This window comes from Leisingera sp. JC1 (assembly GCF_001679925.1).
Taxonomy (GTDB): domain Bacteria; phylum Pseudomonadota; class Alphaproteobacteria; order Rhodobacterales; family Rhodobacteraceae; genus Leisingera.
The window spans coordinates 77,834-131,091 of sequence record NZ_LYUZ01000158.1 but is presented as its reverse complement, the minus strand read 5'-3'; the positions used below and the strand labels follow the sequence as shown (position 1 = coordinate 131,091).

The following is a 53,258-nucleotide window of genomic DNA, read 5'->3' as shown; positions in this document are numbered from 1 at the left end:
TTAAACCCCCAAGGGGCTGCATGCGGCGGGATACAAATTTGCCGCGGATCTGCGCATTGCGTCTTGCGCCTTTGCCCCGCAAAGAATATTGCGCGGCGATGAAACAATATTGCGCGCTGCGGTGGCGGTGCTATAAGAAACGCAAATCTCACAGGAGTTTCCGGCATGGTCACAACCCGTCTTGATCCGATTGATCGCAAGATTTTGTCGGAGCTTCAGGCCGATGGGCGGATGACCAATGTGGAGCTGGCCAAGAGGGTCGGGATTTCCGCGCCGCCGTGTTTGCGCCGGGTGCGGGCGCTGGAGGAGGCCGGGCTGATTCACGGCTACCACGCGGATGTGAATTCCCGCGAGCTGGGGTTCGAGGTGCAGGTCTTTGCCATGGTGGGGCTGGAGAGCCAGGCCGAGGCGGAGCTGAGCGCGTTTGAGGAGAAATGCCGCAGCTGGCCGCTGGTGCGCGAGTGCCACATGCTGAACGGCGAGGTGGATTTTATCCTGAAGTGCGTGTCGCCGGACCTCAGCACCTTTCAGAGCTTCCTGACCGGCGATCTGCTGACCACCCCGAATGTGGCCAGCGTCAAGACATCGCTGGTGATCCGCGGTGCCAAGGATGAGCCGGGCGTGCCGTTTGAGGTGCTGGAAGAACGGCTGGCGCGCGAGGCCTGAGGCACGGCAACGGCGGGCCGGATAGAGGGCGGGCCTGACAGCCCGCCGGTTTTCCGGTTTACAAGATCGAAGCACCAGGGCGGCTGACGCTGTCGGCCCTTGGATGGGCCAGCGGGCCGAAGCCCTGAATGCTGTCCGTATGGGCAAACAGGTTCAGGAACAGCGTCTTGATCGCATAACTTGCCAGTTTCAGCGCGTCCGGGCCCGGGTGGTAGGTCTCAAAGGCCAGGCCGCCCACGGTGATCACCGCGTGGCGCGGCAGGCAGAGGTGGTAGAGATCCACAGGCGCCGGCGGCGCGGTTTCAAAGATGCTCATGCCGTCCTGGAATTCGGAGGCCAGCGTCAGCAGCCGGCCGTCGCCTGCGCCTTGCATGTGCGGCGGCGTGCGCAGCAGGCGTGCGGCGGGGCCGGCCACCAGGCTGGCAGAGGGTTTCTGCAGGCCCAGGCTGTCGGCCATGAAGCTGGTCAGGGTGCGGCTGCGGGCGCCGGAGCGGCCGGGCAGCACGCTTGTGCGGCCGATCCAGACCAGCGGCTGGCTGCAGCCGTCCCGGGTTGCGATCTCATCGCCGGGCAGCAGATCCTCGACTGCAATCGGCCCTTGGGCCGTTTCCACCAGCGAGCCGCGGGTGAAGGCGCAGAAGGCGTCCTCGAACAGCGGCAGGGCCGGGGCGATATGGCGGGTTTCCGAGATGCCGCCGCCGGGCAGCAGGCAGCTGACCTCGTAGCGGCGCAGCTGCGGCTTGCTGGTGCTGCGCAGTGCAGCGGGGTCCTGCAGGATTGCAGTGGCCTCAACGGCATTGGCTGCAGCCCTGTGCAGCGACTGGGGGATGGTCATGACAGCAGACCTTTCCTTTCAAACTGCCCGCTTGCATCGGCCCCCACCGGCAACACAGACGTGCTTGAACTATATGATAGGCTCAGCTTTCCCGGATTTAGCTCAAATTGTCAAAAAATCTGAAGCAAACTGGTTAATGCACTGGTCTATTCAGTATGGGGGAGGACGGCGCAGCGCCGGCAGGCGGCTGTTACAGGCCGGTTGGATGCCCCCTTGGCGGCTGGCCGGGCTGGCGCAGATGCGCCAGGGGTGGCCGCCTCGGGGGCATCCGTCCCCGGCGTTAACCCAGTTTCCGCACTGATCCCTGAAGGTGCGCCTGGCCGGAGCGGCGGCGGGCACGTCCCCAGGGCAGGGGTGCGGCTTCGCTCCTGGCGGAGCGGATGATTGAGGCAATGAAGCGCTTGTTCATTTTCATGGTCAGTCTGTCCTTCGCCCGGCAGGTCCGCCCGTCGTTGCGGGCGGCTGCAGTTTTTTCTTGTCTGACCTGTTTATGGGTAATCTTTGCGCCCTGAATATGACCCGCACAGGGCATTTTCGGTCCCGCTGCGGAAGCATCTGCCGCCGTGCGCCGTGGAGCAGTGTTTAGTTATGCGGCTGAATTCATTCGCAAAACCGAGGCGTTCTGGGAAGGCTTCCGCCGCGGAAACAGCGAATGCGGCGAATTTTAATAAAATCCGCCACAATTGGGGTGGTTAACGGAAGCTTAAAGCCGGATACAGGAGATCAGGCGGCCGTAGTCGGCCTCTTTCGCGTGGGTTGCACGACGGAAGGAATAGAACTTCTCTGCGTCGGAATAGGTGCAGTGGCGGCTCCACTCGGCCGCGCCGATGCCTGCCTGGCGCAATTTGTGCAGGCCAAGTCCGGGCAGGTCGAACAGGTAGCGGTCGCCTTCGCCATTGGCGAAGAAGCGGGCGTAGGCATCGTCCTGCATCATGAAGTCATCAAAGAACTCAGGGCCGACCTCATAGGCGCGCTGGGAAATCGTCGGGCCGATCACCGCAGCGGTGCTGCCGCGGCTGGCGCCGAGATCTTCCATCGCCTCCAACGTGGCCTCCAGCACCCCGTCCAGAGTGCCGCGCCAGCCAGCGTGGGCGGCGCCGATGACACCGGCCTCCGGGTCGCAGAACAGCACCGGCTGGCAGTCGGCGGTCAGGATCGAGAGCGCGATACCCGGCACATTGGTGACCATCGCGTCTGCTTTTGGCCGCTCCTGCGAGGGTTCGGTGACCACCTGCACATCGGCGCTGTGGATCTGGTGCACGGCGCTGAGGTGTTCCGGCGGCACTTCCATCGCGGCGGCCACGCGGTCGCGGTTGATCTGCACCGCCTCGCGCTGGTCGGTGGAGCCGAGGCCGCAGTTCAGGCCGCGGTAGATGCCGGAGGAGGCGCCGCCCTTGCGGGTGAAAAACCCGTGCCGCACCGGGCCAAGCAGATCGGACGTGAGAATTTCAAGCGTCATGGGTTCAATCCTGGCGGAGGGGCGGCCTGCGAAGGATAGAGGCCGAGCACTTTGAACAGGTTTCCCATTTCATCGGGGTGCGTCAACCGCCGATGTGCGGCGATCAGGGTTTCCAGACCGTCGCCCTGAAGGGGGGCGGCCAGGGCGCGGGCGCGGTCGGTGATGCCGAGCCGTTCCAGAAAGACCCCCTGCGGGGTCAGGCGGGTAAAGGCGCAACCGGCGGATTTTGCGGCCAGTGCCAGCACCTCGAAGTCCACATGCGCAGTCAGATCGGCCTCTCCCGGTGTTTTCAGCGGATCGGCGGGTTCATGCGCGCGCAGGGCCTGCAGGGTATCCCCCAGCGCCCGCCAGTCGCCGTAGTCGGCGATCAGCGCGGCGCCGCCATGGGCAGCGATTCGGGCGGCAATGCACTGGATGACAGGGGCTGCGGCCTCGCAAATCTCGACCAGATCGCCCTCGCGGGTGTCTGCCAGCCGGTGATCCAGCGCGGGCTGCGGGGCGGCGGGGCTGAGGCCGAAGGTCAGGGCACTCTCCTGCAGGCCGATGCGCTTCTCGCTCCAGCCGTCGCCTGCGCGGATGAACTGGCGGATTGGCAGGGCATCGAAGAATTCATTGGCCGCCAGGAACAGCGGCTGATCGGGCAGGGCGTCCACGGCATCCAGCCATTCGGGCGCGTAGCCCTCCAGCGTGCTGGCCTGAACACCGCGCAGGGCGGGGGAGGCCTCCACCAAGTGGATCTGCATCGCTGCGTGGAAGCCCGGCACGCCGCGGGTGGCGCGCAACAGGTCCGCCATCAGGGTGCCGCGGCCCGGTCCCAGTTCTGCCAGCGTGAAAGGCGCAGGCGACCCTTGGTCGAGCCAGGCCTGCGCGAGGGCGAGGCCGAGGAGTTCGCCGAACATCTGGCTGATTTCCGGCGCAGTGGTAAAATCGCCCTGGACCCCCAGCGGGTCGCGGGTGGTGTAATAGCCGAACTGGGGGTGCAGCAGGCAGTCGGCCATGTACTCGGCCACCGACATCGGGCCATCGGCGCGGATGCGGGCGGTGAGATGATCCAGAAGGCTCATGCCGTGCTCCGGGCCGTTTGGCGGGCGCGGAGCAGGAACCAGAGTCCGATGGCGATCATCGGCAGCGACAGCGCCTGCCCCTGGGTGAGACCGATGCCGTCGATGTGCCAGGCCAGCCCCAGCGGGTTGCCGGGGGTGACGAACTGGGCATCCGGCTGGCGGAAGAACTCGACAATGAAGCGGGCCAGGCCGTAACCCGCCAGGAACACACCCAGAAGGCGGCCGGGGGTGTGGAACGCATTGCGGCGCCAGGCAAGGTACAGGAGCAGGGCGCCGAGGATCAGCCCCTCCATCAGCGCCTCATAAAGCTGCGAGGGGTGGCGGGCGCAAAGCTCTCCCAGCGCCTGGCCGCAGTCCTGCGCCGCCGTGCCGGGGAAGGCGACGCCCCAGGGCAGGCCGGTAGGGCGGCCCCAAAGTTCGGCATTGATGAAATTGCTGAGACGGCCCAGCAGCAGCCCCGGCGCCACGGTATGCGCCACCAGATCGGCCATTTGCAGGCGCGGGATGCCGTGGCGCGCGGCGTAGATCCAGGAGGCGGCGATCACCCCGATGAGCCCGCCGTGAAAAGCCATGCCGCCCTGCCAGATCTTCAGGATCTCCGCAGGGTTCGAAAGGTAATAGGCGGGCTGGTAAAACAGCACAAATCCCAAGCGCCCGCCAAGGATGACGCCGAGAATGATCCAGGTCAGCAGATCCTCCACCTGCTGCGGTTTCATCGGCGGTTGGTTCGCGGGCCAAAGGGCGGGGCGGCGCAGCGCGGCCACGGCGAGGCGCCAGGCGATGACGATGCCCGCGATATAGGCCAGCGCATACCAGCGCAGGGCGAAGTCGAAGGAACCGATGGAGATCGAGAAGATCTCGGGCGAGAGGTCGGGGAAGGGGATCATGGCCTGCATGGGCGTCTGAATGCCTTTGGTCCTTGGGGGAAGTCAACGGCTTGCAGCCGCGCGCGTGCTTCCCCATATAGGAGTCAACCCCGAGACGGAGAAGAACATGCAGACCCGCAATAAGATCCTGGACGATATTTCGCAGCTGATGACCAATGCGATGGGCGTGGCCCAGGGCGCCAAGGATGAGGCGGACACCGCGCTGAAGGGCATGATCGACCGCTGGCTGGCGGACCGCGATTTCGTCACCCGCGAGGAGTTCGACGCGGTGCGTGCGATGGCCCAGAAGGCGCGCGAGGAGAACGAGGCGCTGAAGGCCCGTCTGGACGCGCTGGAGGCGGCGCAGAAGTAAGCTAAGAGCTGGCGGGCAGGCTGACTGCCCCGTGGTGAATGAGAGCCTGCGGCAGAGCGATCTGCGGCGGGCTTTTTTGTGCCTTGGAGGTTCCGGGCGGGGGCAGGCTGCCCGCCCGGCTGGAATGCTCTGCATTCCGCGCATAGCTGCCCTGCGTGTCTGTGGATAAAAACAGGTCGCTTTCCGCCTGCGGGGTCGAAAACTGCGCAGCGGTTTGCAGGCCAGGCGGTACATGCTGCCTCAGTTTCATCAGAGGATCACAGCATGGTGTCTGTCTATACGGTGCCGGGGGCGTTCAGCGCGCAGGAATGCGCGGAGATCATCCGCAAGTCGGAGGAGGCGCCGGACAGCGAGGCGCTGCTGGTGGGCCAGACCCGGGATCACAACCTGCGCCGGGGCAGCGTGGTGTGGCTGGACGATGTGCCGGGCACCGGCTGGGTTATGGACCGGCTGATCTCAGTGGTGCGGCGCGCCAACAAGGAACGCTTCGGCTTTGATCTGCGCGAGTTTGCCGAAAGCCCGCAGGCGGCCAGCTACAAGGCCAGGGACGGCGGCTATTTCGCCTGGCATTCCGACATCGGCGACGGGCCGGTTGCGGGCAAGCGCAAGCTGAGCCTGGTGGTGCAGCTGAGCAAGCCCGGCTCCTATGACGGCGGCGACCTGGAGATCATGCCGGGCGCCCATGTGGTGGCGGCCAGCCGGGTGCAGGGCAGCGCAACGGTATTCCCCAGCTTCCTGCTGCATCAGGTGACGCCTGTGTCCCGCGGCGAGCGCAAGTCGCTGACAGTCTGGGCGCACGGTCCGGCCTTCCGCTGAAGGCACTGCCCGCCTGCTGCGGCGGCAAGCGGGCAGATCCGGACGCCGGACATGGCACAGAAGCCAGGGAACGGCCGCGGGAAGCCGGGGTTGCGGTCAAACGGCGAAGATCCAGACGCAGGTCAGGCTGAGGATCAGGTAGACCAGGGTATTGACCATCCAGCGGATCAGCCCGGCTTCGCCCTCGGGGTCGACCCCCAGGCGTTCACAGACTTTGGTTCCGGGCCAGAGGAAGGCTTCGGAGAGGGTCATGGGGTGCTCCTTTGCGGGTTTAATGGGTATTCTCAGTGCTTGTTCAGAAGTTCTAGGTAAAATAATGCGCACTGTAAATGCGTATTATGAGGCCCTCCTTGACCTGGGGCCTTTGGCGGACGGGACGGCCATCCATGCGCAATTTCCGATATGTTCTGCTATACTGGTCCCGGGCTGCTTTGGCGGCGCCCGGGTGTGTTAGGCGGGGACAGAGACGATGACGGCACAGAACGGCTATATGCTGATTGCGGATATTTCCGGGTACACCCAGTTTCTGACCTCCTCAGAGCTGGACCATGCCAACCCGATCTTGCAGTCGCTGCTGCAGGCGGTGGCAGAGCAGGTTGGCGAGCCGCTGCACTTCTGGAAACTGGAAGGCGACGCGGTGCTGGCCTATTCATCCCGGGTTGAGCTGGTGTCCGGCGATCTGCTGCTGACGTTCTGTGAGAACCTGTACAACGCCTTTGCCGCACGGCGGCAGGATATCGTGGCCAATACCACATGCCCCTGCCGCGCCTGCGCCAATGCGGGCGGGCTGGATCTGAAGGTGGTCGTCCACTACGGCGCCTTTGAGGAGATGCAGGTGGGGCCGGTCAAGGATCTGTCCGGGGCCGACGTGATCCTGGTGCACCGGATGACCAAGACAGAGGCTGCGGCGGAAACCGGGGTGCGCAGCTACGCGCTGTTCAGCGATGCGGCGGTAGAGGCGATGCAGCTGCAGGCGGCGATGCAGCCCTATGCGCAGGCCATCGAGCATTTCGGCGATGTCGCCATGCAGGTCTATGACCTGGCCCGCGCCTGGGAGCACTTCCGCGCCGGGCAGGAGCGGGATTTCCTGGAGGAGGCGGACGGGGTCTGGACCTACAGGCGCCGGTTCGACGCGGCGCCGCAGCTGGTCTGGGAAGCCCTGACCGCGCCAGAGTTCAAACTGCGGTGGATGGATCAGGTCAGCGCCATGCGGATGGAGAACCCGCAGGGCCGCCTGGGGCCGGGATCGGTTTATCACTGCGCCCATTCGCTGGCGGAGTTTGTCTACCGCGTCACCGATTGGCAGCCGTTTGAATATTTCTCGACCCGGATCAAGGACCCGGCGCGGGAGGGCGTTGAGCTGCCCGAGACCTACCAGCTGACGCCGGACGGGGATGGGACGGCGCTGCGCTATACCATCGGCCGGGCCTATGACACTGCGGGTAACCGGTCGGAGGTGTCAGAGCAGGAGGCAGTGGGCTTCCTGTCGGAATTCTGGCCGGTGTCCTTTGATGCGATGGATCCGCAGGTGTCTCGGCTGTCCTGAACGCAGGCCTTCACAGCATATACAGATGACAGGGTTCACACGGCTGTCCGGGGTTTACCTCAGCGGCTGGTGACGCCATAGTTGCGCGGCCGGCATTTAGGGGGCTGTGGATTGTTCATCCACAAGTTATTGCAGTTATCCCCTAAATAAAGGGTTGCCAGATCACCTTTTCAGCTCCACCATATCTAGTATGGGAGCGGGGATGCCTCCCCGGCCCGTAGCAGAAAAACCTAGCTATAGGGTGCCACTGTACCCTGGTGTGCTAGGCAAAAAGAGAGGTGGCATCATGGCACTATCCGAGCTTCACCTGGAAGAAGACGTCCATCCGATCGACATTGTTGAGCATCTGGCGTCGCACCACGACTGGGACTTCGACAGGGTCGGGGACGATCAGATCGCGATGTCGGTGGAAGGGCAGTGGCGCACCTATTCGCTGACGCTGGCCTGGTCGGGTTATGAGGAATGCCTGCGGCTGGTCTGCAGCTTTGAGATGGAGCCGCCGGAGGCGGAACTGCCGCGGCTGTATGAGCTGATCAACAGCATGAACGACCAGTGCTGGGAGGGCTCCTTCACCTATTGGGCCGATCACAAGCTGATGCTGTTCCGGTACGGGCTGGTGCTGGCCGGCGGCCAGATGGCGAGCCCGCAGCAGATCGACGCGATGCTGAATGCAGCCGTTGCCAATGCGGAGCGCTACTACCCGGCGATCCAGCTGGCGGTCTGGGGCCAGCGCAGCCCGCAGGAGGCGATGCAGGTCGCCATTGCAGAGGCCTACGGCCGGGCGTAAACCTGTGCCCTGAACCTGACACCAAGGGGAGGGGCGAAAACATGGATATGCAGGATATTGCTGCACGCGGCCTGGTGCTGCTGGGCTGCGGCAAGATGGGATCGGCGATGCTGGCCGGATGGCTGGAGGGCGGGTTGCCCGCATCCTCGGTCTGGGTGATCGACCCCAACCCGTCGGACTGGCTGAAGGGCGCAGGCGTTCACATCAACGCAGAGCTGCCCGCGGCGCCGGGGATCGTGCTGATCGCGGTGAAGCCGCAGATGATGGGCGCTGCGCTGCCAACGCTGCAGAGTTACGGCAACGGCTCCACCCTGTTCATCTCGGTGGCGGCAGGCACCTCGATCGCAACCTTTGAAGACGTTCTGGGCGCGCAGTCGCCGATCGTGCGGGCGATGCCGAACACCCCGGCCGCAGTCGGGCGCGGCATTACCGCGATTATCGGAAATGCTCACACCAGCGGCGCCGATCTCGACCGCGCCGAGGGGCTGCTGAAGGCGGTGGGTCAGGTTGTGCGGTTGGACAATGAGGGCCAGATGGATGCCGTCACCGGCGTCAGCGGCTCCGGCCCGGCCTATGTGTTCCACCTGATCGAGACGCTGGCCGTTGCAGGCGAGGCGCAGGGGCTGCCGGCGGAGCTGGCGATGCAGCTGGCCAAGGCAACCGTTGCAGGCGCAGGCGCGCTGGCAGAGGCTGCGGAGGAAAACCCCAGCCAGCTGCGTGTCAACGTGACCAGCCCCAATGGCACCACTCAGGCTGCCTTGGAAGTGCTGATGGATGACGACGACGGCTTCCCGGCGCTGCTGAACCGTGCGGTGGCGGCGGCCACCAACCGCTCCAAGGAGCTGTCGCGTGGCTGAGATCAACTTCGATGACTTCATGAAGGTCGACATCCGCGTGGGCGAAGTGGTCCGTGCGGAGCCGTTTCCCGAGGCGCGCAAGCCGGCAATCAAGCTCTGGGTCGATTTCGGGCCTGAAATCGGCGTAAAAAAGAGTTCAGCGCAGATTACGGCGCATTACATGCCGGAAACGCTGGTGGGCAAGCAGGTTCTGGCCGTCGTAAACTTCCCGCCGCGGCAGATCGGCAAGTTCATGTCAGAGATCCTGGTTCTGGGCCTGCCGGATGAAAACGGAGAAATATTCCTGGCCGGGCCTGATGGAAAGGTCCCGCTGGGCGGGAGGATGCACTGAGATGAAAATCTGGATTGCGCGGCCGATGACGGCAGCGGTCACGGCACGGGCGCGGGAGGCGTTTGCTGATCTGGAAATCCGCGAGACCAACGCGGTGATGAGCGAGGCGGAGATGCTGCGTGCGCTCAATGAGTTCGATATTGTGGTGCCGACGCTGGGCGACAAGTTCTCGGCGGAGATCTTTGCCAAGGCGGGCACCCCGCGCTGCAAGCTCTTGGCCAATTTCGGTGTCGGCTACAACCACATTGATGTCGAGGCCGCGCGCGCCGCAGGTGTCGAGGTGACCAACACGCCGGGTGCGGTGACCGATGCCACCGCAGATATCGCGATGACGCTGATCCTGATGTCGGCACGCCGCGCCTCGGAAGGCGAGCGGATGCTGCGCAAGGGCGACTGGCAGGGCTGGCACCCGACCCAGATGCTGGGCCTGCATGCCACCGGCAAGCGCGTTGGCATCGCCGGCATGGGCCGAATCGGCCAGGCGATTGCGCGGCGCTGCCATTTCGGCTTTGGCATGGATGTGTCCTATGTGGCGCGTTCGCCCAAAGAGCTGGACTTCCCGGCCGACCGTGCAGACAGCCTGATCGATCTGGCAGGGCAGGTGGACTTTCTGGTGGCGGCGGTGCCGGGCGGCGCCGAGACCACGCATCTGATCAACGCCGAGGTGCTGGGCGCGATGCAAAGCCATGCGCATCTGATCAACATCGCCCGCGGTGAAGTGGTGGAAGAGGCGGCGCTGATCGAGGCGCTGCAGAACCGCCGGATCGGCGGCGCGGGACTGGATGTCTATGAGTTTGAACCCAAGGTGCCGCAGGCGCTGATCGACCTCGACAACGCCACCCTGCTGCCGCATCTGGGCACCGCCACCGAAGAGGTGCGCAGCAACATGGGCCATATGGCGCTGGACAATGTGGCGGCCTATCTGGCCGGCGAGGCGCTGCCCAACCAGGTCTGAAGCATCGGTCTGAGCCCTGCGGGGCTCAGGCGTCCTTGGGCTTGTCCTTGCGGTGGTCCCAGGCGGGGTCTTCACGCTTGATCTTGCGGGTGGCCCAGGTGCCTGCGGGCCAGGCCAGGATGGCGCCGATGGCGGCGCAGACCAGAATTGCCTCGGCCGAGTAGAACCCCAGCACAAATGCGGTGATGACGGCTGCACCGGCGATGCAGGCGCCGATCATGATCGACAGGTGAAAACGCAGCTTTCCGGCCAGCGGGTCGCGTAGCGTCATGTCAGCCTCCTTTGGAAGTGGTCCGCAGGAGTATAGCACAAACCGCGCGGGACCGGGCGGGGCGGCTTACTCCGCCGCCTTGCGGGCACGCAGGTCTCCTGCCGCTTCGCGCCAGTGGCGGCGGCACAGCGAGACATAGGTCTCATTGCCGCCGATCTGCACCTGGTCGCCCTCGGTCAGCACCCGGCCCTGATCGTCCTGGCGCACCACCATGGTGGCCTTCTTGCCGCAATGGCAGATGGTGCGCACCTCGCGCATCTCGTCGGCCAGCGCCAAGAGGGTGGCAGAGCCGGGAAACAGGTTGCCCTGGAAATCCACCCGCAGCCCGTAAGCCAGCACCGGCACCCGCAGGTCATCGACCACCCGGGCCAGCTGCCAGACCTGTCCGGGCTCCAGAAACTGCGCCTCATCCACAAAAACCGCCGCCACCGGGCTGCGGGCCAGGCGCGCCTCGATACGGGCAAATAGGTCGTCGCCCGCAGAGAACATATCCGCCTCCTCGCCGATGCCGATGCGCGAGGCGATCCTGCCGGTGCCGGCCCGGTCGTCCAGACGGGCGGTCAGCAGGTAGGTCTCCATATGGTTTTCGCGGTAGTTGTGCGACGCCTGCAGCAGCACCGTCGACTTGCCCGCGTTCATGGTGGAATAGTTGAAATAGAGCTTGGCCATGGCGGCGGGTTTACCTGCATGGCGGCGCCGGGGAAACCGGATTCTTGGGGAAACGGAGGGTCAGCCGGGGCGCAGGAAGGCTCACCGGGGCAGACGCGGCCAGGGTGGAACAAAACCCCTTTTGGCGGCCAACGCCATTTGCCCCGGAGAGCACAAGTTCCGGGCAGACCAATTACCCTGAAGGCAGGACGTCACTCACCCATCCTGCTTTGCACTGGACAACAGATGCCAATTGCACCATGTCACTTGCTAAATCCCTGAAAACCTGAGGGATGGATAAGGTATCGCAATTCCTCTACAACTCGGATATGGGAAATTAACTGGTTCGTTCCCCATGGGGTGCGGCGGGTCAAGCCAGGCAGGAAATAAATGGCGGAAATCGGGACGTATCTGAAAAAGCACACCGAGGCGCTGGTCAAGGATGTGGGCATTGAAGCGGCCTGCCAGATCACCGGCAAATCCAAGGCGACACTGGGGCGGTATTATTCGGACAATGCCGAACATGCCGACCGGTTCATGCCGGTGGATGCTGTGGCCAAGCTGGAAAGCGCGGCCTCCTATCCGCATGTGACCTCGGCGCTGGCAGATCTGAAGAACATCACCCTGTCCTACAATGGCAACGGCAGTGCTGAGGAAACCGGCCGCAGCGGCGGTGTCAATTCCGATGTGATTGCCCTCAGCCAGCGGTTTGCCCAGCTGATGTGCGAATACCAGGCCGCGATGGAAGACGGCATCATCACCGTCAATGAGGCCAAGCGTCTGCTGCGCGAAACGGTACTGCTGCAGCAGGTGCTCCTGGACATGAAGCTGCACCTGGAAGAAGAAAGTGCCTGACACCCCTGATCTGAGCGATCTGCCCGGAATTGCGGCGGATCAGCTGTATCCGGTTGAGGTGGACTTGCTGGCGGCGGCGGATGACCCGCGCCACCCGCCGCGTATTTTGCTTCTGTATGGCTCTCTGCGAGAGGTGAGCTATTCCCGCAAGGCGGCGGAGGAAGCGGCGCGGGTGCTGCAGGCCTTGGGCTGCGAGACGCGGATCTTTGACCCGTCCGGGCTGCCTTTGCCCGACGACAAGGATGCAGCGGAGCATCCCAAGGTGGCGGAGCTGCGCGAGCTGGCGGTCTGGTCCGAGGGCATGGTCTGGTCCAGCCCGGAGCGCCATGGCGCGATGACCGGCATCATGAAGCTGCAGATCGACTGGCTGCCGCTGTCCCTGCAGGGCGGCATCCGCACCACCCAAGGCAAGACGCTGGCGGTGATGCAGGTCTCCGGCGGCTCGCAGAGCTTCAACGCGGTCAATCAGATGCGAATCCTGGGACGCTGGATGCGGATGGTGACGATCCCGAACCAAAGCTCGATCCCCAAGGCCTGGCTGGAGTTCGAAGAGGGCGAGCGCCTGCCTGATGGCCCGTTCTACCGCCGTCTGGTGGATGTCATGGAAGAGCTGGTGAAATTCACCTGGCTGGTGCGCGGCCGCAAGGAGTACCTGGTGGACCGCTATTCGGAGCGGGTGGAAAGCGCGGAAGAGGTGCACAAGCGGGTCTCGCAGAAATAGGCGGGGCGCGTTTGCCTGCAACCGAACTCACAGAGCCCCGGCAGTGCCGGGGCTTTTTCGTTTCGGATCATTTAATACGGAAGCGGGAGAGCTGTCCGCCCCCTTGCTCATCCCATAGGTGCGGGCGGGCAGTTAAGCAATTGGGCGGCACGGATGCTGCCCGTTATCGGGTTGTTAAGGCTCATTTGCGCCGCAAATGGACCGCTGTGTTACCGGCAGCGCTGGAAAATCCGTAAAACCAGCGAAAACCGCGGATTTTCCTCCTAACGAAACAGATCGGATTTTCGCGTGTTTTTCAGGGATTTTTCCGAAATTTGTTGGCGCCCGTTAAGTAAATAAGGCGTTTACGCGCAGCTGCGGCGGCAAAACAGTTGCCAGTTAAGGTCCTGTTAACCCTGTCTTATTCTGCACATCTTTCTGCCCGCGCGCCACCTCAGCAGGCCCCATTCCAGCCTCACAGCTCACCGACATTGAAGATGTGGGAACATGGAGTGAGTGACATGAAACGACTGCTTCGAACTGCCGCCGCCATCGCCGTTACCATTGCCTGCAGTGCAGGCAGCGCCGCTGCAGGGGGGCAGGGGGCCGCAGTACAGACGGTTCCGGGCTGGCAGGCAGTGGGCCGGCTGAATATCGGCGGCAGGGCCATGTGCACGGCGACGCTGATCGCGCCGGATCTGGTGCTGACCGCCGCTCATTGCATGTTTGATATCCGCCATGGCCGCCGCGTGAACCCGCGCAGCATCAAGTTCGAGGCAGGCCTCAACGGCCGCCAGTCCACGGCAGCGCGCAAGGTGGCCAAGGCGGTGATCCACCCTGGCTACCGCCACGGCCAGACCAGCCAGTTCCAGACCGGCACCGATATTGCCGTGCTGCGGCTGGACCGGGCCATCAGCGGCGATGTAGTCCGGCCGCTGTCGCTGGCCGCCGCGCCGCAAAAAGGCGCGCAGGTGGACGTGATGTCCTATTCCCACAGCAACGCGACCTCGCCCCGGCTGCAAAGCGCCTGCCAGGTGATCGCGGCGCGCCAGAGCTCTGTCGTCACCACCTGCCGGGTCGATTTCGGCGCGTCCGGCTCTCCGGTGCTGCAGACACGGCCCGGACGGCTGCCGCAGCTGGTGTCGGTGATTTCCTCCAAGGCGCGGATGAGCGGCCGCGGTGTGTCGCTGGCCGCACCGCTGGGCCATGAGCTGCAGGCACTGATGCGCGAGGCGGGGTGAGGCAAGCCATAATCCGGTCAGGATCGCGCAGACCCCCGCGTGAATAGCTAAAAGCCCCGGGATATCCCGAGGCTTTTGGTGTTCTGATCCGTGGTGCGCAGGGCGCCGCTGCGGGGGTTAGCCCTGCAGAGATTTCACCTCGACGTCCCCTTCGGCCTGGGCCTTGATCGCACGCGCAGCGGCGTTGGAGCCGGCGGCAGTGGTGAAGTAAGGGATCTTGTCATAAAGCGCGACGGAGCGCATTTCCTTGCTGTCCTCAACCGCTTGCGCGCCCTCGGTGGTGTTCATCAGCAGCTGGACGTCGCCGTCCTTCAGCATGTCGACCACGTGCGGGCGGCCCTCATAGACCTTGTTGACCAGATCGCAGGCGACGCCCTGGCTGTCGAGCCAGGACTGGGTGCCGCGGGTGGCAACCAGGGTAAAGCCCTGCTCGACCAGGATCTGCGCCGCTTCCAGCATCAGTTTGCCCTTGTCGGCGTCCTTGATCGAGATGAAGGCGCGGCCCTTGGACGGCAGCACCATGCCGGCGCCCATCTGTGCCTTCAGGAAGGCGCGGGCAAAGGAGCGGTCCCAGCCCATGACTTCGCCGGTGGAGCGCATTTCCGGGCCAAGGATGGTGTCGACGCCCGGGAAACGGGCAAACGGCAGCACCGCTTCCTTGACCGAGAACCAGGGCATGTCCGGGTCGGCGAGCGTCATCGGGTCGGCGATCGGGGTGTTGACGTCGTAGCCTGCGTCCGGGCCGTAGGGCGGGCGCATCGGGAAGTTCGACAGGGGCTCGCCGGCCATCACGCGGGCGGCGATGGAGGCGATGGCGCTGTCGGTGGCCTTGGCGACAAACGGCACGGTGCGCGAGGCGCGCGGGTTCACCTCGATGAGGTAGATCTCATCATCCTTGATGGCGAACTGCACGTTCATCAGGCCGACCACGTTCAGCGCCAGTGCCAGGGCGTTGGTCTGGACCTTGATCTGCTCGATCATGTCCTTCTCAAGCGAGTAGGGCGGCAGCGAGCAGGCACTGTCGCCGGAGTGCACGCCGGCCTCCTCGATGTGCTGCATGATACCGGTGACGTGCACGTCCTTACCGTCACACAGCGCGTCCACGTCCAGTTCGACCGCGCCTGCCAGGTAGCTGTCGAGCAGGACAGGGCTTTCGCCGGAGACCACGACGGCCTCGGCGATGTAGCGTTTCAGCTGGTCCATGTCGCGGACGATTTCCATCGCCCGGCCACCCAGCACGTAGGACGGGCGGATCACCAGCGGGAAGCCGATTTCGCCTGCGATTTCAAGCGCCTGTTCGTCGGTGGAGGCAATGCCGTTCTTCGGCTGCTTGAGGCCCAGCTGGTTGACCAGCGCCTGGAAGCGCTCGCGGTCTTCGGCCAGGTCGATGGCGTCGGGCGAGGTGCCCAGGATCGGGATGCCCTCGGCCTCCAGCGCGTTCGCCAGTTTCAGCGGGGTCTGGCCGCCGAACTGCACGATGACGCCGTGCAGGGTGCCGTTGTCCTGCTCGACCCGCAGGATTTCCATCACGTGCTCGAAGGTCAGCGGTTCGAAATACAGCCGGTCCGAGGTGTCATAGTCGGTCGACACCGTTTCCGGGTTGCAGTTGATCATGATGGTTTCATAGCCCGCATCGGTCAGCGCAAAGCAGGCGTGGCAGCAGCAGTAGTCGAACTCGATGCCCTGGCCGATCCGGTTGGGGCCGCCGCCGAGGATGACGACTTTTTTCTTGTCCGACGGGCGCGCCTCGCATTCGACGTCGCCGAATGCCGGGGCCTCGTAGGTCGAATACATGTAGGGGGTTTGCGCCTCGAACTCGGCAGCGCAGGTGTCGATCCGTTTGAACACGGCGTTGACGCCGGCGGCGCGGCGGGCCTTGCGGACCTCTGCCTCTTTCTGGCCGGTCAGCTTGGCAAGGCGGGCGTCGGTGAAGCCCAGCATCTTGAGCGCGCGCAGGCCGGCGGCGTCCGACGGCAGGCCGCCCTCGCGGATTTCCGCCTCGGCTTCGACGATCTCGCGGATGCGGGCCAGGAACCAGGGGTCGAATTTGGTGACCGCGTGGATCTCGTCATCAGACAACCCGTGGCGCATCGCCTGGGCGATGGTGCGCATGCGGTCGGGGGTTTGCTGGCCGATCGCTTTGATCACCGCGGCGGTGTCGCCTGCGGGTTCCCACGCGCCTGCGCCGACGCCGTCGATAGCGACTTCATCAAAGCCGGTGAGGCCCGATTCCATCGAGGCCAGCGCCTTTTGCAGCGATTCATGGATGGTGCGGCCGATGGCCATCGCCTCACCCACCGATTTCATCGCGGTGGTCAGGTAGGGCTCGGAGCCGGGGAATTTCTCAAAGGCGAATTTCGGGATCTTGGTGACGACATAGTCGATGGTCGGCTCGAACGACGCGGGCGTCACCTTGGTGATGTCGTTGTCCAGCTCATCCAGGGTATAGCCCACCGCCAGCTTGGCCGCGATCTTGGCAATCGGGAAGCCGGTTGCCTTGGAGGCCAGCGCGGACGAACGCGAGACCCGCGGGTTCATCTCGATCACCACCATGCGGCCGTCGGCGGGGTTTACCGCCCACTGCACGTTGGAGCCGCCGGTTTCCACGCCGATTTCGCGCAGCACGTTGATCGAGTGGGTGCGCATGATCTGGTATTCTTTGTCGGTCAGCGTCAGCGCCGGCGCCACGGTGATCGAGTCGCCGGTGTGCACGCCCATCGGGTCGACGTTTTCGATGGAGCAGACGATGATCGCGTTGTCCGCCTTGTCGCGGACCACTTCCATCTCGTATTCTTTCCAGCCCAGAAGACTCTCATCCACCAGGATCTGGTTCACCGGCGAGGCATCCATGCCGGAGCGGCAGAAGTGGATGTAATCGTCGCGGTTATAGGCCACGCCGCCGCCGGTGCCGCCGAGGGTGAAGGCCGGGCGGATGATCGCGGGCAGGCCGATTTCATCGAGGGCTTCCAGCGCGATGCGGACGCCTTCGTCCAGGTCGGCGGTGCCGTTTTCCCGCTTGGGCGCGGTGACGATGGTGGCCTTGGGGTTTTCGATGCCCAGGCGGTCCATCGCTTCGCGGAACAGCTTGCGGTCTTCGGCCATCTCAATGGCGTCGCGCTTGGCGCCGATCATCTCAACGCCGAATTTCTCCAGCACTCCCATCTCTTCCAGCGCCAGCGAGGTGTTGAGGCCGGTCTGCCCGCCCATGGTCGGCAGCAGCGCGTCGGGGCGCTCTTTCTCGATGATCTTGGCAACCACTTCGGGGGTGATCGGCTCAATATAGGTGGCGTCGGCCAGGCCCGGGTCGGTCATGATGGTGGCCGGGTTGGAGTTCACCAGAATGACCCGGTAGCCTTCTTCGCGCAGCGCCTTGCAGGCCTGGGCGCCGGAGTAGTCAAACTCGCAGGCCTGCCCGATGACAATGGGGCCTGCCCCGATGATCATGATCGACTGGATGTCGGTTCTTTTGGGCATGGCAGGCTTCCTCTGGTTTTTCGCGCGGGCAGGCTTTGAATCACGGGCGCTGGCGTGCGCCCAAATTGTCCTGCGTTATAGGGACCGCGCCGAAAGGTTCAAGGGGTATCGGAAACGGAATTGGAAATGCCGCATCCACCCCTTTTGTTCGCATAGCGAACAGATATATGTGGGGCAAGAAACTCGCGGAGATATTTTCAGTGCGGATTCGCTTTGACCGGGGCCCCAAGGGGGCCGGCACATGCTTTGACCAGCCGCTGCGAATGATCCGCGCGGACGGGCCGGGAGAGGTGCCTGCCGCGCTGGCGGCGCTGGACGCGGCACGGGATGCCGGGCACTGGCTTGCGGGCTATGCGTCATATGAGCTGGGCTATGCGCTGGAGGAGAAGCTGGCGTGCCGGATGCCTGAGGGGCGGCGGCTGCCGTTGATGTGTTTTGGGGTTTACGGGGAGCCAAAGCAATCTGACACAGCGGGCTGTGCCCGTCCGCGGGCGGAAAGCGAAGCGCCCGCCGTTTTGCCGGAGGCAAACCTTCGGTTTGACGGGGGCGGACGGGCGCTGCCCGGCGTGCCGCCGTGCGATGCAGGATTGGAGAATGTTACCCCACGCTGGTCTTATGACCGCTACGCCGAGGCTTTCACGCAAGTGAACCGCAATATCGGCAAGGGCGACATCTATCAGGCCAACCTGACTTTTCCGATTGATGCGGACGCCTATGGCACTGCCGAAGAACTCTATGCCGCTTTGCAGGCCAAGCAGGCGGTGGGCCACGGCGTTCTGGTCCAGCAGGACGGGTTGCCGGACCTGTTGTCGCGCTCACCGGAGCTGTTCTTCCGCACCGATGCGGACGGCGTCATTGAGACCCGCCCGATGAAAGGCACCCAGCCGCGCAGCGATGATCCGGTCGAGGACGCCCGCCGCCGTGACTTCCTGCGCCAGGACGAAAAAAACCGTGCCGAGAACCTGATGATCGTCGACCTCTTGCGCAATGACATCAGCCGCGTGGCGCGGACCGGCTCGGTGCATGTGCCGGAGCTGTTTGCGGTGGAGAGCTACGCCACCGTGCACCAGATGGTGTCGCTGGTGCGGGCAAAGCTGCGGCGTGATGCCGGGCTGGCAGAGATATTTGCGGCGCTGTTCCCCTGCGGCTCGATCACCGGCGCACCCAAGATCCGGTCGATGGAGATTCTGGCGGAGCTGGAGCCCTGGGCGCGCGACATCTATTGCGGCACCATCGGCTGGGCGGCGCCGGACGGCTCATCCGAGTTCAACGTGGCGATCCGCACCCTGATGCTGGAGGACGGCCGCGCGACGCTCAACGTGGGTGGCGGCGTGGTCTGGGACAGCACCGCGGAATCGGAATATGAGGAAGCGCTATGGAAAGCCCGGTTCGCCCGCGTGACACCATCCAGAACGATCCCGCTTTCCGCCTGATCGAGACACTGGGCTGGCATCCGGGGCAGGGGTTCCGCCATTTGCAGCCGCATCTGGACCGGATGGGGCGCAGCGCTGCGGCGTTTGGTATTCCTTTCGATCCTGAACAGGCGCAGGCGGTTCTGGCTGAGGCCGCCGGGGATGACCCGTTGCGCTGCCGCCTGACTGTGGATGGACAGGGGCAATTGGCGCTGATCACGGCTTCATTGGGAAACACCCCCACTGAATGGCGCCTCGGCATTGCGGAGACCCGGCTGGAGGCCGGGGATATCTGGCTGCAGCACAAGACCACCCGCCGCGCGCTCTATGATACCGCACGCGCTGCACTGCCCGAAGGTGTGGACGAGCTGCTGTTCCTGAACCAGCGCGGCGAGGTCTGCGAAGGTACCATCACCAACATCTTCGTCACCAGCGCGGACGGCCGGCTGGTGACGCCGCCGCTTTCCTGCGGCCTGCTGCCAGGCATCCTGCGGCAGGTGCTGCTGGACAGCGGCCAATGCGCGGAGGCTGTGCTGGGCCTTGAGGACCTGAAGGACGCAAAAGCCGTCCATATGGGCAACTCCCTGCGCGGGCTGATCCCGGCACATTTGGTGTAACGGGCGCGCTCCCGCGGGCAAAGGCCCCTTGGCTGGCGCCAGTGGGCCTTTGCCCATTGGGCCCGGCAGCGCACCTGATGGTGCGCTGCGCGCCGCGCTGCAGGCGCGGCGCCCGGCCCAACCCTGGAGGCCCCGTCGCACCTGCGATGGGGCGGGAAGGGGCGGGAGGCGAAACCGCCGATTTCAGGCGTCAGACTGGGCCGAATTGGCCCTGTTTGCTTGACAAGCGCGCTGCAACCTTGTGTACCACCCCGGACGAATTCCGCGCCCTTAGCGCATTTCCCGAATGACGGTCCCCAAGGACCCGCGACCCGCATAACGAAAGGCCGAGCCATGCACGCCTACCGCAGCCACACCTGCGCCGAACTGAACAAATCCAACGTCGGTGAAACCGTCCGCCTGTCGGGCTGGGTCCACCGCGTCCGCGACCACGGCGGCCTGCTGTTCATCGACCTGCGCGACCACTACGGCGTGACCCAGGTGATGGCCGACCCGGACAGCCCGGTGTTTGCCGAGATCGAGAAGGTCCGTTCTGAGTGGTGCATCCGCATCGACGGCAACGTGCTGGCGCGCGACGAGAGCCTGGTGAACCCCAAGATCCCGACCGGCGAGGTTGAGGTCTTCATCCGCGATATCGAGGTGCTGGGCAAATCCGAGGAACTGCCGCTGATGGTCTTCGGCGAGCAGGAATATCCGGAGGAAACCCGCCTGCGCTACCGCTACCTGGACCTGCGCCGCGAGAAGATGCAGAAGAACATGGTGCTGCGCGCCAACATGATCCAGTCGATCCGCAAGCGGATGTGGGATATCGGCTTCAACGAATACCAGACCCCGATCATCACCGCCTCCTCCCCCGAGGGCGCGCGAGACTTCCTGGTGCCGTCGCGCCTGCACCCGGGCAAGTTCTACGCGCTGCCGCAGGCGCCGCAGCAGTTCAAGCAGCTGATGATGGTGTCGGGCTTTGACAAGTATTTCCAGATCGCGCCCTGTTTCCGCGACGAAGACCCGCGCGCCGACCGCTCGCCCGCGGACTTCTACCAGCTGGACATGGAAATGTCCTTTGTCACCCAGCAGGATGTGTTCGACACCATCGCGCCGGTGATGGCGGGCGTGTTCGAGGAATTCGGCGGCGGCCGCAAGGTGGATGCCGCCGCGGACTGGCCGCAGATTTCCTACAAGGATGCCGCCAAATGGTACGGCACCGACAAGCCGGACCTGCGCAACCCGATCAAGATGCAGGACTGCTCCGAGCATTTCCGCGGGTCCGGGTTCGCGATCTTTGCAAACCTGTTGGAAAACGAAGGCACCGAAATCCGCGCCATCCCGGCGCCGACCGGCGGCTCGCGCAAGTTCTGCGACCGGATGAACAAGTTTGCCCAGGGCGAAGGCCTGCCGGGCATGGGCTATATCTTCTGGCGCGATCAGGGCGAAGGCATCGAGGCCGCAGGCCCGCTGGCCAAGAACATCGGCCCGGAGCGCACCGAGGCGATCCGCCAGCAGCTGGGCCTGGGCGTCGGCGACGCGGCCTTCTTCCTGGGCGGCAAGCCGAAGGCGTTTGAAGGCGTCGCAGGCAAGGCCCGCACCGTCATCGGCGAGGAGCTGGGCCTGATCGACAAGGACCGCTTTGCCTTTGCCTGGATCGTCGACTTCCCGATCTACGAGAAGGACGAGGAAACCGGCAAGATCGATTTCGAGCACAACCCGTTCTCGATGCCGCAGGGCGGCATGGACGCGCTGCTGAGCGATCCGCTGGCCGTGAAGGGCTTCCAGTACGACCTCGCCTGCAACGGTTACGAGCTGGTCTCCGGCGCGATCCGGAACCACAAGCCGGAAATCATGTTCAAGGCCTTTGAAATTGCCGGTTACGGTGAGGACGAAGTCAAGAAGCGCTTTGGCGGCATGGTCAACGCCTTCCAGTACGGCGCCCCGCCGCATGGCGGCTGCGCGGCCGGCATCGACCGTATGGTGATGCTGCTGGCCGATGAGGCCAACATCCGCGAGGTCATCATGTTCCCGATGAACCAGCGCGCCGAGGACCTGATGATGTCGGCGCCGTCGGAACCGCTGAGCGAGCAGCTGATGGAGCTGGGCCTGCGGGTGATCCCGCAGGATCAGTAACCGCAGCAAGAATTTTGAAAAGGCCCGGGCAAACGCCCGGGCCTTTTCAATTGCAGGTGAGAGCGGCCTGAAATTTGCGAAAACTCCTCGCCGGTAAAATGTTTCCGGAAAAAATCGCCAGGCAAACGACGGAGACCGCGGAAACTTGCGTATCACTTTAAATTCACCTGTGGACCGGAGCGGTGTTGCTCTAACCTGCAGGCAGGCAGCCGATCCAGGGAGAGAGCGGGGAAATGCGGTTTGACAGTGACTTGGCAGAGATCCGCTTTGGCGCCGGGCTGTCGCCGCTGCTTCCGCCGCCGGCGTCGGCAGCAGATATGCTGGAGCGCCTTCAGGAGGTGGATGATGCCGCGCGGGCCTTTCCGGTACCTGGTTTCGATGAGGCGATGGCCGGGCCCCGGACCTACTGGCGGCTGAAGAAAGAGCGCAGTCAGCAGGAAGGCAAGCCCGGTTACGAGTCTGCCGACAAGGCCTTCACGGATTTCCGGAGGGCGCACAATCACGCCCGCATCGGATGGCACGGCCAGCACCTGCTGCGCCATGTGCATACCCGTGACGGCTTTCGCGAGCGGCTGGTGCTGTTCTGGGCCGATCATTTCACGGCGCAAGGCAAGAACGCCGCTTTGCGGGTCATGGCGGCACCCTATGCGGAAACTGTGGTCCGGCCGCATCTGGCGGGCCGGTTCGAGAACTTGCTGATCGCGGCCGTCACCAGCCCGCTGATGCTGCACTATCTGGATCAGAGCAACTCTGCCGGCCCGGCCAGCCGGGCCGCGAAGCGGCACAAGCGGCTGGCGGGGCTGAACGAGAATCTGGCACGCGAGGTGCTGGAACTGCATACGTTGGGGGTGGACGGCCCCTACAGCCAGACGGATGTGCGGCAGCTGGCTGAATTGTTCACCGGGCTTTCCTACAATGCCAAGGACGGGTTCATGTTCCGGCCCGGGATGGCGGAGCCGGGCGCTGAGACGGTGCTGGAAAAGGCATACGGCGGCGGCAAGCCGGAACTGGGGCAGGTTCTGTCAGCCCTGCGTGATCTGGCCCGCCATCCCGCCACCGCGCGCCATATCGCCTGGAAACTGGCGGTGCATTTCACCGCTGACGTGCCGGATCCCGATTTGGTGGATCACATGGCAGCGCGGTATCAGTCCACCGGCGGTGATCTGATGCAGGTCTATGCAGCGCTGCTGGAGCATCCGGCGGCCTGGGCGCCGGAGCTGCGCAATGTGAAGCCGCCGTTTGATTTTCTGGCCTCCGCCTGCCGGGCGCTGGCGGTGCCGGAGGCCCGGATTGCCCGTCTGAGGCCGGGGCAGCTGAACCGGCTGCTGCTGGCGCCGCTGATACCTATGGGGCAGCGCTGGGGGGGGGGCGGCGGACCGGATGGCTGGCCCGAAGAGGACGCCGCCTGGATCACTCCGCATGCCCTGGCTGCCCGGCTGCGCTGGACAATGGCGGCACCGCGGCGGCTGCTGCAAGACCTGCCGGACCCGCGGGACTTTGCAGAGGCTTCCTTGGGGAGCTATGCCAATGAGCGCGTCCGTTTTGCCGCCCGCGCTGCGGAAACCCGAACCGAAGGGGTCGGACTGATCCTGTCCTCTCCCGCATTTCAGCGCCGCTGACAGGAGGCCATTGTGATGAACCTGACACGACGTTCCCTGCTGACCCGCTCCGCTGCGCTGGGCTGCTCGCTGGCGGCCAGTCCGCTGCTGACCCCGGTGACCCTTGCGGCTGCGTCCTGGGATACCAGGCTGGTGGTGATCATCCTGCGCGGCGGCATGGACGCGGTGGATGTGGTGCAGCCTTACGGCGATCCGGATTATGCCGGGCTGCGCCGGACACTGTCTGGCGGTCCGGCTGCGGGGGCGGCGGATCTGGACGGGTTTTATACGCTGCACCCGGGGCTGGCGCCGCTGCTGCCATTGTGGCACGCGGGGCAGCTGGGGTTTGTGCAGGCGGTCTCCACGCCCTACCGCGACCGGCGCAGCCACTTCGATGGCCAGGATCTGCTGGAGGCGGGCACTGCCGGGCTGGGGCAGGCGGAAGGCGGCTGGCTGAACCGCCTGCTGCAGCTGGTTCCGGGGGCCGAGGCGCGCACTGCCTTTGCCATCGGCCAGGAACGGATGCTGCTGATGGAGGGAGACGCGCCGGTATCGCAATGGGCGCCGGGTGCCGGGCTGATGATGAGCCCCCAAGCGGAGCGGCTGGCGGGGCTTCTGATGGAGGAGGACCCGCTGTTCCACGCCGCGCTGAACGAGGCGCTGGAGCTGACCCGGCAGGATCTCTCCTTGGGTGCCGGGGGCGGCGGCAGCGATGCTGAGGATATGATGATGTCCATGATGACCGTTCCCAAAGGCAAAGCACACGCCGAAGTCGCCGCCTATGCGGCGCAGCAGCTGCGCGGCGACAGCCGGATTGCGGCTTTCTCTATCAATGGCTGGGATACCCATCATCGGCAGGCCAATGGCCTGAGAAACGCGCTGGGGCGGCTGTCGGAGACCGTTCTGACTTTGCAGTCGGGCTTGGGGCCGGAAGTCTGGGGCAAGACGGCGGTGGCTGCGGTGACTGAATTCGGCCGCACCGTGCGCGAGAACGGCACCGGCGGCACCGACCACGGAACCGGCGGTGCTATGCTGCTGGCAGGCGGTGCCATCCGCGGCGGGCGGGTGCTGGGGCGCTGGCCGGGGCTGGCGGAGGCGGATCTCTATGACCGTCGCGATCTGATGCCAACCGCGGATGTGCGCAGTTCCCTTGCCTGGCTGCTGCATGGGTTGACCGGTGCCGGGCGGAGCGGGCTTGAAACTGATGTGTTTCCCGGACTGGACATGGGCGGCAACCCTGGGCTCTTGCTGTAGAGTTCTGGTGTCATTGGTTCAAAGCCGGGCCAAGGCCGCCAAGCGGCACGGCGCGAGCCGTGCGGCTGCGGGCGCGGGAGAATTGCGGGAAAGACGGGGAGAGAAAGGGGCGCAGGCTGATCCTTCCTGACCGTTGCGCTGTTTGCGGAACGGCGCTGAGGGATCCTGCTGCGGGCGGTGTTCGTACTGCAGCCTGCAGACGCGGCGGCAGCTGGTTCTGTCCGGGCTTAACGTCCGCGCGGCTGCAGGATCAGGGCATGGCCGCGGGCTGCGCGGGAACGGTTGCGGCGGATGGCGCGGGCTTCCAGGCGGAGCTGGCCGTACAGCACGATGACCAGCGTGGCAAGGGCGAGCATGCAGGCTTCCAGCATATCAGATCGCCGCGCGGCGCTGCAGCCGCTCCTGCACCAGTCCGGCCAGCGTGGCGGCGTCCTGTGTGAGCGGTTTGCCCTTCTGCCGCGAGCGGGCCAGCCGGTCGGCAGCATCGGCCAGCGGCCGGTCGCCGGCGCTGCGGGCAACGCCGCCCACGAACTGCGCCAGATATGCCAGGGTCTTTTCCTCCTGCCCCATGTTCAGAACATCGGCGGCATGGGCCATGTCGTCGCGGAAGGCGATCAGGTCCGGTTCCACGGTTTCATCGCTGAGCGCGCGCGGGCCGGAAGGCTGACGGTCGGCGGGCATGCTGGACAGCACCGCCTGTTGGAAAGCGGCCAGCGAGGTGATCGGCTTTTCCAGGAAACCTGCGGCGCCGGCCTCAATCGCGGCCTCCGACAGGCTGGAATCGCCGGAAGTGGCGAGGATCACGCTCGGGCGCGGGCTGGCGTCCGCCAGTTCGCGGATCAGGTCAAGGCCGGAACCGTCCGGCAGCCCGACATCGGCGATCAGCACCGAAGGCCGGTAGACCTGCAGATGGCGGCGGGCGGACTTCAGGCAATCGGCGCGCCTGATCCGGGCACCGCTGCGCAGGCACAGAAGGCGCAGCGCCTCGCAGGCAAAGCGGCTGTCTTCCACCACCAGGATGGTCAGCCCCAGAAGCGGGCGCCGGGTGGTGGGCAGGCGCTGGGCTGCCGCGAACAGTTCCGAATCGTCCATAACACATCCTCCTAGCCGGATATGTTCCAACGCTAGGGAATCGAGGCTAATTACTCGTTAACGCGGCGCGCGCTGCAGCCGGTTGCCCCGGCCCGTGCGGATTGGCGCACTTGCCGCGGCGCAGCAAAGCCCCCATAACCGCAGCGGAGGAATGTTTGTGAGAGGAGCACAACAGAGATGATCGGCCGCTTGAACCATGTTGCCATTGCTGTCCCCGACCTGGAGGCCGCCTCGGCGCAATACCGCAACGCGCTGGGCGCCAAGGTGGGCGACCCGCAGGATGAGCCGGATCACGGCGTCACCGTGGTGTTCATCGAACTGCCCAACACCAAGATCGAGCTGTTGTATCCGCTGGGAGAGAACTCCCCCATCAACGGCTTTCTGGAAAAGAACCCGGCCGGCGGCATCCACCATGTCTGTTACGAGGTCGAGGATATCCTGGCGGCCCGCGACCACCTGCAGGCCGAAGGCGCGCGGGTGCTGGGCTCTGGCGAGCCGAAGATCGGCGCCCATGGCAAGCCGGTTCTGTTCCTGCATCCCAAGGATTTCAACGGCTGCCTGGTGGAACTCGAAGAAGTTTGACGCTATGAGCACCCTGTCCCGGCTGCGGGGCAGGGCAATTCCGGGAGATCAGGGAAATGGGCATTACATCCGCAATCGTGCTTTATGCGGTGATCTGGTTCATGACCTTCCTGGTGATCATCCCAATCCGGCTGGAGACCCAGGGCGACAAGGGTGAAGTGGTGCCCGGCACCCATGCAGGCGCCCCGGAAAGGCACTTCCTGAAGCAGAAGGCCTGGATCACCACCGGCGTCGCCGCAGTGCTGTGGGCTGTCATCTGCGCGATCATCATCTCCGGCGTGATCTCTGTGCATGATTTCGACTGGATGGGGATGATGCCGGAGCGGCAGTGATCCGGTTCCGCATCTGACTACCAAGACAACAGGATCTCCCGCCTGGCCCGGGAGGCATTGATATGCCTCACGGCCGGTTGGGCATGGCGCCGCGCGGCGGCTGGCGCCGGCCTTGACCCGGCGCAGGCCGGAGAGGGCGGCGCTGGCCTAGCGGCGGGCCAGCGCGTGGTAGATGTGGGTGAAGGTGGCAGCGCCCAGGATCGGGATCACCAGGTTCACCAGCGGCACCGACAGCGGCACCGCCATCAGAGTCCCGGCAGCCCAGATGGTGGTGGAATGGCGGCGGCGCAACTTCTTGGCCTCAGCAGTGCCGACGCGGCGCGCGGCAGCGAGGGTGAAATATTCACGGCCCAAGAGGAAGCCATTGAGGCCCCAGAAGATGAACAGCGCCGCGGGCGGGAACATCACATAGAGGAACAGCGCAAGGATGTTGGCCGCGATCAGCAGGCCAAGGAAATTCACCGTGTCCTTGACCGCGTCCCAGAACGGCACCTTGGCCGCCGGGGGCAGGGCCGGGTAGTGCTTGTCCTCCACCGCCTGGGCGACTTCCTCCAGGAACATCGAGGTGATGGCGGAGGCCACCGGCACCATCAGGAAGACCGACAAGAACAGCATGAAAAACAGCGAGCCGAACGACAGGAGGTCGTCGAGCCAGGTGACTTCGCCCAGGACCGGCAGCGTGGCCTCAGGGCCGACAAGCCATTGGATCAGCATCAGGAAGCCCGCGTAGGCCGCGATCAGCAGGGCAATGGTCAGCCCCAGCCCCAGGAACAGCACCTTGCGGAAGCGCGGGTCGCCGGTCTGGCCGAGGGTCTTGAAAAAGGCGGTGAAGATCATGCGCTCATCCAGGTTGTGATGGCCTCAAGGTCCGGGCGCGGGCGCTCCGGCGGGGCGGAGCTTTCGGTGGCGATGTGGATGATGCCGGCGATGCGCTCGTTCTCTGCGAGGCCAAAGGCGGCTTCGCAGAAGCCCCTGTCATGGCTGGCCCAGCCGGTCAGCCAGTTGGCACCCCAGCCGGCAGCCAGCGCCGCATTCAGCAGCGCCAGGCAAACGGCGCCGGCGGAGTAGGTCTGCTCGATGGCTGGGATCTTGGGGCTGTCCTTTTGCACCTCGATCACTACCACGGCCAGCTGGCCTTGGTCGAACTGGCTGCGGCCCTTGGCGGTATCCTCCGGGCTTTTGCCAAGGCGCTGGCCGCATTCCTCTGTCAGCTCCGCTAGCCGCGCCATCGCGGGCTGCTCTACCACGGCAAAGCGCCAGGGCTCCAGCTTGCCATGATCGGGGGAGCGGGCGGCGGCGGTCAGGATCGGCAGCAGCTCTTCGCGCGAAGGTGCTGGCGCTACCAGCGTCTTGGCCGGGCGGGAGCGGCGCGACAGCAGAAAATCAAGAGCTGCGTCATTGCGTGCAGGCATATGTGAAACCTTTTTACATCTTTTGCTGCCTATCTCGGCAGCTGGGGGTGTTTTTTCAAGAGCCAACGGGCCTTGCGAACCATCTGTGCCGGAAATGCAGCAGGCGGCGGGGCTTGGGTTTCGCTGTGTGGGTGATAGCTGCGGGAGGGCGGCAAAGTCTATGGCTTTTGCCGCCGGCACAGGGCATGTGTTGCTGCATGGGGAAGCCAAGAAAGAAAGACCTGCCGGATCTGAGCCATTTGTGCGTTCCGGGTGCGGAGATAGCGCTGCGCGCGACGCCCAAGGCGGCGCGCAATGCCATCGTGGAGGCAGAGGGCGCACTGAAGGTCTCTGTCACCGCGGCGCCGGAAAACGGCAAGGCAACCGAAGCCATCCGCAGCCTGCTGGCCGCGGCGATGGGCACCGCGGCGTCGAACCTGGAATTGCGCCGCGGGGCAACTTCCCGGGACAAGGTGTTCGTCTACACCGGGCCAGGCTGAGGATCAGGGCCTGAGCGCTAGTCTTCGCCCACTAGCCGGTAGACGCCTTCAGGCAGGTCCAGAGCGGCGGCCAGGTCCCGCACCATCAGGTGCGAGAGGGTGATTTTCTGCACGCTGTCGGTGCGCGGGTCGTATTGCTCGACCGTCACGCATTCGGCAAAGGAATTGATGGTTACATCCTCGTTGAGCGGAGTGTTGTTCTCGTCAACAAGGGTGATGACCGTCGAGTCGAATTCATGTTCGATGGTAAACATGCCCCCAGCCTGCACTGCGCGCGACCTGCTGGCAAGGCCTTGCAATTGCTGGCGATCATTCCAATGTAACGGCGAACTTCCGCCGCCGCGCAATTGCCTTCCCCAAGCCTTGCGCGGTACTGTGCGGAGGAATTGCAAAAGGATGTGCCATGCGCCGTTTTCTGTGTCTCATCGCTCTGACTGCCAGCGCCTGCAACATGGTGGTGGAACCTGCGCCCCAGCCTGCCCGGACCGCACCGCAGCAGCCGGTGCAGGGGCTGGCACCAGGGGAGGCAAACAGCGCCTTTGCCGCTGTCACCCGCCGGGTGGAGCCGGTGGCAGAGCGGGAGTGCCGCAGCCGCACCCAAGGATTGAACTGCGATTTCCTGATCCGCATCGATCCGAATGCAAACGCCGCCCCCAACGCTTATCAGAGCCTCGACCGCAACGGCCGCCCGGTGATCACCTTCACCCGGCGGATGCTGGGGCAGATCGCCAACCACGATGAGCTGGCCTTTGTGATGTCGCATGAGGCGGCGCACCATATCCGCGGCCACCTGACGCGGCAGGCGGCGAATTCGGCGCTGGTCAGCGTCGGCGCCGGGCTGATCACCGCGCTGGCGGGCGGCAGTGCCGCCACTGTCTCTACCGCGCAGGATGTCGGCGGCTTTGTCGGGTCGCGCACCTATTCCAAGGATTTTGAGCTGGAGGCGGATGAACTGGGCACCATCATCACCCACAAGTCCGGCTACCGGCCCAGCGTCGGTGTGCGCTTCTTCAACCGGCTGCCGGATCCGGGCGACCGTTTCCTGGGCACTCACCCGGCCAACCCGGACCGGGTGCGGGTGGTGCAGGCGACAATCGACCACAACAACCTGAACTGACCGTGGCAGCCAGGGACACCTCCGCCCCCGCGCTGGAAAAGCTCGGCGTGGTGCTGACTGACCGCGGCTCGAAATACGCGGTCACCGGCGCGCGGGTCACCTCGCGCGAGGAGGTGGATGCGGTGCTGGCGGAGCTTAAGACGGACCGCGCCTATGCCAAGGCCACCCACAACACCTGGGCGGCGATGCTGCCCACCGGCGGCCTCAAGGCCGATGACGGGGAGAGCGGCGCCGGCATGGTGATTCTACGGATGCTGGAGCGCGAGGGGCTGCAGGACCATGTGATCATCGTCACCCGCTGGTACGGCGGCAAGAAACTGGGCGGCGACCGCTTCCGGCGGGTGCAGGATGCGGTGCGCGCCTATCTGGACCACTGCGGCGGGGCCTGAGCTTAAGCCTGCGTTAAAAATCCCGCCGGTTGACCTGAGTCAAATCCGCACCCGCCGCCTGCCGCTAAGCTGCCCCGGCAATGCATGATTACGGGGTATGCGCGATGACCGCCGAAGCTGATCTGAAGACCCACGCCGAACTGTTCGACCGGATGGCCTGCGCCGTTGGCCTGGATCTGGAGGAGGAGGCCGTTTCCGGCACCCTGCGATTTGATGAGATCGCCGAGGCTGTTCTACGCTGCACCCGCTGCGGCGGCGTCGGCGCCTGCCGCAAATGGCTGGCTGAGGGGCTGCGCCCCGGTGCCGACGCGCCGGATTTCTGCCGCAACCGCGATCTGCTCGGCTATCTGAACGAGCAGCAGGCCTGACCCTAGCCCAGGAGACCACGCCATGAAACCATTGGGGGAGCCGCTGCGCCATCTGCGGCTGATGTCGCGCATGGGGGAGACTATCGGCGCCGACCTGTCCGGGGCGCTGGCCGCAGGCCGGCTCAGCAATCAGGAGTGGGCAAATATGGTCACCCGCTGCCGCGGCTGCAGCGCACCGGACCGATGCGCGGCTTTTCTGTCGGAGCACGAAGAGGCCAGCGCCCCGATGCCCGGCTGCCGCAACGCGGATCAGCTGATGCAGCTGAAGGGCCGCCGCGCATGAAGGACATGGCAGCGGAGGCAGAGGGCCTCGGCAATATCTTCCGCCACCTGTGGCTGCTGCGCGCCGTGTCAGAGGCCGCAGGCGTCGATCTGGATGCGGCGGTGAAGGCTGGCCGCCTCAGCGGTCTGGATTATGCCCGCATGGTCACCAGCTGCCGCAGCGCCGGCTGCAGCAAGTCCTGCGCCCTATGGCTGTCGGCCCGCCGCGATGGCACCCCCGCGGTTCCGGAGTTCTGCCCCAGCGCGGATGTGTTCAAACGGCTGATGTCCGCCTCCTGGTCCTAGAGTTTAGAATGCGTGCCGTCGCAGAGCGGCTTCTTGGCGGAATGCTTGCAGCCGCAGAAGAACAGCTTGCCGTCCTTCTCCGCCTTATACTTCACCGGCTCGAAATCCGTGCCCTTGTGCGAGCCATCGCAGAACGGCTGCCGATTGGACTTGCCGCAGGCGCACCAGAAATAGGTCTTTCCCTCCGTCACTTCGACGGGGAAGGGGGCTTTCTGGGCGATTTCCGGAGTATCTGTCATGGCTGGGCGCTCTCCCTGGCTGGTTGCGGTTGGGGCCGGGCGGCCTGGAAGAGCCGCCTCAGCCATCTTACTTTAGCTTGATCACAAAGTGCTTCAGCACCTTTTCCTTGATCTCCCAAGTGCCGACGAAGCCCTTTTCGATAACAAAGGCGTCACCGGGGCCGACCTCCCTCGGCTCTTCGCCTTCAGCGGTGATGACGATCCGGCCTTCGATCATGTGAACGAACTCCCAGGCGTCATAGGTGGCATGATAGGTGCCAGACGTGGCCTCCCACCAGCCGCTGATGACGCCGCCGTCCTCGGAGGTGTATTCAATCCAGGTCTTCATCGAGGGGCTGCCCTCGACTTTCTTCCAGCCATCCAGATCATCCAGAACGGGGTCAACGGAACGGTCGGGCAGTTTGAACATTGCTGGTTTGGTCACGGTCGTCTCCACTGTTGAGTCGGTGTTGGACAGGGGTTTGAAAATTTCCCATCAGGAAATAAATATAACCCCTGGTGGAGATTCGCGAAGCTGTTTTTCAAGTTGGCGCAGCTGACACGCAAAAGGCGGCCCAAGGGCCGCCTGTGCTGAAATTTACAAGTGCCGGAGCTGCCGCCTACTGAGGCAGGCGCCCCCACAAGTCATACTCTCCGGCCTCGTCCACCTCGACCGTCACAAGATCACCGGCCTGCAACCCGTCCGTTCCCTCATCAATGAACAGGTTGCCGTCGATCTCCGGCGCGTCGGCCTTGGTGCGGCAGGTGGCGATGCCGTCTTCGTCGATGTCGTCCACGATCACTTGGCAAGTCTGGCCGACCTTGGCCGCCAGCTTGGCCTCGGAGATCGCCTGGGCCTTCTCCATGAAGCGCTCCCAGCGCTCCTGTTTCACCTCTTCCGGCACATGGTCCGGCAGATCGTTGGAGCGCGCGCCGTCGACGTTTTCGTATTTAAAACAGCCGACCCGGTCCAGCTGCGCCTCGTCCAGCCAGTCGAGCAGGTGCTGGAACTCCGCCTCCGTCTCGCCGGGGAAGCCGACGATGAAGGTGGAGCGCAGGGTGATATCGGGGCAGGTCGCGCGCCAGGCGTTGATCTCGTCCAGCGTCCTGGCCGCCGCCGCGGGGCGGGCCATGCGGCGGAGCACGTCCGGGTGGGCGTGCTGGAAGGGGATGTCCAGGTACGGCAGCAGCGCATTTTCAGAGTCCGCCATCAGCGGGATCAGCTCGCGCACATGCGGGTAGGGGTAGACATAGTGCAGCCGCACCCACAGGTCCTCTGCCGGGGCCAGCTTGCCCAGCTCGCGGGAAAGATCGAGGATATGGCTGCGCACCTCCTCCCCCTTCCAGGGGTGGCTTGAGTACTTGCGGTCCAGCCCGTAGGCAGAGGTGTCTTGCGAAATCACCAGCAGTTCGCGCACCCCGGCCTCAACCAGTTTCTCCGCCTCGCGCAGCACCGCGTGCACCGGGCGCGACGCCAGTTTGCCGCGCATGTCCGGGATGATGCAGAACTTGCACTTGTGGTTGCAACCCTCTGAAATCTTGAGATAGCTGAAGTGGCGAGGGGTCAGTTTCACACCGGCTGCCGGCAGCAGGTCCACGTAAGGGTTCGGGCTGGGCGGGACCGCGGAATGCACCGCGTCCAGCACCTGCTCATACTGGTGCGGGCCGGTGACCGCGTGGATGCGCGGGTGATGCTCGCGGATATACTCAGGCTCGGCACCCAGACAGCCGGTGACAATCACCTTGCCGTTTTCCTTCAGCGCTTCGCCGATCGCCTCCAGGCTTTCCGCCTTGGCGCTGTCGAGGAAGCCGCAGGTGTTGACGATCACCGCGTCGGCGCCCGCGTAGTCGGGGGAGATTCCGTACCCTTCCGCGCGCAGCCGGGTCAGGATCCGCTCGCTGTCTACCAGCGCCTTGGGGCAGCCGAGCGACACCATGCCGAGAGTCGGCTGGCCGTCACGGGGCGCCTCGCGGAACTGCGGTTCCGGAGCAAGGTCGGGGCGGAGGCTGGGCGGGTTGCTGGACGGGGTACTGGTCATGCGCGCGCATATAGCGCGGAGCGGGAGGTTTGGGAATGGAGGATTTTGCAGGGCTGCCCTGCCGCCGCCTGTGCGGTGCTGATTTCCCCAGACCCGTCTGGGCCATTGCGAGCAGGGAGGACAAGCATCGCCTGTGACGCGCTATGGGCCGCAACCTCAAGGGTTTCACGCATAGAGGAAGAATTGCCACAGTGAAGCAATCTTAAGCCTGCACAATTGACCCCGGATGCCGGTTTGTGAAACCAGCGCAAAAAAACTTGAGGGACACCCGATGAAAAAAGCTTTTTGCCTGCTTGCGCTGGCTTCTCTGACCGCCTGTGGCGAACCTGCGCTGAAAATTGAATCCGAACCGGCCTCCTTTGCGTTTCTGGCAAGCGCCCCCAAGGAGCGGCTTGGCAACGGCAACACCAAAACCACCGTCCGTGTATTCAAAAGCGTTCAGGGCAGTGGCGGCAAAACCGTCAGGAAGGAAATCAGGGGCGCAAAATGTACTCTGACCTCTGACCACCTGCGGGCGGAAGTTGTTACGCCGCAGCAGGTTGTACTGCCCAAGTACGATCAGGACGCCAAATTGGAAGCTCGCGGTGTGCCGCCGTCGATTCTCATCTCCTGCAAATCCGGCGATCTCAACGGCTCGTTCCTTCTCGCCGCAAAACCCGGGCAGATTATTTCCGGTTCCGGCAACCTTGTCGCCGACCTTATCCTCATCACGGGATCCGCAATTGCGGCAAACACCGCCGACTGGCGTTATCCGGAAGCCGTTTTTGTGAACGTTGAATGATGTGGAAATATTTGGTTCCGTTTCTGGCACTTTCTGCGTGCGGGTCGACTTCACTTCCAGTTGAGAAAACTTTCACGGCCAGCCGCCGGGCCACATTGGGGAATGAGTACAAAACGCAGCCCTCGCTGGTCAGGAGTTATGCCGTCGGTGAGGATGGCAAGCGGGCTGAGGTGAAGGGGGCTGTTTGTTCAGCTTCCAGCACCTTGGTTTCGGTAAAAAACGTGACAACCCCAGCGCTGGTGAAAACGCCGATGTACTTGCAGGCCGAAAGGTTCCCGGAAAGGGGTAAGCCGCCTGCTTTGAATTGGCGGTGTTCATACCAAGGCAAGGTGGTCAAGCTGACCACCGAGGCCTCCTCGGGGCGCAGCAATACTGTGACACAGGGTGTGTCCTCATATGACGCGGCCACGGGCACCTACTCGCAACCCACGTCAATCGTTCTGACCGGCCGGCTGAGCTCTACTCTTCCTTGGAGCTATCCGAATGTAGAGGTTGAGTTCTGACCCGGTTGTGAGGCCAGTAATAAACAGGCTCCGCTCTTCGTAAATGGAGGACTTTCGGGAAAAGGATTCCTGAAGAGCGGAGCTTTCAAACTTGTGATGCCAGATCCCAGCACTTCCAGTTCAGGGTGGTCCTGCTGCCCTCTTGGCCCGGAAATTTGCTGCCCCGCTTCAGACGTGCCGGGGTAACGAGCACCATCCTGCATTGCGCCTCCGTGCACAGGCGGTAAGCTGCGCAAAACCCATTGGGGAACATGGGGCAAGGCAGAAGGAGCGGGATGATGAAGCTGATAATCCGGGTGGTGACGGCGCTGGTGCTGACGGTGGTCTTGCTGGCCGGGCTGGTGCTCTTGCTGCCGGGCGAAAAGATCGCGCGGCTGGCGGCGGATCAGCTGGAGTTGCAGACCGGGCGCAAGCTGGCGTTTGGCGGCAAGGTGCGCTTTACCTTCTGGCCCACTCTGGGCGTCAAGGCGGATGCGGTGACGCTGTCCAATGCGGACTGGGCCGGGCCGGAGCCGCTGCTGCAGGCCGAACGGCTGACCATCGGGGTTTCCGCCGCCGACCTGATGCGAGGCGATGTTCGGGTCACCGAAGTCTCCGCCATTCTGCCGCATCTGAATCTGGCCACCAATGCCGAGGGCGTTGGCAACTGGGTCATGGGCGGCACCGGGGCCGCGCAAAGCAGCGGCGGAGCGTCTGACGGCGGCGCTGGCTCAGCCGACGGTGCGCTGCCGCTCCGGATCGAAGCGGTGGAGCTGACCGGGGCCTCGCTGCGCTATGCAGCCCACGGCGAAGCGCCGGTGGAGATGAAGAACATTGACCTCAGCCTGCTGTGGCCGGACCCGGCGGGCACCGCCAGTGCAAAAGCCACCCTGCGCCCGGCGGGGGAGCCGGTGCAGGTGGACGCGGAGATCGGCACCTTTGCGGCCTTCCTGGCCGGTGAGGTCTCCTCAATCGGGGCAACGGTGACGGCGCCGGGCGGCAAGGGGCGGTTTGACGGCCATGCCGATGTCAATGGCGAGGCCAGCGGGCGGCTGACCTTCGGGGCAGAGGATGCCCTGAAGACCGGCGTGGCGCTGGGGGTGTTCCTGCCCGATGCGCTGGCGCAGAAGGCGGTGTTTGCGGCGGATGTGACCTATACTGCCGACGGGCGGCTGTCGATGCGCGACCTGGCGGTCGAACTGGGTGCCAACCGGCTGTCCGGTGCCGCCGATGTGGAATTCAGGGACCGCCCCAATATCACCGCCCAGCTGCAGGGCGGGGCGCTGGATTTCAGCAGCTTTGCCGGCAGGCAGGGCGGGTCCGGCAGCGGGTCCGGCACTGCAGGCGGCGCGTCTGCTGCCAGCGGCTGGCCTGAGGAGCCGATTGATGCCTCTGCGCTGGGGCTGGCGGATGCGGCGGTGGACCTGAGTTTTGACAGCCTGCGCACCGGCGGGGTGAACCTTGGCGCCAGCAAGCTGAACCTGACGGTGGAGAACAAGCGCGCGGTGCTGAAGTTCCTGCCCGCGGCGATGTTCGGCGGCCAGGTGCAGGGGCAGGTGGTCGCCAACAACCGGGGCGGCCTGTCAGTGGGCGGCAATCTGACCTTCAACAGCATCCGGCTGGAGCGCGCATTGGGGGAGACCGCGGGTTATGACCGGCTGAACGGCGAGGCACTGGGAGCGCTGGAGTTCCTGGGTTCCGGCAATTCGGTGGCTGCCATCATGCGGTCGCTCAGCGGCAAGGGCTGGCTGGAGGCGGGCAAGGGCTTTTTCACCGGCTTCGACCTGGAGCAGCTGATGCGCTCAGGTGGCAATGGCGGCAGCACCGTGTTCGATCAGCTGACCGCCAGCTTCACGGTCGAGGGCGGCAATCTCAGTAATCAGGACCTGCTGGTGCTGCTCAAGGGGGTCCGGGCCGAGGGCAAGGGCCGGATCGGCCTGGGCGCGCGCGACATCGACTACCTGTTCACGCCGCAGCTGGTGCGGGCGGGCCGTGATCAGGTGCTGACCATCCCGGTGCGCATCCGCGGCAGTTGGGACAATCCGGACATCCGCCCGGATTTCAGCCAGGCGCTGCAGCCGAAGATCGAAGAGATCGAGCAGGAGGCCAAGGACCGGGTGCGCCAGAAGCTGGCTGAAGAGCTGGACCTGGAAACCGAAATCGCGCCCGAGCAGGACATCAACGACCTGCTGAAACAGCGGATCGAACAGGAAGCCCGCGACCAGCTGCTGAAGCTTTTGGGCGGCGACTGAGCCCTTCATCCTGCGGACGGGTTAAGGAGGGCCGCAGGCCTCCGGGCGCAGCCCGGCAAGCCCTTGACGCGGTTGCAGGTTTCTTACACTCGAATTGGCGCATCTAAGGGCGCAAAAGCCCTTAGGTCGCTTCTCAGCCAAAGAAAAAGCGCCCGCCGGAGGCGGGCGCCGATCGCCTGCGAAGCAGGCGAAATCCCTCAGTTGCGCCGGGATCAGATGGTCTGGTCGTAATCGCCGACCAGCGGCTCGGTGCGGATCACCGCGTCGATATCTGCAAAAATCGCCCGCATCTCGTCTTCGCTGTCGGAGCTTTCGCAGACCACCACCAGGTTCGGCGTGTTGGACGATGCCCGCACCAGCCCCCAAGAGCCGTTGTCGAGGATCACCCGGGCACCGTTCACGGTGACAACTTCCTTGATGGCGCGGCCTGCGAATTGCTCGCCCGCCTCGTGCTTGGCGACCAGTTTCTGCACCAGCCGCTCCAGCACGGCGTATTTCTCGGTGTCGGCGCAATAGGGCGACATGGTCGGGGTGGACCAGGTCTTGGGCAGCGCCTTGCGCAGGTCCGACATCGACATATCCGGGTTGCGGTCCAGCATCTTGCAGACCTCAACCGCGACCCGCATGCCGCAGTCATAGCCGCGGCCTACCGGCTCGGCCAGGAAGTAGTGGCCGGACTTTTCGAAACCCGCCAGGGCGCCGATTTCCTTGACCCGCCGCTTCATGTGGCTGTGGCCGGTTTTCCAGTAGTCCGCCGTCACGCCGTTTTTCTGCAGCTCGGGATCGCTGGCAAACAGGCCGGTGGATTTCACATCCGCCACAAAGGTCGAGTTCGGGTAGAGCTTGGACAGATCGCGGGCCATGATCACGCCGACCTTGTCGGCAAAGATCTCCTCGCCCTCGTCATCAACCACGCCGCAGCGGTCGCCGTCGCCGTCAAAGCCAAGCGCCAGATCGGCGCCGGAGGCCTTCACCGATGCTGACATGTCGTGCAGCATCTCCATGGCTTCAGGGTTCGGGTTGTAGTGCGGGAAGGTGTAATCGAGCTCGTTGTGGCTCTCGACCACCTCGACGCCGATGCGCTTGAACAGCTCGGGTGCAAAGGCAGAGGCAGTGCCGTTGCCGGTGGCGCAGACCACCTTGAGCGGGCGGGACATTTTGAAACCGCCGGCCAGATCGTCAAGGTACGCTTCTTTGACGCCCTCCACGAACTCATAAGAGCCGCCGGGCGCGGGCTGGCCTTCACCCTGCAGCACGATATCGCGCAGTTCGCCCATCTCGTCGGGGCCATGGGTCAGCGGGCGGTCAAAGCCCATCTTGACGCCGGTCCAGCCGTTCGGGTTGTGGCTGGCGGTGACCATGGCGACCGCTGGCACATCCAGATGGAACTGGGCGAAATAGGCCATCGGCGACAGTGCCGGGCCGATGTCCTTCACCTGGATGCCGGCTTGCATCAGGCCCAGGATCAGCGCGTTCTTGATCGCCAGCGAATAGTCGCGGTAGTCGTTGCCGACCGCGATCACCGGGTCGATGCCGCGCTTGCGCATCTGGGTGCCAAGGCCGAGGCCCAGGGCGGTCATGCCGGGGAGGTTGATCTCCTCCGGGTATTTCCAGCGCGCGTCATATTCGCGAAAGCCGGTGGGCTTGATCATCGCATCGCGCAGGAAGCTCCAGGTGTTCGGGGTCACCTCAGGCTGCGGTTTGGTCATGTTGAAATACTCTTTAGGGGTCAAATACGGATGGGGTCGGCCTTGGCCAGCGCATCAAAGGCCATCAAGGTTTCAATCAAGCGTGGCATCTGGTCGAGGTAAATCATGTTCGGGCCATCGCAGGGGGCGTTGTCCGGGTCCTGGTGGGTTTCGGTGAAGACCGCGCCGATTCCGGTGGCGACCGCCGCACGCGCAAGAACCGGTGCGAACTCGCGCTGGCCGCCGGAAGAGCCGCCCAAGCCGCCGGGCTGCGCCACCGCATGGGTTGCGTCCATTACAACCGGGTAGCCGGTGCGGGCCATCTCCGGCAGTGACTGCATATCGACCACCAGGCGGTTGTAACCGAAGGAAGCGCCGCGCTCGGTCAGCAGAATGCGCTCATTGCCCGTGCTTTCGATCTTGGCGACCACATTGGGCATGTCCCAGGGCGCCAGGAACTGGCCTTTCTTGACATTGATTGCCGCACCGGTGCGGCCTGCAGCCAGCAGCAGTGAAGTCTGGCGGCACAGAAAGGCCGGAATCTGCATGATGTCGCAGACCTCGGCAACAGGTTCGCATTGGTCCGACTCGTGAATGTCGGTCAGCACCGGCACCCCGATACTGTCCTTAACGGACTGCAGCACTTGCAGGCCTTTTTCCAGACCCAGAGCAGGCTTGGCATTCAGCGAAGTCCGGTTCGCCTTGTCGAACGAGCCTTTGAACACATATTGCGCACCAGCCTTGTCGCAGGCTTCTTTCAGGACACCTGCAATCATCTGCGCGTGATCGGCGCTTTCCAGCTGGCACGGCCCTGCAATCAGCGTCAGGGGGCGGTCATTGCCGATATTGAGATCGGCGACTTGGACATTTTTCATGAGCTTCCGATGGCTTTACGATGACACCTGCTCCCGCAGGATGGACGCGGTGAGCGAACACATCAGGTAGATACCGGAAAAGATCAGGAATGCCAAAACGGTATTCTCGAATTTGCGCGGATAGGAGGGTTCCTGACTTGCAACCGGCTCCACCGCGGTGGTCAGGTAGCGCACCTGGCGGTTGGCCTCCATGCGGGTGGTTTCCATTTGCTGCAAGGCTGATTGCAGCATCAGGTCGCGGGTGGCGAGGTCGGCCTGGGCCATCTGGATCTGGATGCGCAAGCTGGCGAGCGAATTTTCGCCGGCGGAGGCATCCACCATCCGGTTGTTGAGGCTGGCAATCACCGCCGCCAGCCGTTTAATATCCGCTTCGGCGCCGGACACCTTGGCGCGGTTGGGGCGCGCATTGTCCTGCAGCGCAGCCAGCTCCAGCCGTTTTTCCTCAAGCTGGATCTCAAAGTTGCTGATCTGCGACCGCAGCGCAGCCACCACGCCTTCGGGGTCCAGAACCGCGCCCTGCTGCTGCAGCACCACCAGGTTGTGCTGCGCGGCCCGGCGCTTTTCCTCGGCAGCGGCCAGCGCGGCCTCGGACTCGGCCATCTGGTCGGCCCGTTTCTGCTGCGAGAGGTTGTTCACCTTTTCCTGCGCGTAGGAGATCAGCCTGCGGGAAAACTCCGCCGCCACTTCGGGGTCGGCGGCGGAGACCTCCATCCGGACCACGCCTTCGGTGGGGTCATAACCGATCTTCACGTTGCGCTTGTAGGTGGCAAAGGCCTCTTCGTTGGTGGGGTCCGCTTCCAGCCGCTGGATCGGATCGAGCCAGTCCTGGGTGAAATGCGTCTTGAATCCGGATTCCGAGTCCAGCCGCAGCATGGCTTCCTTGGATTGCAGGTAGTCCTGCACCGCGATCGAATCCTGGCTGGTGGCAAACTGGGTGCCGCTGAGCAGCCCGCCGACACCGCCGCCCGCGCCGCCATCGGCCTGCAGCACCAGGAAGGCGGATTTGGAGGAGTACATCGGCGTGGCCACCGCATAGAAGTAATAGCCCGCAGCCAGCGTCGGCAGCATCACGAAGAACGCGAGCCGCGCCGCCAGCAGTGTCAGTTTGCGGCGGCGGCGGCGGGCGATGTCGCGCTGGATATCCTGGATTTCTCGGGCGCGCCGCTCCGCCGGGCTCAGCTCTGCTGCGGGCAGGTTGGTCCGGCCAGCCGGAACCGTCTGCGGCAGCTGGATGGCCCCCGGGGCAGGCGGGCTGCCCGCGGGCTGCGCCTTGTTCTGGGGCACCACCAGTTCCAGCATGTTGGCGCGTTTGAACGGGTCGATGCCGCGCTCGCGCAGCATCCGCACCGCCTCAAAGTCGGAGGTTGCAGGCAGGTTGTGCTTTTGCGCCATCCGCCGTGCCAGGCGCAGCTGGCGGCCGGTCAGCCCTTCCTGGCGGATCGCGTCGAGATCGGTTTCCATCTTGGTTTCGCGGGCAGAACTGACCATGCCGGAGAGCGGCGCGGCAGACTTCCCGGCACCGGCGGATGCGGGTGCGGCAGCGTTCGCCGCAGGCCTTGCGGCTGCAGCGGCAGGCTGCTCCGGCGCCTGCGGCTTGGCCTCGCTGCCGTCCGCAGGGCCGCTGCGGCGGATGCGGAACTTCTTAGCTCTCGGTTTCGTAGTCATAGAGCTGTTTCGCTTCTTCCAAAGTGTCAAACATGTGCAGCTGCCCCTGCAAAAGGACGGCAGCTGAACGGGCAAATTTTTCCAGTGTCTTGGCCTGGTGCGAGACGATGATGATGGTGGTGGTCTGCAGCCGTTCCTGCAGGATCTCGCCGGCCTTGCGGTTGAATTCCACATCGGTGGTGGAGGGCATGCCTTCGTCGATCAGGTAGATGTCGAAATCCAGCGCCAGCATCAGCGAGAAGCTGAACCGTGCCCGCATCCCCGAGGAATAGGTGCCTACCGGCTGGTCGAAATATTCCTTGAGCCCGCAGAGCCAGCGGCAGTAGGCCTCCACGTAGTCCGGGTCCAGCCCGTAAAGCTTGGCAATGTAGCGGCAGTTCTCCATCGCCGACAGACGGCTGATGACGCCGCCCATGAAGCCGAGCGGAAAGGAGACCTTGCAGTTGCGGCGGATCTCGCCCTCATCGGGTTTTTCGAGGCCTGCCATCATGTTGATCAGGGTGGTCTTGCCGGTGCCGTTCGGCGCCAGAACGCCCAGCGATTTGCCCGGCTCAATACGGAACGACACGCGGTCAAGGATCACCTTGCGCTGGGTTCCTGTCCAAAAGGACTTGCTGACGTTCTCAAACTCAAGCATCGCTTGTTCCGGTACTGCCCGTGCGGCCCTGTGGCGGGCTCTCTCAACTGCCTTATTGCCCAGGCGCTTGCGGTGCGCCTATGGCCCTTTCTTATCAAAAGAGTGTTAATGGCCTACGCGGTGAATTTGGCCTTATTATGTCGAATTGTGACATAAACCATCAACCAATTCTTAACCATTTTGCCGCTGATCCGGGCCGCAGGGGGCGGAAAATGCAGGCAGAAGCGGTTTGCGGGGTGCCAGGTGACTGTTTCCAGGTCTGAAACAATGGAAAGCAGCCGGCGGCTGAAAGACCAGATTCGCAGCTGCCGGATCTGCGCGGACCGTTTTGCCGCCACTGCCACCGCGCATGCGCCGCGCCCTGTGGTGTGGTTCCGGCCCTTGGCCTGCATCCTGATTGCCGGTCAGGCGCCCGGGCTGCGGGTGCATCAAAGCGGGCGGCCCTTCACCGATCCCTCCGGCGACCGGCTGCGGGCCTGGCTGGGGCTGACGGAGGCGGAGTTCTATGACAAGGACCGCGTCGCGGTGGTGCCGATGGGGTTCTGCTTTCCCGGCTACAACGGCAAGAAAGCCGATCTGCCGCCGCCTGCGGTCTGCGGCAAAACCTGGCATGGTCAAGTGATGAATCACTTGCCGGAAGTACAGCTGAAGGTGCTGGTCGGCGCCCATGCGCAGCGTTACCACCTCGGCGTCAAGGGGCCGGTGACGGATGTTGTCCGCGGCTGGCGGGATCATGCGCCGCAGGTCTTCCCCTTGCCGCACCCGTCCTGGCGTAATACCGGATGGCTGAAGAAAAACCCCTGGTTCGAGGCGGAGCTGCTGCCGGTTCTGCAGGCCCGGGTGAAGGAGCTGATGCGATGAGCGAACAAACCCCGCTGGATCTGGCCCACGCCGCAATGGAGGCCGCGCCCGAGAACGATGCCGCCCGGCTGCGGTTTTATGAGCGGCTGGCGGATGCGGAACTGTTCCTGATGCTGGAGACGGAAGCTGAGGGAGAGCAGATCTCGCCAGTGCTGTTTGATACGCCCGACGGCGCCTTTGTGCTGGTCTTCGACCGCGAGGAGCGGCTGGCGCAATTTGCCGGCCAGGCGGTGCCATACGCGGCGCTGTCGGGCCGGGTGGTGGCGCAGATGCTGGCCGGGCAAGGGATCGGGCTGGGGTTGAACCTGGAGGTGGCGCCCTCGGCCTTTCTGATCCCGCCGGAGGCCATCACTTGGCTGAACCAGACCCTGGGCCATGCACCGGAAGAGGTCGAGGCAGGCGTCACCGAATTCACTTCGCCCAAGGGCCTGCCGGAAGCGCTGCTGACGGCGCTGGACGCCAAGCTTGCGACTGCGGGCGGACTGGCGGCAGCGGCCTATCTGGCCGGGGTGCGCTATGCAGGCGGCGGGCATGGGCATCTGTTGGGCTTTGTCGGCGCCAAGGAGGCCGCGCAGGCCTCGCTCGCCAAGGCCGCCAGCGAGGCGCTGACCTTTTCCGGCATCGAGGCCGGGGCGATGGATGTGGGATTCTTCGAGGCCGAGGACCCGGTGGCGGCCAGCCTGGCCCGTGCCGGCCTGCGCTTTRACCTGCCGCAGCCCAAGGCGCCGCAGGAAATGAAGCCGGTTATGCCCGGCAGCGATCCCGAAAAGCCGCCGCGGCTCAAATAGGCATTCCTCGCCGTTCGCCGTTTTCGCCTTATCTGCTGCTGCAAGGGCAGGGCTGCGGCCCGCGCCCGGCAACCCAGCAGGGAGGGAGAGAACGATGTCCATCAAACAGACAGCCCATGACTTCTGCGAGGCCTGCGATGCGGGCAAGGGATGGGACGTGTGCCGGGAATGGTGCACGCCGGACGCCACTTTCTCGGTCCAGGCGGATGCGCTGGCGGAAATCAAGTCGCTTGCAGACTACACCGAATGGGCCAAGGGTCTGCTGACGCCGATGCCGGACGCCCATGCCGAGTTCAAATCCCTCACGGCGGATGAGGACGCCAGCCGCGCGGTCCTGTTTGCAGTGTTTCATGGTACCCATACGGCGGATGCCGGCAACGGCGCGCCGACGGGCAAGAAGGTCGCTTCGGACTATGTCTATGTGCTGGATTTCGACGGCGGCAAGATCCGCCACATGACCAAGGTCTGGAACGACGTGCACGCCCTCACGCAGGTGGGCTGGATGTAGAAAAAGCGCCCGCTACGCGGCGGGCGCTTTGACTGTCTGAAACCTGCTTGTTGCAAGCAGGATGATTATTCCGCTGCTTCCAGCTTATCCTGGGTCCGGGAGTCGAAATCGCCGGCGTTGTGGCGCTCATGCAGCTGAAACGCCGGATCGCCCGACGTGCGGTTCACCATGCGGCCGCGCTGCACCGCCGGGCGGGCGTCGATGGCCTTGGCCCAGCGGACCACATTGGTGTAGCTGCCGGCATCCAGGAACTCCGCCGCGTCGCCATAATTGCGGCCCAAAACCAGCTGTCCATACCAGGGCCAGATGGCGATATCGGCGATGGTGTATTCATCACCCGCAATGAACTCGCGCTCTGCCAGCTGCCGGTCCAGCACATCCAGCTGGCGCTTGGTTTCCATCGTGAAACGGTCGATCGGATACTGGAACTTCTCCGGCGCATAGGCATAGAAATGGCCAAAGCCGCCGCCCAGGTAGGGCGCGCTGCCCATCTGCCAGAACAGCCAGTTCAGGGTCTCGGTGCGGGCCGCACCCGCCTTAGGCAGGAAGGCGTCGAACTTCTCCGCCAGATGCAGCAGGATCGAGCCGCTCTCGAACACCCGCACTGGTTCCGCGCCGCTGCGGTCCAGCAGTGCCGGGATCTTGGAGTTCGGGTTCACCTCGACAAAGCCGGAGCTGAACTGGTCGCCGTCGCCGATCTTGATCAGCCAGGCGTCATACTCGGCGTCCGCGTGGCCCGCGGCCAGCAGCTCCTCGAACATCACGGTGACCTTGACCCCGTTCGGCGTCGCCAGAGAATACAGCTGGAAGGGATGCTTGCCGACGGGCAGATCCTTGTCGTGGGTGGCACCGGCAATCGGGCGGTTGATGGAGGCAAACTCGCCGCCGTTCGCCTGTTCCCATTTCCAGACTTTCGGCGGGGTATAGGGGGTGTCGCTCATCTGTCGGCCTTGTCCTGATTGTTTCCTGTTGCGTCTCAATCGCACGCGCCGCGGCGATCGGTCCAGCCAGACATAAGGGGCGTTTCAAAAATTCCAATGACTGGAAGGTCTGCGCGCGGAAATTTTACAATCCGCTCACATCCTCTCGTCCCCGGACACAGAGCCGTGAGCCCCCCTTCGCATTTGCCGCAGCGGCAGTAATGTCAGTGCCAAGGCCGGTGCGTTGGACCGGTGCCCAAGTTGAAGCGATCACCGATGAAAGGGATGATTTCATGAAACGTCTTGTTTTTGCTGCTGCGGCAGCGCTCTCCTTTGCCCTGCCAGCCTTTGCCGGGGAGCAGTATGTCGATGGCACCGGCTATGCCGTGTCCGGCTATGACGTGGTGGCCTACCGCAGCCTGGAGATGAACCCGGTCGGCACCCCGCAGACCGCTCCGGTGCGCGGCAGCACGGAGTTCACCGCCGATTACAACGGCGCCACCTGGGCCTTCGCCTCGGCAGAAAACCGCGACAAGTTTCTGGAAAACCCTGCCTATTACGCGCCGCAGTATGACGGCCACTGCGCCTATGGCCTCTCCAAGGGCGGCAAGGTGCCGGCCAACCCGAACCTCTGGCGCATCGTTGATGACAAGCTGTACCTGAACATCACCGATGTTGTGGTTGGCTTCTGGGAGGAGGACATCCCCGGCAACATCAATCTGGCCGAAGGCAACTGGCCGGGGATCGAACCCAAGGCGGCCTCTGACAGCGTGATCCCGAAGTTCACCTCTGAGGGGCCGGTGGCCAACTGATCCGGGCAAGCAGGCAAGGCGAGCGCTTTGCCTGCAAACCCAACCCAAAGCAGCCGTTGCGCCAATCTGCAGCGATAGACGGCAGAGAATGTGCAACGGAAGTGCTGAATTTTTTCAGCGTGCGCAGCGCGCCAGTGCGCTGCACGCGCTAAGTTTCTCTCTCTCTCCGCATGGAAGACAAAAGTGCTGCTTCTGAAACACTGTGCGGCAATGACTTCCGGAGGTTATGCCGGAGTTTCAGTCGGCATACGTCCCAGGTCCGCTTTTCCTTTTTGAGATTTTTTTAACCGGCGGAGACAGGGGAAACCGGCTATTGCCGGCAGTGCTGCCCCGCCTTTCGTTTGCGCGAAGCGCAAACTTGCATCAAAGGGCATGTCTCCTGGCGCCTTATGCGTTTTCAGATTGGAGGCATGAACTTTCCATAAGCTCAGCCAATCCGGTTCGCAAATCGACCTGCGGCGACCAGCCTTCAAGTTGCGGACTGCCGGTCCAGTGTTTCATCCGCTCACCAGATTTGTAGGGGCGGGCGCCCCAGTTTGCCGGAACCTTCTTTCCTGACAGGTTTTCGATTTCCCGGGCAAGAAGCCGGGGTGTGATGGTTTGCCCGGATGTGACCTGACATATGCGGTGGCGCCCGGCTGCTTCAGGTTTTGCAACTTTTTGCGCGGCGAGCATGACAGCAGCAACGGCATCCCTGACATGAAGGACATCCAGCTCCTGCTCTCCCGGCGACAGATCTATTGCCTGGCCGCTGATTGCGGCGTCAATCAGCAGCCGGACAAGCCTGGGCCGGTTCTCGCCCGGGCCATAGATCACCGGCGCCTTCAGCGTGATGGCGGCAGCATTGCGCTGTTCGCAGTAGTAAGAGATGATCGAGGCCGCCGCGACCTTGGTTGCGGCATAGAGGCTGTTCGGGCTCAACCCTCCGGACTCGCCATGCTCAAGGCATGTGCCAAGGTTCACGATGGGCAACCCGCCGCATAGATGCCCCGCTTCACATAGCGCGGTAGTCAGAAGCAGATTGCTCTGAACCAGATCATCGACGTCACTTGCCGAGTGTTCAGTTAAAACACGGCCGCCGCAGTGAAAGATCAGATCCGGTGCAAAGCCGCGGGCGGTTTCGACAATGGCCTCCGTTTCTGTCGGGCTTTCGAGCCAGGTCACGTTCTTTGAGGCCGGGCCTTTGCGTCCTGGGCGAACCAGGCATCCAGCCAGTATTCCGGCTTCGATCAGGGCGGTCTTGACGTGTTGCCCGAGGAAGCCGGTTGCCCCTGTCAAAAGCACACGGCTGCTGGAGAAGGTCATTCGGCCGCCCTTGCGGTATAGCTGGAGATCTGGGAGTGGACGAGAGCGTTGCGCGCTTGCAAATCCGGTGATTTGTACCACGCTGCTGTCATCCCGATCATTTCCCGCCACGCCAGCTTCGGCCGCCAGCCCAGCAAGTGCCTGGCCTTAGTGCAGTCCAAAGCCAGCAAGCCCGCCTCGTGCAGGCCGCCGGGGCAGCTCTGTGTTCTCCAGGAAAGCTCATGGCCGAGCTCTTCGGCAAGTGCATCGACGGTCTCCGCGACTGTTCTGGTGGACCCGGCGTCAGGGCCGAAATTCCATCCCTGTGCGGCCTTTCCGGGGTCTGTTGCCCCTGTTTCTGCAAGCAGGAGATAGCCGGAAAGAGGTTCCAGAACATGCTGCCATGGACGGGTTGCCTGCGGGCAGCGGATATCCAGTTTCCGCCCTTCGCGCAGCGCACGCACGGCGTCGGGTATCAGGCGGTCCACACTCCAGTCGCCGCCGCCGATGACATTGCCGGCACGGGCGCTCGCCAGGCTCACGCCGTGGCTGGAATGCCGGTCAGGCGGAAAATAAGACGACCTGAACGCCTCCGTAACAAGCTCCGTGCAGCCCTTGGAGCTGGAGTAGGGGTCATGCCCGCCCATCTGGTCGGTTTCGCGGTAGCCCCAGACCTGTTCGCGGTTTTCATAGCATTTGTCGCTGCTGACAACGACGATGCTGCGCAGGCCGGGCAGATCGCGGCAGATATTCAGCACATGCACGGTGCCCATGACATTGGTGGAATAGGTGCCAACCGGGTCAGTATAAGATTTGCGGACGATGGGCTGTGCTGCCAGGTGCAGCACGACTTCCGGGCGGAACGCTTCGATGGCTGCGCGCAGCGCTGCCTCATCGCGGGTGTCGCCGCAGATGTGGTCCATCCGTGACGCCAGGTCCAGTTCATCAAAGAGGCTCGCTGTTCCTGCAGGCAGCCCTTCGGTTGCGGGCGGCAGCGCATAGCCGCGCAGGTTTGCGCCAAGGTCCAGCAGCCAGGATGAGAGCCAGCTGCCCTTGAAACCTGTGTGGCCGGTCACAAAAACACGGCGGTTGCGCCAGAAACCGGAAGATATGCCCTGCATCAGTGAAGCCCTTTCCAGGATTGCGGCAAGTGCTGCCGGGGAGCGGAGGGCTGGACCTGGGCTCCCTCCCACAGTTTCCAGGGCGCGCGGCCCTCTTTCCACAGCGTTTCGAGCGCGACCTTGTCGCGCAGGGTGTCCATCGGCTGCCAGAACCCGTCGTGGTGGTAGGCTGCCATTTCGCCGGCTGAAACCAGCCGCCGCATTGGCGCGTCTTCCCACATGTCGCTGTCGCCGCCGATGGTATCCAGGGCTTCGGGCTCCAGAACGAAGAACCCGCCGTTGATACGGCCGCCTTCGCCCCGCGGCTTTTCGACAAACCCGGTTACCGACCGGTCGCTCAGTTCCAGAAGACCGAAACGGCCCGGCGGTGCCACCGCGGTCACGGTCGCCTTTTTGCCGTGGGATTTGTGGAAGGCCACCAGGCTGGAGATGTCGATGTCGCCGACCCCGTCCCCGTAGGTCATGCAAAAGGTGTCGTCGAGCAAGTGGCGCACCCGTCTCAGCCTGCCGCCGGTCATGGTTTCCTCGCCCGTGTCGATCAGGCTGATCCGCCAGGGTTCGGCGCTGGCGCGGTGCACCTCGACGGAGCCGCGCGCCATGTCCAAGGTCACGTCTGACATCTGCAGGGCGTAATTGGCAAAGAACTCCTTGATCAGGTAGCCTTTGTAGCCCAGGCAGATGACAAAATCCGTGATGCCATGGGCGGTGTACATCTTCATGATGTGCCACAGGATCGGGCGGCCGCCGATCTCGACCATGGGCTTGGGCTTGAGGCTGGTCTCTTCGGCCAGACGGGTGCCGAGGCCGCCTGCCAGGATCACGGCTTTCATTGCGCGGCTGCCTTTCCGCCGATCAGCTGGGTGCGGGTCACCTCAGCAAGCGTTTCGACCATGTAATCCAGCTGCTCGGCGCCAAGGCCGGGCCAGACCCCGATCCAGAAGGCGTCGTTCATCAGCTTGTCCGTTACAGCAAGGGAGCCGGCCACGCGGTAAGGCGCGCGGGCAAAGGCCGGCTGGCGGATCAGGTTGCCGGCGAACAGCAGCCGGGTGCCGACTTTTTTCTCTTCAAGCGCCGCCGTCACGTCGCGGCGGCTAAGCGGAACGCCATCCCGGATGGTCAGCAGAAAGCCGAACCATGAGGGGCTGGTGCCCGGCGTGGCTTCCGGAAGGTGGTAGTATTCTTCAAGGCCGGCTGCCCTGACCCGTTGCACCAGCCCGTCAAAATTTGCCCGCCGCGCCGCAATGAAACGGTCCAGTTTCCGGAGCTGGCTCAGACCGACCGCAGCCTGCATGTCGGAGACCTTCAGATTATAGCCGATATGGCTGTAGGTGTATTTATGGTCGTAGCCTTGCGGCAGATCGCCTAGCTGCCAATCGAACCGTTTGCCGCAAGTGTTGTCGGTTCCCGGCGCGCAGTAGCAGTCGCGTCCCCAGTCCCGGAAGCTTTCGCAGATCCGGGCCAGGCGCATGCTGCTGGTCAAGACCGCACCGCCTTCGCCCATCGTGATGTGATGCGCCGGATAGAAGCTGAGCGTGGCCACATCGCCAAAGGTGCCGACGCCCCGTGCCGAGCCATCGGATGTTGCGACCGTAGCGCCGAATGCATCGCAGCAGTCCTCAATCAGATAGAGGTCATGCGCACGGCAGATTTCGGCGATCCGCACCACGTCAAAGGGATTTCCCAGACTGTGCGCGATCATGATCGCGCGGGTCTTGCTGCTGATGGCGGCCTCGATCAGGTCTACGTCCACGTTATGGGTCGCAAGGTCCACATCGACGTAGACCGGAATACAGCCGTTCTGCAGGATCGGCGCAACGGTTGTGGGAAAGCCCGCCGCAACGGTGATGATCTCTGACCCCGGTTCAATCCGCGCCTTGCCCAGCTTCCAGGACGTGAGCGTTGTGAACGCCAGCAGGTTCGCGGCGGACCCCGACACCGTCAGCTTGGAGAGCTTGGTTCCGAACACTTGCGCCAGCTGCTTCTCGAAATCAGCCGCATAGCGGCCCGCGGTCAGCCACATGTCCAGCGCCGCATCCACAAGGCTGGCGCAGTCGTCCCCATCCATGACCTTGCCAGAGGGGGGAAGGTAGGTCTCTCCCGGCACAAAGGCGGGCTTCGGCTGTTGTTCAAAGAACCTGTGCGCGGCAGTAACAATCTCTTCTCGGGATGGCTGCTCTCGTTCCATGCTCAATAATCCCTTGGTTATCAATTTCGGGGGCGGGGGGCTGACCTGATTCCGGCTCAGCCATTGGTTTGCTGCGGCGGGCTGTTCCTAGGTTTCTGCAAGCGCGGCCATTACTTCTGTTTCCGAGGGGAGTTGCCCCTTGATGGACGCGCGCATCATGCTGTTGTCGCCCAGGTAAAAACGCATGAAGCCAGGTTTCATGGCCTCGTAACGCGCTGAGGGCATAATGTGTTTGCAAGCCCCGAAATATTGCACGAGGCCGTCAAAAACCGCCCGGTGCGCGGACCAGGCTCCGTCCTCCTTTTCATCCGCGTTGAAGTACACCAGAGGGTAGCCAAAATAGTGCGCGGTTCCCTTTTGCCAGGCCAGTTGAAACGGCACCGCGTAAAGATGCAGGCTCCCGATGAAAGCTTCCAGCTTGCCGTGGATCTTCTGCAGATGCGTTGACTTGTAGAACAACCCTGCGTGCCGCGGGATGTAAAACAGCATGACTTTGTGAAAAAGGGCGCTGTCCGGCTCAAGGAAAGACACTCTGTTGTATGGTCCTTCTTTCAGATTGTAGTTTTGGGGTGCTGCCTCGGATCTCAGTTCGAGGTGATCGAACAAAATGGCGTCCTGGTTCTGACGGGCCGCAACCTCAAGGAGATCGAAGGGATGCGCGAACCCTTTTGCAAAAAGGTCATCGTCGCTGATTGACAGCACAAAGTCGCAGGTCTGGCTGACACGCTGGTAAGCTGAGTGCATGTTGCTGTCGAAGCCATCTCCGGGGTTCACCAGATAGCTGTCGCACAGCGCCTCGATCTCACGGCGTCGCGGGTTGCCGGGTTCGCTGTCGGTTACGCAGATCTCGAAAGAAAGATCCCCCCGGTAGGTAGACTTGTATTCTCCGATCTGGTGCAGCAGGCGAAGAAGGCTCGCGTGGCGCTTGTACGTGGGGATCAGAATGCAAACCTTCATGTTCTGCCTTATCTGAAATGGTTCTGAAAAATTTCTTTGCTTTTGAATGGTGTAGATTTGACTCGGTTAACAAGGGGTCAACAAGAGGCAATTTCTGGTTGTTTCTCATCCTTTTCAGTTGCTTTGCTCAACGGAAGAGGCGGCAAGGTAAACCGGTTCAGCTGCACAACTGAGAAGGCAACCCGGGGCGCAGCAAAAGCCGGGTTTCAAAGGGACTGGATCCGCTGTGACCAGGCGATCCGCAATGTGAAACCTGTGCTGCGCCGACATGCCGGCATTGATTTGCATGCTGGAAACACATGCCGGAAAAACCGGTCCGGAATCCCGTTTGCCCTGCCTTCAAAAGGTGAAAGGGCTGCGCGAAAGCCGCTTGGTTCCGCTGACCAAAGTTGCACCGGCGAAAAGTCCATCACGCTGACGGCAGTCCCGTTATGCGGGAGTGCGGGGCTCTCCGCCAAAACGTGCGCTCAAGCCGCAACAACCCGGATTGCCTGCTCCTGGATGGCCGAAACCGGCTGCAGTGATAGAGCAGCTTCTCGGCCGTGCTTCACACAGTTCTTGAATGACTGCTGTTGCAGCATTGGCTGCAAGGCAGCGGTGAGCGGAAGCTGCGCCAGCAAGCACACGGGCAGGAAACCGCGGCAGAGACCCGCTGAGATCTCGCTCAGTCCAATACTCAAAATGCCTGCTTCATTGTGCAGACCGGACACAGCTTGATGATTTGGCTATGCTGCGGAAGTTAACCGCCAGATGCGGTTGCACATTCGGAACGCATTCTGCCACGCGGCCTCAATTGCCAAATGGCAGGCCGCGCAAAAAAAGCCCCGGACGCAATGCCGGAGCTTTGAATTCTCTGTCCGGCGCCGGTCAGCGGCGGCGGTCGCGGCGCGAGGACATCGGCTGGAACGCCACGCCCACATGCGCCTCGCAATAGGGTTTGCCCTGCTGCGAGGGCAGGCCGCAGAACCAGAAGTCCTCGGTCGCCGGGTCGCCGACCGGCCATTTGCAGGTGCGCTCGGTCAGCTCCATCAGGCTCAGCTTCTTGGCCTTTTTCTCGACCTCGTTCACCTTGGCCAGCGCCTCGGGGCTGATTTCATTGGCCGAGGGCTGCGGCGGCAGCGGCTGGCCGGCCGGGATGATCTGGCGGCGCGCAGGCGTTGCCGGTTTGGCGTCTGCCGCAGGCTGGGCTGCGGCCGGACGCGCCGGTTCGGTCTTGGGCTGCGGTTTGGGCTTGGCTGCTGCGGCAGGCTTCGGCGCGGCGGCCGCGGGGGCGGCGGCCGGCTTTTCCTTCGGCTCAGCCGCCTTGGATCCGCCGCTGTTGCGGTTGGACAGGCCGAGCCGGTGCACCTTGCCGATCACGGCGTTGCGGGTGACGCCGCCCAGTTCCTTGGCGATCTGGCTGGCCGACTGGCCCTCGCCCCACATTTTCTTGAGCAGTTCGACGCGCTCGTCTGTCCAGGACATCTGTTGCCTTTCCAAGCTAATAGCGGCCCCAGGGGTTCTGCGGCCGCCATCATATTCAGTGTGATCCCCTATTCTAATCACTGCGGGCGGAGTTACAAGGCATCTTGCGCCTATTGGCACAGCCGTTATGCAGTCCCGGCAACGAAATGCGAGGGGCAGCATGGCGGATCAGGGCTATCAGGTGGAATTGGGCGCACGCCGGTTCAGGCGGGTGAACTGGCTGGGGCTCAAGGCGCTGGCCTGGCGCGAGGTGAAGCGGTTCCTGGCGGTCTGGACCCAGACCCTGCTGGCGCCGCTGGTGACCGCGGCGCTGTTCCTGATGATCTTCAACATCGCCATCGGGCCCAAGCGCGGCGATGTGATGGGGGTGCCCTTCCTGACCTTCCTGGCGCCAGGCATCATGATGATGACGGTGATCCAGAATGCCTTTGCAAATACCTCATCCTCCATCGTTATTGCCAAGGTGCAGGGCAATATCGTCGACACGCTGATGCCGCCCTTGTCGGGGCTGGAGATCCTGCTGGGCTATCTGGCCGGCGCGGTGGCGCGCGGCACGCTGGTGGCGCTGGGCATCGGGCTGGGGCTGATGGCAGTGCTGCAGATCGTGCCCGCGCACCCGCTGACGGCGCTGGTGTTCATC

General features: G+C 63.9%; 60 protein-coding genes (1 of these 60 cut by a window edge). 32 read left to right on the top strand and 28 right to left on the bottom strand.

The window, feature by feature from the left end; all coding sequences use genetic code 11:
• The first annotated feature begins 165 nt into the window (after positions 1–165).
• A complete protein-coding gene (locus A9D60_RS25030) occupies positions 166–666 on the top strand; it encodes an Lrp/AsnC family transcriptional regulator (protein ID WP_019296031.1) in 501 nt (166 codons plus the stop codon).
• A 58-nt stretch (positions 667–724) separates the two neighbouring features.
• On the opposite strand, the gene A9D60_RS25025 is transcribed toward A9D60_RS25030, so the two are convergent.
• From A9D60_RS25025 to lgt, 5 genes are all read right to left on the bottom strand, one after another.
• Complete coding sequence (locus A9D60_RS25025) at positions 725–1,501, bottom strand: Hint domain-containing protein (protein ID WP_065270091.1); 777 nt, start codon at positions 1,499–1,501, stop codon at positions 725–727.
• Positions 1,502–1,781: 280 nt separating this feature from the next.
• A complete protein-coding gene (locus tag A9D60_RS27310) occupies positions 1,782–1,916 on the bottom strand; it encodes a hypothetical protein (protein ID WP_302621865.1) in 135 nt (44 codons plus the stop codon).
• Between the two features lie 288 nt (positions 1,917–2,204).
• Positions 2,205–2,960 (bottom strand): peptidoglycan editing factor PgeF, encoded by a 756-nt coding sequence (gene pgeF / locus A9D60_RS25015; protein WP_065270089.1) that lies wholly within the window; start codon positions 2,958–2,960, stop codon positions 2,205–2,207.
• The gene (locus A9D60_RS25010; protein ID WP_065270088.1) at positions 2,957–4,024 is read right to left on the bottom strand and encodes a class I SAM-dependent methyltransferase; all 1,068 of its coding nucleotides are present in this window, start codon (positions 4,022–4,024) and stop codon (positions 2,957–2,959) included. The genes pgeF and A9D60_RS25010 overlap by 4 nt, the downstream gene beginning before the upstream one ends.
• Positions 4,021–4,920: a prolipoprotein diacylglyceryl transferase gene (gene lgt / locus A9D60_RS25005; RefSeq protein ID WP_065270087.1), complete on the bottom strand. Its 900-nt coding sequence runs from the start codon at positions 4,918–4,920 to the stop codon at positions 4,021–4,023. Before lgt ends, A9D60_RS25010 begins: the two co-directional genes overlap by 4 nt.
• A gap of 97 nt (positions 4,921–5,017) precedes the next feature.
• Between lgt and A9D60_RS25000 the strand changes: the two genes are divergently transcribed.
• Positions 5,018–5,263: an accessory factor UbiK family protein gene (locus tag A9D60_RS25000; RefSeq protein WP_065270086.1), complete on the top strand. Its 246-nt coding sequence runs from the start codon at positions 5,018–5,020 to the stop codon at positions 5,261–5,263.
• A gap of 264 nt (positions 5,264–5,527) precedes the next feature.
• Positions 5,528–6,079 (top strand): 2OG-Fe(II) oxygenase, encoded by a 552-nt coding sequence (locus tag A9D60_RS24990; protein ID WP_065270084.1) that lies wholly within the window; start codon positions 5,528–5,530, stop codon positions 6,077–6,079.
• A 96-nt stretch (positions 6,080–6,175) separates the two neighbouring features.
• Here the strand turns inward: A9D60_RS24990 and A9D60_RS26770 are convergent, their stop codons facing one another.
• On the bottom strand, positions 6,176–6,331 hold the full coding sequence (locus A9D60_RS26770; RefSeq protein WP_175393040.1) for a hypothetical protein: 156 nt from the start codon (positions 6,329–6,331) through the stop codon (positions 6,176–6,178).
• A 217-nt stretch (positions 6,332–6,548) separates the two neighbouring features.
• Between A9D60_RS26770 and A9D60_RS24985 the strand changes: the two genes are divergently transcribed.
• From A9D60_RS24985 to A9D60_RS24965, 5 genes are all read left to right on the top strand, one after another.
• Complete coding sequence (locus A9D60_RS24985; RefSeq protein WP_065270083.1) at positions 6,549–7,625, top strand: DUF2652 domain-containing protein; 1,077 nt, start codon at positions 6,549–6,551, stop codon at positions 7,623–7,625.
• Between the two features lie 286 nt (positions 7,626–7,911).
• Positions 7,912–8,412, top strand: coding sequence for a YbjN domain-containing protein (locus tag A9D60_RS24980; protein ID WP_065270082.1), 501 nt, complete (start codon positions 7,912–7,914; stop codon positions 8,410–8,412).
• A gap of 41 nt (positions 8,413–8,453) precedes the next feature.
• Positions 8,454–9,269 (top strand): pyrroline-5-carboxylate reductase, encoded by an 816-nt coding sequence (gene proC / locus A9D60_RS24975; protein WP_065270081.1) that lies wholly within the window; start codon positions 8,454–8,456, stop codon positions 9,267–9,269.
• A complete protein-coding gene (locus A9D60_RS24970) occupies positions 9,262–9,600 on the top strand; it encodes a tRNA-binding protein (RefSeq protein ID WP_065270080.1) in 339 nt (112 codons plus the stop codon). Before proC ends, A9D60_RS24970 begins: the two co-directional genes overlap by 8 nt.
• 1 nt (position 9,601) lies before the next feature.
• Positions 9,602–10,555, top strand: coding sequence for a 2-hydroxyacid dehydrogenase (locus tag A9D60_RS24965; protein ID WP_065270079.1), 954 nt, complete (start codon positions 9,602–9,604; stop codon positions 10,553–10,555).
• Positions 10,556–10,580: 25 nt separating this feature from the next.
• Here A9D60_RS24965 and A9D60_RS24960 read toward each other — a convergent pair whose 3' ends face one another.
• Both A9D60_RS24960 and A9D60_RS24955 read right to left on the bottom strand, forming a co-directional pair.
• The gene (locus tag A9D60_RS24960; RefSeq protein ID WP_065270078.1) at positions 10,581–10,826 is read right to left on the bottom strand and encodes a LapA family protein; all 246 of its coding nucleotides are present in this window, start codon (positions 10,824–10,826) and stop codon (positions 10,581–10,583) included.
• A 66-nt stretch (positions 10,827–10,892) separates the two neighbouring features.
• Positions 10,893–11,495, bottom strand: coding sequence for a thymidine kinase (locus A9D60_RS24955; RefSeq protein WP_065270077.1), 603 nt, complete (start codon positions 11,493–11,495; stop codon positions 10,893–10,895).
• Between the two features lie 369 nt (positions 11,496–11,864).
• Here A9D60_RS24955 and A9D60_RS24950 point away from each other — a divergent pair, with 369 nt between their 5' ends.
• The 3 genes from A9D60_RS24950 to A9D60_RS24940 all read left to right on the top strand — a co-directional run bounded on the left by A9D60_RS24950 (position 11,865) and on the right by A9D60_RS24940 (position 14,270).
• Positions 11,865–12,329, top strand: a complete 465-nt coding sequence (locus tag A9D60_RS24950) for a hypothetical protein (protein ID WP_039185713.1) — start codon at positions 11,865–11,867, stop codon at positions 12,327–12,329.
• Positions 12,322–13,050 carry an arsenical resistance protein ArsH gene (gene arsH / locus A9D60_RS24945; protein ID WP_065270076.1) on the top strand — a complete coding sequence of 243 codons (729 nt, stop codon included), beginning with the start codon at positions 12,322–12,324 and terminating at the stop codon, positions 13,048–13,050. The genes A9D60_RS24950 and arsH overlap by 8 nt, the downstream gene beginning before the upstream one ends.
• 500 nt (positions 13,051–13,550) lie before the next feature.
• Complete coding sequence (locus A9D60_RS24940) at positions 13,551–14,270, top strand: trypsin-like serine peptidase (protein ID WP_065270075.1); 720 nt, start codon at positions 13,551–13,553, stop codon at positions 14,268–14,270.
• Between the two features lie 117 nt (positions 14,271–14,387).
• Here the strand turns inward: A9D60_RS24940 and carB are convergent, their stop codons facing one another.
• The gene (gene carB, locus A9D60_RS24935) at positions 14,388–17,744 is read right to left on the bottom strand and encodes a carbamoyl-phosphate synthase large subunit (protein ID WP_065270074.1); all 3,357 of its coding nucleotides are present in this window, start codon (positions 17,742–17,744) and stop codon (positions 14,388–14,390) included.
• Positions 17,745–17,944: 200 nt separating this feature from the next.
• Here carB and A9D60_RS24930 point away from each other — a divergent pair, with 200 nt between their 5' ends.
• From A9D60_RS24930 to A9D60_RS24910, 5 genes are all read left to right on the top strand, one after another.
• A complete protein-coding gene (locus tag A9D60_RS24930) occupies positions 17,945–19,177 on the top strand; it encodes an aminodeoxychorismate synthase component I (protein ID WP_065270113.1) in 1,233 nt (410 codons plus the stop codon).
• Positions 19,120–19,773: an aminotransferase class IV family protein gene (locus A9D60_RS24925; RefSeq protein WP_065270073.1), complete on the top strand. Its 654-nt coding sequence runs from the start codon at positions 19,120–19,122 to the stop codon at positions 19,771–19,773. Before A9D60_RS24930 ends, A9D60_RS24925 begins: the two co-directional genes overlap by 58 nt.
• Positions 19,774–20,106: 333 nt before the next feature.
• Positions 20,107–21,891 carry an aspartate--tRNA ligase gene (gene aspS, locus A9D60_RS24920; RefSeq protein WP_065270072.1) on the top strand — a complete coding sequence of 595 codons (1,785 nt, stop codon included), beginning with the start codon at positions 20,107–20,109 and terminating at the stop codon, positions 21,889–21,891.
• Positions 21,892–22,124: 233 nt separating this feature from the next.
• Positions 22,125–23,510, top strand: a complete 1,386-nt coding sequence (locus A9D60_RS24915; protein WP_065270071.1) for a DUF1800 domain-containing protein — start codon at positions 22,125–22,127, stop codon at positions 23,508–23,510.
• A gap of 15 nt (positions 23,511–23,525) precedes the next feature.
• The gene (locus tag A9D60_RS24910; protein ID WP_065270070.1) at positions 23,526–24,743 is read left to right on the top strand and encodes a DUF1501 domain-containing protein; all 1,218 of its coding nucleotides are present in this window, start codon (positions 23,526–23,528) and stop codon (positions 24,741–24,743) included.
• 227 nt (positions 24,744–24,970) lie between these two features.
• Here the strand turns inward: A9D60_RS24910 and A9D60_RS27305 are convergent, their stop codons facing one another.
• A complete protein-coding gene (locus A9D60_RS27305) occupies positions 24,971–25,099 on the bottom strand; it encodes a hypothetical protein (protein WP_302621864.1) in 129 nt (42 codons plus the stop codon).
• Between the two features lie 16 nt (positions 25,100–25,115).
• Complete coding sequence (locus tag A9D60_RS24905; protein ID WP_065270069.1) at positions 25,116–25,835, bottom strand: response regulator; 720 nt, start codon at positions 25,833–25,835, stop codon at positions 25,116–25,118.
• Positions 25,836–26,012: 177 nt separating this feature from the next.
• Between A9D60_RS24905 and mce the strand changes: the two genes are divergently transcribed.
• Both mce and A9D60_RS24895 read left to right on the top strand, forming a co-directional pair.
• Entirely contained in the window at positions 26,013–26,417 is a 405-nt protein-coding gene (gene mce / locus A9D60_RS24900; protein ID WP_019296058.1) for a methylmalonyl-CoA epimerase, read from the top strand.
• 56 nt (positions 26,418–26,473) lie between these two features.
• Positions 26,474–26,749: a DUF1467 family protein gene (locus A9D60_RS24895; RefSeq protein WP_065270068.1), complete on the top strand. Its 276-nt coding sequence runs from the start codon at positions 26,474–26,476 to the stop codon at positions 26,747–26,749.
• Between the two features lie 147 nt (positions 26,750–26,896).
• Here the strand turns inward: A9D60_RS24895 and A9D60_RS24890 are convergent, their stop codons facing one another.
• Together A9D60_RS24890 and A9D60_RS24885 are read right to left on the bottom strand one after the other, a co-directional pair.
• Entirely contained in the window at positions 26,897–27,586 is a 690-nt protein-coding gene (locus tag A9D60_RS24890) for an EI24 domain-containing protein (protein ID WP_039151469.1), read from the bottom strand.
• Positions 27,583–28,161 carry a nitroreductase family protein gene (locus A9D60_RS24885; protein WP_039169292.1) on the bottom strand — a complete coding sequence of 193 codons (579 nt, stop codon included), beginning with the start codon at positions 28,159–28,161 and terminating at the stop codon, positions 27,583–27,585. The genes A9D60_RS24890 and A9D60_RS24885 overlap by 4 nt, the downstream gene beginning before the upstream one ends.
• 197 nt (positions 28,162–28,358) lie before the next feature.
• Here A9D60_RS24885 and A9D60_RS24880 point away from each other — a divergent pair, with 197 nt between their 5' ends.
• A complete protein-coding gene (locus A9D60_RS24880) occupies positions 28,359–28,640 on the top strand; it encodes a DUF167 domain-containing protein (RefSeq protein ID WP_065270067.1) in 282 nt (93 codons plus the stop codon).
• 17 nt (positions 28,641–28,657) lie between these two features.
• Here A9D60_RS24880 and A9D60_RS24875 read toward each other — a convergent pair whose 3' ends face one another.
• The gene (locus A9D60_RS24875) at positions 28,658–28,894 is read right to left on the bottom strand and encodes a hypothetical protein (protein WP_019296063.1); all 237 of its coding nucleotides are present in this window, start codon (positions 28,892–28,894) and stop codon (positions 28,658–28,660) included.
• A gap of 149 nt (positions 28,895–29,043) precedes the next feature.
• Here A9D60_RS24875 and A9D60_RS24870 point away from each other — a divergent pair, with 149 nt between their 5' ends.
• The 5 genes from A9D60_RS24870 to A9D60_RS24850 all read left to right on the top strand — a co-directional run bounded on the left by A9D60_RS24870 (position 29,044) and on the right by A9D60_RS24850 (position 31,081).
• Complete coding sequence (locus A9D60_RS24870; RefSeq protein ID WP_065270066.1) at positions 29,044–29,757, top strand: M48 family metalloprotease; 714 nt, start codon at positions 29,044–29,046, stop codon at positions 29,755–29,757.
• Positions 29,758–29,759: 2 nt separating this feature from the next.
• Complete coding sequence (locus tag A9D60_RS24865; RefSeq protein WP_175393039.1) at positions 29,760–30,146, top strand: YigZ family protein; 387 nt, start codon at positions 29,760–29,762, stop codon at positions 30,144–30,146.
• Positions 30,147–30,250: 104 nt separating this feature from the next.
• Positions 30,251–30,514 (top strand): DUF6455 family protein, encoded by a 264-nt coding sequence (locus A9D60_RS24860; protein ID WP_065270065.1) that lies wholly within the window; start codon positions 30,251–30,253, stop codon positions 30,512–30,514.
• Positions 30,515–30,536: 22 nt separating this feature from the next.
• Positions 30,537–30,797, top strand: a complete 261-nt coding sequence (locus tag A9D60_RS24855; protein ID WP_065270064.1) for a DUF6455 family protein — start codon at positions 30,537–30,539, stop codon at positions 30,795–30,797.
• Positions 30,794–31,081, top strand: coding sequence for a DUF6455 family protein (locus A9D60_RS24850; protein WP_065270063.1), 288 nt, complete (start codon positions 30,794–30,796; stop codon positions 31,079–31,081). The genes A9D60_RS24855 and A9D60_RS24850 overlap by 4 nt, the downstream gene beginning before the upstream one ends.
• Here the strand turns inward: A9D60_RS24850 and A9D60_RS24845 are convergent.
• The 3 genes from A9D60_RS24845 to rimO form a co-directional block, all read right to left on the bottom strand.
• Entirely contained in the window at positions 31,078–31,320 is a 243-nt protein-coding gene (locus A9D60_RS24845; protein ID WP_065270062.1) for a CDGSH iron-sulfur domain-containing protein, read from the bottom strand. The two genes, A9D60_RS24850 and A9D60_RS24845, sit on opposite strands and share 4 nt — an antisense overlap.
• Before the next feature lie 67 nt (positions 31,321–31,387).
• Complete coding sequence (locus A9D60_RS24840; protein ID WP_254656797.1) at positions 31,388–31,744, bottom strand: cupin domain-containing protein; 357 nt, start codon at positions 31,742–31,744, stop codon at positions 31,388–31,390.
• Positions 31,745–31,919: 175 nt separating this feature from the next.
• Positions 31,920–33,338 (bottom strand): 30S ribosomal protein S12 methylthiotransferase RimO, encoded by a 1,419-nt coding sequence (gene rimO, locus A9D60_RS24835; protein WP_065270060.1) that lies wholly within the window; start codon positions 33,336–33,338, stop codon positions 31,920–31,922.
• 226 nt (positions 33,339–33,564) lie between these two features.
• Between rimO and A9D60_RS24830 the strand changes: the two genes are divergently transcribed.
• From A9D60_RS24830 to A9D60_RS24820, 3 genes are all read left to right on the top strand, one after another.
• Positions 33,565–34,119 (top strand): hypothetical protein, encoded by a 555-nt coding sequence (locus A9D60_RS24830; protein ID WP_175393038.1) that lies wholly within the window; start codon positions 33,565–33,567, stop codon positions 34,117–34,119.
• On the top strand, positions 34,116–34,622 hold the full coding sequence (locus tag A9D60_RS26405; RefSeq protein WP_141118058.1) for a hypothetical protein: 507 nt from the start codon (positions 34,116–34,118) through the stop codon (positions 34,620–34,622). Before A9D60_RS24830 ends, A9D60_RS26405 begins: the two co-directional genes overlap by 4 nt.
• A 278-nt stretch (positions 34,623–34,900) precedes the next feature.
• On the top strand, positions 34,901–36,853 hold the full coding sequence (locus A9D60_RS24820) for an AsmA family protein (RefSeq protein ID WP_065270111.1): 1,953 nt from the start codon (positions 34,901–34,903) through the stop codon (positions 36,851–36,853).
• A 212-nt stretch (positions 36,854–37,065) separates the two neighbouring features.
• Here A9D60_RS24820 and A9D60_RS24815 read toward each other — a convergent pair whose 3' ends face one another.
• From A9D60_RS24815 to A9D60_RS24800, 4 genes are read right to left on the bottom strand one after another with little or no spacing between them, the layout of a single operon-like run.
• Positions 37,066–38,562, bottom strand: coding sequence for a phosphomannomutase/phosphoglucomutase (locus tag A9D60_RS24815; protein WP_065270057.1), 1,497 nt, complete (start codon positions 38,560–38,562; stop codon positions 37,066–37,068).
• Between the two features lie 20 nt (positions 38,563–38,582).
• A complete protein-coding gene (gene kdsA, locus A9D60_RS24810; protein ID WP_065270056.1) occupies positions 38,583–39,416 on the bottom strand; it encodes a 3-deoxy-8-phosphooctulonate synthase in 834 nt (277 codons plus the stop codon).
• Between the two features lie 15 nt (positions 39,417–39,431).
• Entirely contained in the window at positions 39,432–41,081 is a 1,650-nt protein-coding gene (locus A9D60_RS24805; protein ID WP_065270055.1) for a capsule biosynthesis protein, read from the bottom strand.
• Positions 41,059–41,718 carry an ABC transporter ATP-binding protein gene (locus A9D60_RS24800; RefSeq protein ID WP_019296077.1) on the bottom strand — a complete coding sequence of 220 codons (660 nt, stop codon included), beginning with the start codon at positions 41,716–41,718 and terminating at the stop codon, positions 41,059–41,061. Before A9D60_RS24800 ends, A9D60_RS24805 begins: the two co-directional genes overlap by 23 nt.
• A 267-nt stretch (positions 41,719–41,985) precedes the next feature.
• Between A9D60_RS24800 and A9D60_RS24795 the strand changes: the two genes are divergently transcribed.
• The 3 genes from A9D60_RS24795 (at position 41,986) to A9D60_RS24785 (ending at position 43,875) form a co-directional block, all read left to right on the top strand.
• Positions 41,986–42,579: a uracil-DNA glycosylase family protein gene (locus A9D60_RS24795; RefSeq protein WP_065270054.1), complete on the top strand. Its 594-nt coding sequence runs from the start codon at positions 41,986–41,988 to the stop codon at positions 42,577–42,579.
• Positions 42,576–43,367, top strand: coding sequence for an SseB family protein (locus A9D60_RS24790; RefSeq protein ID WP_065270053.1), 792 nt, complete (start codon positions 42,576–42,578; stop codon positions 43,365–43,367). Before A9D60_RS24795 ends, A9D60_RS24790 begins: the two co-directional genes overlap by 4 nt.
• A 94-nt stretch (positions 43,368–43,461) precedes the next feature.
• Complete coding sequence (locus A9D60_RS24785) at positions 43,462–43,875, top strand: ester cyclase (RefSeq protein WP_065270052.1); 414 nt, start codon at positions 43,462–43,464, stop codon at positions 43,873–43,875.
• Between the two features lie 65 nt (positions 43,876–43,940).
• Here the strand turns inward: A9D60_RS24785 and yghU are convergent, their stop codons facing one another.
• Positions 43,941–44,816: a glutathione-dependent disulfide-bond oxidoreductase gene (gene yghU / locus A9D60_RS24780; RefSeq protein ID WP_065270051.1), complete on the bottom strand. Its 876-nt coding sequence runs from the start codon at positions 44,814–44,816 to the stop codon at positions 43,941–43,943.
• Between the two features lie 272 nt (positions 44,817–45,088).
• On the opposite strand from yghU, the gene A9D60_RS24775 reads away from it, so the two are divergent.
• Positions 45,089–45,607 (top strand): YHS domain-containing (seleno)protein, encoded by a 519-nt coding sequence (locus A9D60_RS24775; RefSeq protein ID WP_065270110.1) that lies wholly within the window; start codon positions 45,089–45,091, stop codon positions 45,605–45,607.
• Positions 45,608–45,994: 387 nt separating this feature from the next.
• Here the strand turns inward: A9D60_RS24775 and A9D60_RS24770 are convergent, their stop codons facing one another.
• From A9D60_RS24770 to A9D60_RS24740, 6 genes are all read right to left on the bottom strand, one after another.
• Positions 45,995–46,993, bottom strand: coding sequence for an NAD-dependent epimerase/dehydratase family protein (locus tag A9D60_RS24770; protein WP_141118057.1), 999 nt, complete (start codon positions 46,991–46,993; stop codon positions 45,995–45,997).
• Positions 46,909–48,012 (bottom strand): CDP-glucose 4,6-dehydratase, encoded by a 1,104-nt coding sequence (rfbG, locus tag A9D60_RS24765; RefSeq protein ID WP_065270049.1) that lies wholly within the window; start codon positions 48,010–48,012, stop codon positions 46,909–46,911. The genes A9D60_RS24770 and rfbG overlap by 85 nt, the downstream gene beginning before the upstream one ends.
• Positions 48,012–48,842 carry a glucose-1-phosphate cytidylyltransferase gene (rfbF, locus tag A9D60_RS24760; RefSeq protein WP_065270048.1) on the bottom strand — a complete coding sequence of 277 codons (831 nt, stop codon included), beginning with the start codon at positions 48,840–48,842 and terminating at the stop codon, positions 48,012–48,014. Before rfbF ends, rfbG begins: the two co-directional genes overlap by 1 nt.
• Positions 48,839–50,197, bottom strand: coding sequence for a lipopolysaccharide biosynthesis protein RfbH (rfbH, locus tag A9D60_RS24755; RefSeq protein WP_065270047.1), 1,359 nt, complete (start codon positions 50,195–50,197; stop codon positions 48,839–48,841). The genes rfbF and rfbH overlap by 4 nt, the downstream gene beginning before the upstream one ends.
• Before the next feature lie 87 nt (positions 50,198–50,284).
• Positions 50,285–51,154 (bottom strand): glycosyltransferase family 2 protein, encoded by an 870-nt coding sequence (locus A9D60_RS24750; RefSeq protein ID WP_065270046.1) that lies wholly within the window; start codon positions 51,152–51,154, stop codon positions 50,285–50,287.
• An 867-nt stretch (positions 51,155–52,021) separates the two neighbouring features.
• Positions 52,022–52,618, bottom strand: a complete 597-nt coding sequence (locus A9D60_RS24740; protein ID WP_065270044.1) for a GcrA family cell cycle regulator — start codon at positions 52,616–52,618, stop codon at positions 52,022–52,024.
• Positions 52,619–52,778: 160 nt separating this feature from the next.
• Between A9D60_RS24740 and A9D60_RS24735 the strand changes: the two genes are divergently transcribed.
• A protein-coding gene (locus A9D60_RS24735; protein ID WP_065270043.1) for an ABC transporter permease crosses the window boundary here: on the top strand, positions 52,779–53,258 show its 5' portion. The gene runs 333 nt beyond the window's last position; the window shows 480 of its 813 coding nt (coding positions 1–480); the start codon lies at positions 52,779–52,781; its stop codon lies off the right edge, out of view.

Excerpts from the sequence above, each read along its gene's own strand:
- lgt (WP_065270087.1), bottom strand. The coding sequence starts at position 4,920 with ATGCAGGCCATGATCCCCTTCCCCGACCTCTCGCCCGAGATCTTCTCG.
- rfbH (WP_065270047.1), bottom strand. The coding sequence starts at position 50,197 with ATGGAACGAGAGCAGCCATCCCGAGAAGAGATTGTTACTGCCGCGCAC.
- A9D60_RS24965 (WP_065270079.1), top strand. The coding sequence starts at position 9,602 with ATGAAAATCTGGATTGCGCGGCCGATGACGGCAGCGGTCACGGCACGG.
- A9D60_RS24860 (WP_065270065.1), top strand. The coding sequence starts at position 30,251 with ATGACCGCCGAAGCTGATCTGAAGACCCACGCCGAACTGTTCGACCGG.
- A9D60_RS24885 (WP_039169292.1), bottom strand. The coding sequence starts at position 28,161 with ATGCCTGCACGCAATGACGCAGCTCTTGATTTTCTGCTGTCGCGCCGC.
- A9D60_RS24950 (WP_039185713.1), top strand. The coding sequence starts at position 11,865 with ATGGCGGAAATCGGGACGTATCTGAAAAAGCACACCGAGGCGCTGGTC.
- A9D60_RS24740 (WP_065270044.1), bottom strand. The coding sequence starts at position 52,618 with ATGTCCTGGACAGACGAGCGCGTCGAACTGCTCAAGAAAATGTGGGGC.
- A9D60_RS24890 (WP_039151469.1), bottom strand. The coding sequence starts at position 27,586 with ATGATCTTCACCGCCTTTTTCAAGACCCTCGGCCAGACCGGCGACCCG.
- yghU (WP_065270051.1), bottom strand. The coding sequence starts at position 44,816 with ATGAGCGACACCCCCTATACCCCGCCGAAAGTCTGGAAATGGGAACAG.
- A9D60_RS26405 (WP_141118058.1), top strand. The coding sequence starts at position 34,116 with ATGATGTGGAAATATTTGGTTCCGTTTCTGGCACTTTCTGCGTGCGGG.
- A9D60_RS24855 (WP_065270064.1), top strand. The coding sequence starts at position 30,537 with ATGAAACCATTGGGGGAGCCGCTGCGCCATCTGCGGCTGATGTCGCGC.
- A9D60_RS24990 (WP_065270084.1), top strand. The coding sequence starts at position 5,528 with ATGGTGTCTGTCTATACGGTGCCGGGGGCGTTCAGCGCGCAGGAATGC.
- A9D60_RS24820 (WP_065270111.1), top strand. The coding sequence starts at position 34,901 with ATGAAGCTGATAATCCGGGTGGTGACGGCGCTGGTGCTGACGGTGGTC.
- A9D60_RS24985 (WP_065270083.1), top strand. The coding sequence starts at position 6,549 with ATGACGGCACAGAACGGCTATATGCTGATTGCGGATATTTCCGGGTAC.
- mce (WP_019296058.1), top strand. The coding sequence starts at position 26,013 with ATGATCGGCCGCTTGAACCATGTTGCCATTGCTGTCCCCGACCTGGAG.
- aspS (WP_065270072.1), top strand. The coding sequence starts at position 20,107 with ATGCACGCCTACCGCAGCCACACCTGCGCCGAACTGAACAAATCCAAC.
- A9D60_RS27305 (WP_302621864.1), bottom strand. The coding sequence starts at position 25,099 with ATGCTCGCCCTTGCCACGCTGGTCATCGTGCTGTACGGCCAGCTCCGC.
- rfbF (WP_065270048.1), bottom strand. The coding sequence starts at position 48,842 with ATGAAAGCCGTGATCCTGGCAGGCGGCCTCGGCACCCGTCTGGCCGAA.
- A9D60_RS24960 (WP_065270078.1), bottom strand. The coding sequence starts at position 10,826 with ATGACGCTACGCGACCCGCTGGCCGGAAAGCTGCGTTTTCACCTGTCG.
- rimO (WP_065270060.1), bottom strand. The coding sequence starts at position 33,338 with ATGACCAGTACCCCGTCCAGCAACCCGCCCAGCCTCCGCCCCGACCTT.
- A9D60_RS24750 (WP_065270046.1), bottom strand. The coding sequence starts at position 51,154 with ATGAAGGTTTGCATTCTGATCCCCACGTACAAGCGCCACGCGAGCCTT.
- A9D60_RS24830 (WP_175393038.1), top strand. The coding sequence starts at position 33,565 with ATGCCGGTTTGTGAAACCAGCGCAAAAAAACTTGAGGGACACCCGATG.
- A9D60_RS24800 (WP_019296077.1), bottom strand. The coding sequence starts at position 41,718 with ATGCTTGAGTTTGAGAACGTCAGCAAGTCCTTTTGGACAGGAACCCAG.
- A9D60_RS25030 (WP_019296031.1), top strand. The coding sequence starts at position 166 with ATGGTCACAACCCGTCTTGATCCGATTGATCGCAAGATTTTGTCGGAG.
- A9D60_RS24940 (WP_065270075.1), top strand. The coding sequence starts at position 13,551 with ATGAAACGACTGCTTCGAACTGCCGCCGCCATCGCCGTTACCATTGCC.
- A9D60_RS24845 (WP_065270062.1), bottom strand. The coding sequence starts at position 31,320 with ATGACAGATACTCCGGAAATCGCCCAGAAAGCCCCCTTCCCCGTCGAA.
- A9D60_RS24980 (WP_065270082.1), top strand. The coding sequence starts at position 7,912 with ATGGCACTATCCGAGCTTCACCTGGAAGAAGACGTCCATCCGATCGAC.
- A9D60_RS24785 (WP_065270052.1), top strand. The coding sequence starts at position 43,462 with ATGTCCATCAAACAGACAGCCCATGACTTCTGCGAGGCCTGCGATGCG.
- A9D60_RS25025 (WP_065270091.1), bottom strand. The coding sequence starts at position 1,501 with ATGACCATCCCCCAGTCGCTGCACAGGGCTGCAGCCAATGCCGTTGAG.
- A9D60_RS26770 (WP_175393040.1), bottom strand. The coding sequence starts at position 6,331 with ATGACCCTCTCCGAAGCCTTCCTCTGGCCCGGAACCAAAGTCTGTGAA.
- A9D60_RS24875 (WP_019296063.1), bottom strand. The coding sequence starts at position 28,894 with ATGTTTACCATCGAACATGAATTCGACTCGACGGTCATCACCCTTGTT.
- A9D60_RS24955 (WP_065270077.1), bottom strand. The coding sequence starts at position 11,495 with ATGGCCAAGCTCTATTTCAACTATTCCACCATGAACGCGGGCAAGTCG.
- kdsA (WP_065270056.1), bottom strand. The coding sequence starts at position 39,416 with ATGAAAAATGTCCAAGTCGCCGATCTCAATATCGGCAATGACCGCCCC.
- A9D60_RS24905 (WP_065270069.1), bottom strand. The coding sequence starts at position 25,835 with ATGGACGATTCGGAACTGTTCGCGGCAGCCCAGCGCCTGCCCACCACC.
- A9D60_RS24850 (WP_065270063.1), top strand. The coding sequence starts at position 30,794 with ATGAAGGACATGGCAGCGGAGGCAGAGGGCCTCGGCAATATCTTCCGC.
- A9D60_RS25010 (WP_065270088.1), bottom strand. The coding sequence starts at position 4,024 with ATGAGCCTTCTGGATCATCTCACCGCCCGCATCCGCGCCGATGGCCCG.
- A9D60_RS24805 (WP_065270055.1), bottom strand. The coding sequence starts at position 41,081 with ATGACTACGAAACCGAGAGCTAAGAAGTTCCGCATCCGCCGCAGCGGC.
- rfbG (WP_065270049.1), bottom strand. The coding sequence starts at position 48,012 with ATGCAGGGCATATCTTCCGGTTTCTGGCGCAACCGCCGTGTTTTTGTG.
- A9D60_RS24795 (WP_065270054.1), top strand. The coding sequence starts at position 41,986 with ATGGAAAGCAGCCGGCGGCTGAAAGACCAGATTCGCAGCTGCCGGATC.
- A9D60_RS27310 (WP_302621865.1), bottom strand. The coding sequence starts at position 1,916 with ATGAAAATGAACAAGCGCTTCATTGCCTCAATCATCCGCTCCGCCAGG.
- A9D60_RS24775 (WP_065270110.1), top strand. The coding sequence starts at position 45,089 with ATGAAACGTCTTGTTTTTGCTGCTGCGGCAGCGCTCTCCTTTGCCCTG.
- proC (WP_065270081.1), top strand. The coding sequence starts at position 8,454 with ATGGATATGCAGGATATTGCTGCACGCGGCCTGGTGCTGCTGGGCTGC.
- A9D60_RS24910 (WP_065270070.1), top strand. The coding sequence starts at position 23,526 with ATGAACCTGACACGACGTTCCCTGCTGACCCGCTCCGCTGCGCTGGGC.
- A9D60_RS24870 (WP_065270066.1), top strand. The coding sequence starts at position 29,044 with ATGCGCCGTTTTCTGTGTCTCATCGCTCTGACTGCCAGCGCCTGCAAC.
- A9D60_RS24880 (WP_065270067.1), top strand. The coding sequence starts at position 28,359 with ATGGGGAAGCCAAGAAAGAAAGACCTGCCGGATCTGAGCCATTTGTGC.
- A9D60_RS24915 (WP_065270071.1), top strand. The coding sequence starts at position 22,125 with ATGCGGTTTGACAGTGACTTGGCAGAGATCCGCTTTGGCGCCGGGCTG.
- A9D60_RS25000 (WP_065270086.1), top strand. The coding sequence starts at position 5,018 with ATGCAGACCCGCAATAAGATCCTGGACGATATTTCGCAGCTGATGACC.
- A9D60_RS24815 (WP_065270057.1), bottom strand. The coding sequence starts at position 38,562 with ATGACCAAACCGCAGCCTGAGGTGACCCCGAACACCTGGAGCTTCCTG.
- carB (WP_065270074.1), bottom strand. The coding sequence starts at position 17,744 with ATGCCCAAAAGAACCGACATCCAGTCGATCATGATCATCGGGGCAGGC.
- pgeF (WP_065270089.1), bottom strand. The coding sequence starts at position 2,960 with ATGACGCTTGAAATTCTCACGTCCGATCTGCTTGGCCCGGTGCGGCAC.
- A9D60_RS24925 (WP_065270073.1), top strand. The coding sequence starts at position 19,120 with ATGGAAAGCCCGGTTCGCCCGCGTGACACCATCCAGAACGATCCCGCT.
- A9D60_RS24895 (WP_065270068.1), top strand. The coding sequence starts at position 26,474 with ATGGGCATTACATCCGCAATCGTGCTTTATGCGGTGATCTGGTTCATG.